General features: G+C 47.8%; 49 protein-coding genes and 9 tRNA genes (2 of these 58 cut by a window edge). 32 read left to right on the forward strand and 26 right to left on the reverse strand.

Annotation, left to right across the window (positions count from 1 at the left end; all coding sequences use genetic code 11):
- On the forward strand, nucleotides 1-46 hold the 3' portion of the coding sequence (locus AT705_RS00265; RefSeq protein ID WP_010385887.1) for an RnfH family protein. It extends 278 nt beyond the left edge of the window; 46 of the gene's 324 nt are visible here — the last part of the coding sequence; its start codon lies off the left edge, out of view; it ends in the stop codon at nucleotides 44-46.
- 47 nt (nucleotides 47-93) lie between these two features.
- Here AT705_RS00265 and AT705_RS00270 read toward each other — a convergent pair whose 3' ends face one another.
- From AT705_RS00270 to AT705_RS00290, 5 genes are all read right to left on the reverse strand, one after another.
- Nucleotides 94-546 (reverse strand): DUF2069 domain-containing protein, encoded by a 453-nt coding sequence (locus AT705_RS00270; protein ID WP_058795001.1) that lies wholly within the window; start codon nucleotides 544-546, stop codon nucleotides 94-96.
- Nucleotides 543-1,094 carry an NAD(P)H:quinone oxidoreductase gene (gene wrbA / locus AT705_RS00275; RefSeq protein WP_058795002.1) on the reverse strand — a complete coding sequence of 184 codons (552 nt, stop codon included), beginning with the start codon at nucleotides 1,092-1,094 and terminating at the stop codon, nucleotides 543-545. Before wrbA ends, AT705_RS00270 begins: the two co-directional genes overlap by 4 nt.
- Before the next feature lie 4 nt (nucleotides 1,095-1,098).
- Nucleotides 1,099-1,446 (reverse strand): arsenate reductase (glutaredoxin), encoded by a 348-nt coding sequence (arsC, locus tag AT705_RS00280; RefSeq protein ID WP_058795003.1) that lies wholly within the window; start codon nucleotides 1,444-1,446, stop codon nucleotides 1,099-1,101.
- A 195-nt stretch (nucleotides 1,447-1,641) separates the two neighbouring features.
- Nucleotides 1,642-3,093, reverse strand: a complete 1,452-nt coding sequence (locus tag AT705_RS00285) for a M48 family metalloprotease (protein WP_058795004.1) — start codon at nucleotides 3,091-3,093, stop codon at nucleotides 1,642-1,644.
- A gap of 1 nt (nucleotide 3,094) precedes the next feature.
- A complete protein-coding gene (locus AT705_RS00290; RefSeq protein ID WP_058795005.1) occupies nucleotides 3,095-3,760 on the reverse strand; it encodes a hypothetical protein in 666 nt (221 codons plus the stop codon).
- A 374-nt stretch (nucleotides 3,761-4,134) separates the two neighbouring features.
- Between AT705_RS00290 and AT705_RS00300 the strand changes: the two genes are divergently transcribed.
- Nucleotides 4,135-5,211: an AI-2E family transporter gene (locus AT705_RS00300; RefSeq protein ID WP_058795007.1), complete on the forward strand. Its 1,077-nt coding sequence runs from the start codon at nucleotides 4,135-4,137 to the stop codon at nucleotides 5,209-5,211.
- Nucleotides 5,212-5,384: 173 nt separating this feature from the next.
- Nucleotides 5,385-7,628 carry an aminotransferase class V-fold PLP-dependent enzyme gene (locus tag AT705_RS00305; protein WP_058795008.1) on the forward strand — a complete coding sequence of 748 codons (2,244 nt, stop codon included), beginning with the start codon at nucleotides 5,385-5,387 and terminating at the stop codon, nucleotides 7,626-7,628.
- 35 nt (nucleotides 7,629-7,663) lie between these two features.
- Here AT705_RS00305 and AT705_RS00310 read toward each other — a convergent pair whose 3' ends face one another.
- Nucleotides 7,664-8,701 carry a LacI family DNA-binding transcriptional regulator gene (locus tag AT705_RS00310; protein WP_058795009.1) on the reverse strand — a complete coding sequence of 346 codons (1,038 nt, stop codon included), beginning with the start codon at nucleotides 8,699-8,701 and terminating at the stop codon, nucleotides 7,664-7,666.
- A gap of 389 nt (nucleotides 8,702-9,090) precedes the next feature.
- Here AT705_RS00310 and pgi point away from each other — a divergent pair, with 389 nt between their 5' ends.
- The 3 genes from pgi (at nucleotide 9,091) to pgl (ending at nucleotide 13,384) form a co-directional block, all read left to right on the forward strand.
- Nucleotides 9,091-10,731: a glucose-6-phosphate isomerase gene (gene pgi / locus AT705_RS00315; protein WP_058795010.1), complete on the forward strand. Its 1,641-nt coding sequence runs from the start codon at nucleotides 9,091-9,093 to the stop codon at nucleotides 10,729-10,731.
- A gap of 470 nt (nucleotides 10,732-11,201) precedes the next feature.
- On the forward strand, nucleotides 11,202-12,674 hold the full coding sequence (gene zwf, locus AT705_RS00320; RefSeq protein ID WP_058795011.1) for a glucose-6-phosphate dehydrogenase: 1,473 nt from the start codon (nucleotides 11,202-11,204) through the stop codon (nucleotides 12,672-12,674).
- On the forward strand, nucleotides 12,674-13,384 hold the full coding sequence (gene pgl / locus AT705_RS00325; RefSeq protein WP_058795012.1) for a 6-phosphogluconolactonase: 711 nt from the start codon (nucleotides 12,674-12,676) through the stop codon (nucleotides 13,382-13,384). The genes zwf and pgl overlap by 1 nt, the downstream gene beginning before the upstream one ends.
- 171 nt (nucleotides 13,385-13,555) lie before the next feature.
- Here pgl and AT705_RS00330 read toward each other — a convergent pair whose 3' ends face one another.
- From AT705_RS00330 to AT705_RS00345, 4 genes are all read right to left on the reverse strand, one after another.
- On the reverse strand, nucleotides 13,556-14,902 hold the full coding sequence (locus AT705_RS00330; RefSeq protein ID WP_058795013.1) for a sodium-dependent transporter: 1,347 nt from the start codon (nucleotides 14,900-14,902) through the stop codon (nucleotides 13,556-13,558).
- A 188-nt stretch (nucleotides 14,903-15,090) separates the two neighbouring features.
- Nucleotides 15,091-16,401, reverse strand: coding sequence for a sensor histidine kinase (locus AT705_RS00335; protein ID WP_058795014.1), 1,311 nt, complete (start codon nucleotides 16,399-16,401; stop codon nucleotides 15,091-15,093).
- 99 nt (nucleotides 16,402-16,500) lie between these two features.
- The gene (locus tag AT705_RS00340) at nucleotides 16,501-17,208 is read right to left on the reverse strand and encodes a response regulator transcription factor (RefSeq protein ID WP_049865699.1); all 708 of its coding nucleotides are present in this window, start codon (nucleotides 17,206-17,208) and stop codon (nucleotides 16,501-16,503) included.
- A gap of 145 nt (nucleotides 17,209-17,353) precedes the next feature.
- Entirely contained in the window at nucleotides 17,354-18,160 is an 807-nt protein-coding gene (locus AT705_RS00345; protein WP_058795015.1) for a hypothetical protein, read from the reverse strand.
- Nucleotides 18,161-18,340: 180 nt separating this feature from the next.
- Between AT705_RS00345 and AT705_RS00350 the strand changes: the two genes are divergently transcribed.
- Complete coding sequence (locus tag AT705_RS00350; RefSeq protein WP_058797870.1) at nucleotides 18,341-19,513, forward strand: serine hydrolase domain-containing protein; 1,173 nt, start codon at nucleotides 18,341-18,343, stop codon at nucleotides 19,511-19,513.
- A gap of 3 nt (nucleotides 19,514-19,516) precedes the next feature.
- Here AT705_RS00350 and yhbY read toward each other — a convergent pair whose 3' ends face one another.
- Nucleotides 19,517-19,813, reverse strand: a complete 297-nt coding sequence (yhbY, locus tag AT705_RS00355) for a ribosome assembly RNA-binding protein YhbY (RefSeq protein ID WP_010385908.1) — start codon at nucleotides 19,811-19,813, stop codon at nucleotides 19,517-19,519.
- An 83-nt stretch (nucleotides 19,814-19,896) separates the two neighbouring features.
- On the opposite strand from yhbY, the gene rlmE reads away from it, so the two are divergent.
- The 10 genes from rlmE (at nucleotide 19,897) to AT705_RS00405 (ending at nucleotide 29,726) form a co-directional block, all read left to right on the forward strand.
- Entirely contained in the window at nucleotides 19,897-20,526 is a 630-nt protein-coding gene (gene rlmE / locus AT705_RS00360) for a 23S rRNA (uridine(2552)-2'-O)-methyltransferase RlmE (protein WP_058795016.1), read from the forward strand.
- Nucleotides 20,527-20,594: 68 nt separating this feature from the next.
- Nucleotides 20,595-22,529: an ATP-dependent zinc metalloprotease FtsH gene (gene ftsH, locus AT705_RS00365; protein WP_058795017.1), complete on the forward strand. Its 1,935-nt coding sequence runs from the start codon at nucleotides 20,595-20,597 to the stop codon at nucleotides 22,527-22,529.
- Between the two features lie 391 nt (nucleotides 22,530-22,920).
- Nucleotides 22,921-23,766, forward strand: coding sequence for a dihydropteroate synthase (folP, locus tag AT705_RS00370; RefSeq protein WP_058795018.1), 846 nt, complete (start codon nucleotides 22,921-22,923; stop codon nucleotides 23,764-23,766).
- On the forward strand, nucleotides 23,763-25,103 hold the full coding sequence (gene glmM, locus AT705_RS00375; protein ID WP_058795019.1) for a phosphoglucosamine mutase: 1,341 nt from the start codon (nucleotides 23,763-23,765) through the stop codon (nucleotides 25,101-25,103). Before folP ends, glmM begins: the two co-directional genes overlap by 4 nt.
- Nucleotides 25,104-25,182: 79 nt before the next feature.
- Entirely contained in the window at nucleotides 25,183-25,926 is a 744-nt protein-coding gene (gene tpiA, locus AT705_RS00380; protein WP_058795020.1) for a triose-phosphate isomerase, read from the forward strand.
- Between the two features lie 4 nt (nucleotides 25,927-25,930).
- Nucleotides 25,931-26,278: a preprotein translocase subunit SecG gene (secG, locus tag AT705_RS00385; RefSeq protein ID WP_058795021.1), complete on the forward strand. Its 348-nt coding sequence runs from the start codon at nucleotides 25,931-25,933 to the stop codon at nucleotides 26,276-26,278.
- 10 nt (nucleotides 26,279-26,288) lie between these two features.
- A tRNA-Leu gene (locus AT705_RS00390) sits at nucleotides 26,289-26,374 on the forward strand.
- Nucleotides 26,375-26,456: 82 nt separating this feature from the next.
- Nucleotides 26,457-26,542, forward strand: a tRNA-Leu gene (locus tag AT705_RS00395).
- Nucleotides 26,543-26,644: 102 nt separating this feature from the next.
- Nucleotides 26,645-28,636: a UvrD-helicase domain-containing protein gene (locus AT705_RS00400; protein ID WP_157576621.1), complete on the forward strand. Its 1,992-nt coding sequence runs from the start codon at nucleotides 26,645-26,647 to the stop codon at nucleotides 28,634-28,636.
- Nucleotides 28,637-28,748: 112 nt separating this feature from the next.
- A complete protein-coding gene (locus tag AT705_RS00405; RefSeq protein ID WP_058795023.1) occupies nucleotides 28,749-29,726 on the forward strand; it encodes an ATP-grasp domain-containing protein in 978 nt (325 codons plus the stop codon).
- A 53-nt stretch (nucleotides 29,727-29,779) separates the two neighbouring features.
- Here AT705_RS00405 and AT705_RS00410 read toward each other — a convergent pair whose 3' ends face one another.
- Both AT705_RS00410 and queC read right to left on the reverse strand, forming a co-directional pair.
- Nucleotides 29,780-30,010 (reverse strand): hypothetical protein, encoded by a 231-nt coding sequence (locus AT705_RS00410; RefSeq protein WP_058795024.1) that lies wholly within the window; start codon nucleotides 30,008-30,010, stop codon nucleotides 29,780-29,782.
- Between the two features lie 131 nt (nucleotides 30,011-30,141).
- Entirely contained in the window at nucleotides 30,142-30,798 is a 657-nt protein-coding gene (gene queC / locus AT705_RS00415; RefSeq protein ID WP_058795025.1) for a 7-cyano-7-deazaguanine synthase QueC, read from the reverse strand.
- A 230-nt stretch (nucleotides 30,799-31,028) separates the two neighbouring features.
- Here queC and queE point away from each other — a divergent pair, with 230 nt between their 5' ends.
- Nucleotides 31,029-31,694 (forward strand): 7-carboxy-7-deazaguanine synthase QueE, encoded by a 666-nt coding sequence (gene queE, locus AT705_RS00420; RefSeq protein ID WP_058795026.1) that lies wholly within the window; start codon nucleotides 31,029-31,031, stop codon nucleotides 31,692-31,694.
- On the opposite strand, the gene AT705_RS00425 is transcribed toward queE, so the two are convergent.
- The 5 genes from AT705_RS00425 to AT705_RS00445 all read right to left on the reverse strand — a co-directional run bounded on the left by AT705_RS00425 (nucleotide 31,691) and on the right by AT705_RS00445 (nucleotide 38,712).
- Nucleotides 31,691-32,671 carry an AraC family transcriptional regulator gene (locus AT705_RS00425; protein WP_058795027.1) on the reverse strand — a complete coding sequence of 327 codons (981 nt, stop codon included), beginning with the start codon at nucleotides 32,669-32,671 and terminating at the stop codon, nucleotides 31,691-31,693. The two genes, queE and AT705_RS00425, sit on opposite strands and share 4 nt — an antisense overlap.
- Nucleotides 32,658-34,037 (reverse strand): MATE family efflux transporter, encoded by a 1,380-nt coding sequence (locus AT705_RS00430; RefSeq protein ID WP_058795028.1) that lies wholly within the window; start codon nucleotides 34,035-34,037, stop codon nucleotides 32,658-32,660. The genes AT705_RS00425 and AT705_RS00430 overlap by 14 nt, the downstream gene beginning before the upstream one ends.
- A gap of 99 nt (nucleotides 34,038-34,136) precedes the next feature.
- Nucleotides 34,137-35,039: a substrate-binding periplasmic protein gene (locus AT705_RS00435; protein WP_208856748.1), complete on the reverse strand. Its 903-nt coding sequence runs from the start codon at nucleotides 35,037-35,039 to the stop codon at nucleotides 34,137-34,139.
- A 192-nt stretch (nucleotides 35,040-35,231) separates the two neighbouring features.
- On the reverse strand, nucleotides 35,232-36,200 hold the full coding sequence (gene cysK, locus AT705_RS00440) for a cysteine synthase A (protein ID WP_058795029.1): 969 nt from the start codon (nucleotides 36,198-36,200) through the stop codon (nucleotides 35,232-35,234).
- A 202-nt stretch (nucleotides 36,201-36,402) separates the two neighbouring features.
- Nucleotides 36,403-38,712, reverse strand: coding sequence for a carbohydrate binding family 9 domain-containing protein (locus AT705_RS00445; RefSeq protein WP_058795030.1), 2,310 nt, complete (start codon nucleotides 38,710-38,712; stop codon nucleotides 36,403-36,405).
- 215 nt (nucleotides 38,713-38,927) lie between these two features.
- On the opposite strand from AT705_RS00445, the gene AT705_RS00450 reads away from it, so the two are divergent.
- The 11 genes from AT705_RS00450 to AT705_RS00500 all read left to right on the forward strand — a co-directional run bounded on the left by AT705_RS00450 (nucleotide 38,928) and on the right by AT705_RS00500 (nucleotide 44,550).
- A complete protein-coding gene (locus tag AT705_RS00450) occupies nucleotides 38,928-40,094 on the forward strand; it encodes a dicarboxylate/amino acid:cation symporter (RefSeq protein ID WP_058795031.1) in 1,167 nt (388 codons plus the stop codon).
- 206 nt (nucleotides 40,095-40,300) lie between these two features.
- Nucleotides 40,301-40,951: a UvrY/SirA/GacA family response regulator transcription factor gene (gene uvrY, locus AT705_RS00455; protein ID WP_010385932.1), complete on the forward strand. Its 651-nt coding sequence runs from the start codon at nucleotides 40,301-40,303 to the stop codon at nucleotides 40,949-40,951.
- Between the two features lie 38 nt (nucleotides 40,952-40,989).
- On the forward strand, nucleotides 40,990-42,813 hold the full coding sequence (uvrC, locus tag AT705_RS00460; protein ID WP_058795032.1) for an excinuclease ABC subunit UvrC: 1,824 nt from the start codon (nucleotides 40,990-40,992) through the stop codon (nucleotides 42,811-42,813).
- Nucleotides 42,814-42,856: 43 nt separating this feature from the next.
- Nucleotides 42,857-43,402 carry a CDP-diacylglycerol--glycerol-3-phosphate 3-phosphatidyltransferase gene (pgsA, locus tag AT705_RS00465; RefSeq protein WP_058795033.1) on the forward strand — a complete coding sequence of 182 codons (546 nt, stop codon included), beginning with the start codon at nucleotides 42,857-42,859 and terminating at the stop codon, nucleotides 43,400-43,402.
- Nucleotides 43,403-43,586: 184 nt separating this feature from the next.
- A tRNA-Gly gene (locus AT705_RS00470) sits at nucleotides 43,587-43,662 on the forward strand.
- A 31-nt stretch (nucleotides 43,663-43,693) separates the two neighbouring features.
- Nucleotides 43,694-43,767, forward strand: a tRNA-Cys gene (locus AT705_RS00475).
- A gap of 37 nt (nucleotides 43,768-43,804) precedes the next feature.
- A tRNA-Leu gene (locus tag AT705_RS00480) sits at nucleotides 43,805-43,891 on the forward strand.
- A gap of 89 nt (nucleotides 43,892-43,980) precedes the next feature.
- Nucleotides 43,981-44,056 (forward strand) — tRNA-Gly (locus tag AT705_RS00485).
- Nucleotides 44,057-44,088: 32 nt separating this feature from the next.
- A tRNA-Leu gene (locus tag AT705_RS00490) sits at nucleotides 44,089-44,175 on the forward strand.
- 192 nt (nucleotides 44,176-44,367) lie between these two features.
- Nucleotides 44,368-44,443, forward strand: a tRNA-Gly gene (locus tag AT705_RS00495).
- Between the two features lie 33 nt (nucleotides 44,444-44,476).
- A tRNA-Cys gene (locus AT705_RS00500) sits at nucleotides 44,477-44,550 on the forward strand.
- Between the two features lie 23 nt (nucleotides 44,551-44,573).
- On the opposite strand, the gene AT705_RS00505 is transcribed toward AT705_RS00500, so the two are convergent.
- The 7 genes from AT705_RS00505 to AT705_RS00535 are packed head-to-tail and all read right to left on the reverse strand — an operon-like array spanning nucleotide 44,574 to nucleotide 52,974.
- The gene (locus tag AT705_RS00505) at nucleotides 44,574-45,662 is read right to left on the reverse strand and encodes a hypothetical protein (RefSeq protein ID WP_058795034.1); all 1,089 of its coding nucleotides are present in this window, start codon (nucleotides 45,660-45,662) and stop codon (nucleotides 44,574-44,576) included.
- Between the two features lie 18 nt (nucleotides 45,663-45,680).
- On the reverse strand, nucleotides 45,681-47,015 hold the full coding sequence (locus tag AT705_RS00510) for a sensor histidine kinase (RefSeq protein WP_082668880.1): 1,335 nt from the start codon (nucleotides 47,013-47,015) through the stop codon (nucleotides 45,681-45,683).
- The gene (locus AT705_RS00515; RefSeq protein ID WP_058795036.1) at nucleotides 47,012-48,343 is read right to left on the reverse strand and encodes a sigma-54-dependent transcriptional regulator; all 1,332 of its coding nucleotides are present in this window, start codon (nucleotides 48,341-48,343) and stop codon (nucleotides 47,012-47,014) included. Before AT705_RS00515 ends, AT705_RS00510 begins: the two co-directional genes overlap by 4 nt.
- Before the next feature lie 52 nt (nucleotides 48,344-48,395).
- Complete coding sequence (locus AT705_RS00520; RefSeq protein WP_058795037.1) at nucleotides 48,396-49,616, reverse strand: ABC transporter permease; 1,221 nt, start codon at nucleotides 49,614-49,616, stop codon at nucleotides 48,396-48,398.
- A gap of 4 nt (nucleotides 49,617-49,620) precedes the next feature.
- The gene (locus AT705_RS00525; protein WP_058795038.1) at nucleotides 49,621-50,982 is read right to left on the reverse strand and encodes an ABC transporter permease; all 1,362 of its coding nucleotides are present in this window, start codon (nucleotides 50,980-50,982) and stop codon (nucleotides 49,621-49,623) included.
- 9 nt (nucleotides 50,983-50,991) lie between these two features.
- Nucleotides 50,992-51,687: an ABC transporter ATP-binding protein gene (locus tag AT705_RS00530; RefSeq protein WP_058795039.1), complete on the reverse strand. Its 696-nt coding sequence runs from the start codon at nucleotides 51,685-51,687 to the stop codon at nucleotides 50,992-50,994.
- A gap of 18 nt (nucleotides 51,688-51,705) precedes the next feature.
- A complete protein-coding gene (locus AT705_RS00535) occupies nucleotides 51,706-52,974 on the reverse strand; it encodes an efflux RND transporter periplasmic adaptor subunit (protein ID WP_058795040.1) in 1,269 nt (422 codons plus the stop codon).
- Between the two features lie 278 nt (nucleotides 52,975-53,252).
- On the opposite strand from AT705_RS00535, the gene AT705_RS00540 reads away from it, so the two are divergent.
- Genes AT705_RS00540 through AT705_RS00550 form a run of 3 tightly spaced genes read left to right on the forward strand, consistent with a single transcriptional unit; the run spans nucleotide 53,253 to nucleotide 57,403 of the window.
- Nucleotides 53,253-53,909, forward strand: coding sequence for an ABC transporter ATP-binding protein (locus AT705_RS00540; protein WP_058795041.1), 657 nt, complete (start codon nucleotides 53,253-53,255; stop codon nucleotides 53,907-53,909).
- Nucleotides 53,902-56,316, forward strand: coding sequence for an FtsX-like permease family protein (locus AT705_RS00545; protein WP_058795042.1), 2,415 nt, complete (start codon nucleotides 53,902-53,904; stop codon nucleotides 56,314-56,316). The genes AT705_RS00540 and AT705_RS00545 overlap by 8 nt, the downstream gene beginning before the upstream one ends.
- A 10-nt stretch (nucleotides 56,317-56,326) precedes the next feature.
- Nucleotides 56,327-57,403, forward strand: coding sequence for a lipocalin-like domain-containing protein (locus AT705_RS00550; protein ID WP_058795043.1), 1,077 nt, complete (start codon nucleotides 56,327-56,329; stop codon nucleotides 57,401-57,403).
- A gap of 170 nt (nucleotides 57,404-57,573) precedes the next feature.
- Here the strand turns inward: AT705_RS00550 and AT705_RS00555 are convergent, their stop codons facing one another.
- Nucleotides 57,574-57,671, reverse strand: the end of a protein-coding gene (locus tag AT705_RS00555) for an acetoacetate decarboxylase family protein (protein ID WP_058795044.1). 835 nt of this gene lie beyond the right edge of the window; only the last 98 of its 933 coding nucleotides appear in the window; its start codon lies beyond the right edge, outside the window — the gene reads right to left on this strand; it ends in the stop codon at nucleotides 57,574-57,576.

Consider the following 57,671-nt stretch of genomic DNA (forward strand, 5'->3'; position numbering starts at 1 on the left):
AGGGCGTGCCAATAAAATCACCGGTGGACGCCCATTATCCAATTAGCATTTGCAGTTCAGGCCACTGTGTTTGAGGTGCATGGCCTGATTGCGTTACTTTTCTTTGTCCTTGGGGCTGTCCTGCTCGTAAGCCGCTTTCTCATCTGCTAAATCTTGCTTTAGCTTGCGGATTTTTAACCCCAGCTCCTGACCTCGGTGTCTGGCGTAATAGGTACAGCCAATAAACATACAGGTGGCAAAAAAGAGCTCAAGTAATATCAGCAGCATTTCTTGCGGAGACACCCAAAGCAGCGTCAGTCCATGTGTGAAGTAGATCAACACAATGAAGTTGGCCCAGGCATAGGTATAAGGCTTGTCCTGAATAATGCCTTTAAGTGGCAACAACAGGGGTAAAATATACACCGCAAACACGAAACCTGTGCTGTAGCCCTCACGGGGTGCCAACACAAATAACCATAAAGGCATAAGAATTAACAAGCCCACGTAACCGATAAGGGCTGAGGCCTGGAAGCGTTTTGTGACGGTTTTTTTAGGGATCTGACTCATGATAATTTATTGCTAATGGTAAACAGACGTTTTGCAAGTGCACGGCAGATTTTTATCTCTGTCTCGCTTAACTCACAGCTGTTGTCCATGCCTGCCACATGGGTTGCGCCATAAGGTGTACCACCACTGGTGGTAGAGAGTAACTCGGGCACATCATAAGGTACACCCATCAGCAGCATACCGTGGTGTAACAGCGGCAAAGACAGGTTAAGCAGGGTCGCTTCGTTGCCACCATGCATACTACTGGACGAAGAGAACACACATGCCGGTTTGTCGATCAGCTGGCCTTTGAGCCAAATATCACTGGTTGTTTCCCAGAATGTTTTAGCTTGTGACGCCATCATGCCAAAGCGTGTGGGCGTACCAAATGCCAGCGCATCGCAGTCAATGAGATCTTGCTTTGATACCACAATGTCATGGGCTTCTTTCGCAACGAAGGTACGAAGTCTGACTTGTGCGCCGTGAAACTCCAGTGTGTCTGCAATTTCATGTGCCATTGCTGCAACTGAGCCATGGCTTGAATGATATAAAACTAAGATCTCAGGCATAGGATCACAGGATATCCAGTACTGACTCAGGCGGTCGGCCAATGGCGGCTTTATCACCTTTAACCACGATAGGTCTTTCAATGAGTTTTGGGTTTTCCAGCATAGCCTGACGCAGCTCCGCTTCGTCGCTGTCTTTGCTCAGGCTTAGCTCTTTGTACAGTGTTTCTTTGCTGCGTACCAGCTGGTGTGCAGAGGTAAAACCCAATTTTTGCAGCAGACCACTTAGCGTGTCTGCGTCGATGGGGGTTTTCAGATATTCGACGACATCAGGTTGAATATCACGAGATTCCAGCAGAGCCAGCGTTTCACGAGATTTTGAACAACGAGGGTTGTGATAAATCGTAACAGACATACAAGATCCTTTACGGTAATAGTACTTATCTAATTTGGCGCAAATTGTATCGTATCCTGTAAGCCCTGCCTATGTTTTTCCGGCTAAGTAGCGGCGTATATCCGAGCGGCGCGGTAGGAGGTTTAGGAGGGTAGACAGAAAGCCGCACCATGAACGCCTGAGCAATACGACAGTGCCCATGGTACAGCTGGTAAATTAAAGTTTGGCGAGTTCTTTTTGCATATCACGATATTGCGTCAGTAGTGCTTTTAAACGTAGACGCCGGATGGTTTCTTCCTTTTCTACGTGGTTAAGCGCTTTTTGAATTTCATCCGCAGCACGCATAAAGGCCCCGTAATGGCTGAGCAAACTGGCCTGACTTTCATGGTAATCGGCTTTGGCATCCATCTTTTTATAGGTATCAGTGAGTAGCTGCCTTGCCAAAACATGATCTGGTTTTTCGAGCAAAAAGACTTTCAGTAGCTGCTCAGCCAGCTCATATTGCTCACTTTTGATTGCAACATTGGCATAGTTTAGAGTGATCACCTGGTTATTCGGTCTCAGTTGATGTTTTTCACCCAGTAACTTAGTGATCCCTGCGTAATCTTTCTTCGCCAGCAACAGATCGGTGTATACGTCCAGATAAAACAAGTTATTGGGGTCAGCACGCAGTAATTTGTCCATTACCGTTTGGGCTTTATCCAGCATTTCCTGATCCAGGAAAGTAATAGCCAGACCGTATTCCAGGGCGCTTTTGTCCAGTTCAGATGAACGTTTTAGAGCCTGCTCAAAGTACGCCTGTGCTGACTCACTATCGAGCTGATATCTGGCAATCACCCGGCTCTTGGCCAATTGAAATTGAGGGCTTCTGGGAACATAGCGTTGCTCGTATTGTTGAGCGCGCAAACGGACGTCCGAGACGCGTGAGTCGGGCAGTGGGTGAGACATTAAAAACACTGGTGCTTTATTTTTAAAGCGTACCTGAGCTGCCAGTTTACTCAAAAACTCGCTGGAAGCATGTGGATCGAATCCTGCGTTGTATAAGGTCTGCATACCGAAACGGTCGGCTTCTTGCTCTGCTTTACGGCTATGAGTAAGCTGACTCAGTGCTGATTGTGTTGAGCTGGCCGACAGGATGGCCATACCCGCATCCGGGGCTATCACAGTTGCCAGAATACCGGTGATCATACCTGCAATGGTCAGGGCACTATTGTCCTTAGCTTGTTGGATCCTGCGTGCCAGGTGGCGTTGGGTTACGTGGGCTATTTCGTGGCCCAGTACTGAAGCGAACTGACTTTCGCTATCGGCCTGGGCCATCAGGCCCGTGTGTACGCCAACGTGACCGCCATAAAAGGCAAACGCGTTAATGTCTTTGTTATCAATCCAAAAGAAGGAAAAAGGAAAGCGTACATCGTTAGCATTGGCAACTAGCTTATTGCCGAGCGTTGATAAATATTCATCGAGCACCGGATCCTGCACCAGCTTGGAGCCTGAGCGGATCTGCATCATCATAATTTCGCCGATGGCTTGTTCTTTGTCTATGGGCAACACTTGGACTGCGGATGTGCCCAGGTCGGGCAGTTTAAGTGTTGACTGAGCCTGGCTCGGGATTGACATACTCAAAGCCAGGGTACATAGAGATGCCTGAAACAGCTTTTTTAACTGCATTCTAGTCCTTATTCGTTTCGTCACCCAGCATGATCTTGGCGATGTCTATTTCATCGCTGCACGCTCGGGCGTCTTTTTCGCACAACATATAAAAATCTTTAATTGAGACCCCATCAACCTTGATAACGTTCAATTCTCTTTGCAGCATATTTAATGTTTTATAGACCACTTTGTGTGCGTGCAAAATCAAGGCTTTGTCTGCGGTGTCACCTCTGTCGAAATAAAATGCGATAAACTTGTGGAGCTGGTTAAACCGCAGCAGCACTTTCATGGTATGTGGGTCCCAGACGTTAAACTCAAGATATTTATTGTCTTTCAGATAACGGTCTACTTTAACCCCTTTGGCGATAGGATAAGCCCATAACTCAAAGCCACGGTCAGTAAACACTTGATGAAGCGCTATGGCCGGTGTTTTCTCGCAGTGGATGATACCGTTGTTGTCTTCATATCCGCCAAGTAGAGATAAATTCCAGTTGCGCTTGTCTAGCAGGCGCTTAACGGCATGATCAAATCCATGTTGAAAAATACCTTCGCCTTCACTAACTGAAGAGGCCACAAGGTGATAAAATGGTGGCAACTCACCCCAGTTAATTTGTTTTTTAAACCAGTTTATTTCTTTTAAGGTTGGGTTGTCAGGCAAACGCGCCTTGTTGTTTGCACCAGGCATGTGAAAATCCGAAAAATCACTATCTCTTTTATAAGGATAACGCATTGGCCGGGTTCAGGCTATACGGTTTACGCACAGAGTAAACCCAAACTGTGCTTCTGCACAGGCGAAGAGTTGTAACAGGTTGAAAGTATAATTAAATAAGGCTCAAAACAGAGTGATTGAATGTGATTTACGGCCGTTTCAGTGTCCGCAGCTTTTTGTCCAGTTTAAGTGGCAACTTAAACAGGCGAAAATCAAAGCAAAAGCCGTGCGCTTTTTTTATGCAAAAGAACAAGACTTGCGAGATGTAATGCGCTATTTAAACAATCAAAATATGGCATTTCAACATAATCAGCAGTCAGAACCTTTTTTTATACAAGTGGAGTGTATAGATGATTGAACTCATTAAATCCTGGTATCGGGCCAAGTTCTCAGATCCTAATTCTGTGACCTTACTGCTAATGCTGCTGGCGATGGCTGCACTGCTATACTTTTTTGGGACTTTCATCATTCCCGTTTTGGTGGCCATAGTTATTGCCTATTTACTGGACTGGCCTGTAACGCATCTGCAACGGGTGGGACCCAGCCGGCAGATGGCGACTAATATTGTAATGCTGGTCTTTGTGGGTGTCATGTTGGCACTGATGTTTGGCATTTTACCGGTGCTGTGGGCGCAAACCAGTAACCTGGTACAAGAAGCTCCGACTATGATTGAAGAGGGCAAATATTATCTGCTTCATTTACCGGACAACTACCCAAATTTAATATCGACTGAGCAGGTCCAAAACCTCGTAGGTGCGGTGGAAACTAAGTTATTTGTATTTGGTCAACAGGTGGTCTCTGCTTCCCTGACTTCCATAAAAGATGTTGTGGCATGGCTTATCTATTTAGTGCTGGTACCTTTGTTGGTGTTTTTCATGTTGAAAGATAAAACCCAGCTCACAGCGGGTTTGTTGCAGTTGGTGCCAAAAGAAAGACGTCTGATCAATCAGGTGTGGGAAGAAATGGACCACCAGATCATGAACTACATCCGGGGTAAAGTTATTGAGATTGTGATTGTCGGGTTATCCAGTTTTGTTGCCTTCACAGTGTTAGAACTGCGTTATGCCGCCTTGCTTGGCACCCTGGTGGGTCTCTCGGTGTTGATCCCCTTCATTGGTGCCGCAGTGGTGACTTTGCCTGTGGCGGCCGTGGCGTTATTTCAGTTTGGCGTTGCGCCAGAGTTCTGGACTGTGCTGGTGGTCTATGGCGTGATCCAGGCGTTGGATGGCAACGTGTTGGTGCCGTTGCTGTTTTCTGAAGCGGTTGACCTGAACCCGGTGTACATTATCGTCGCAGTCTTGTTTTTTGGTGGTTTGTGGGGGTTTTGGGGGGTCTTTTTTGCCATTCCGCTGGCCTCTTTAGTCAAAGCCTTGCTCAATGCCTGGTCAACACAGCAACAGGAATACCTCGCATCTGAGGCTAAATAATCTATAACAGGTGGCGCGCCTGCGTCACCTCGTCTTTTAATGTCTCCCCAAATGTTATCTTGTACCATTTTGGAATAACGATCTTCATTTATACAGCAAATGATTATTATGCTTGTTCGGCCTTTTGTGTAGAATGGAATAAGATATTCTATATTGTTATAAAGGAGCGCCGTGTGATCCAGTCTGAACAAGACCAACTAATCTACCTCGATGCCAATGCAACTACGCCGGTATTACCCGAGATTGCCAAAGTCGTGGTGCATACCATGCAAGTGTGTTTCGGTAACCCTTCGAGTGCCCATATAACGGGCGTGCAGGCCAAGCACTTGATGGAAGAGGCCCGAAATAAAGGTCGAGAGGTGATTGGAGCGACCAGCGGAGAGCTGCTTTTTACCTCTGGTGCAACAGAAGGGATCCAAACGGCCATCGTCTCAGCTTTGAGTGATTATGTACAACGCGCCGATAAGGCTTACGAAAAACCAGTTCTGATGTACGGCGCAACGGAACATAAGGCAGTGCCGAATACCTTAAAGCACTGGAATCGGTTATTGGGACTGGATGCACAGATCCTGGAAATACCCGTAGACTCGAAAGGGATACTGGATCTGGACTTTATTGCAGAGCATGTCGAACAGGCTGTGATGGTCTGCACTATGGCGGCAAATAATGAAACGGGTATTAAGCAAGATTTACTCAGGCTTGAGCAAGTGATCCGTGAAGGCAACGTCAAAACAGCCTGGATGGTCGACTGTGTTCAGGCTTTGGGTAAGTTGCCGTTGCAACTGTCACAGACCACGATAGATTATGCGCCGTTTTCTGGTCACAAACTCTACGCACCAAAAGGCATCGGCTTTTTGTATATTCGCAGTGGCAGTCCATACACGCCTTTTATTGCAGGCGGAGGTCAGGAATCGGGGATGCGTTCCGGTACGGAGAATATTCCGGGGATTGCCGCGCTCAGTACGCTCTTTGATATGCTGCTGGATAAAGAAAACTCGCCTTTTAATCCGGTAGAGCAGCTTGAAAAACACCGTAGCATGTTAGCTGAAGCCATTGAAACGACTTTTAAGCAGGTCACTTTTCATCATGATTTTGCGCTGTCTGTACCAACAACGCTTAACTTCTCGGTGGATCACCTGACTAACAAAGAGGTTATTGATTTGCTGGATGCTGCGGGGATCCGTGTCAGCGGAGGATCTGCCTGTAGTTCAGGCTCAAGCCGCAGTTTTGTATTGGATGCAATGAATGTCCCGGACTGGCAAAGTGAAAATGCCATTCGGCTGTCGTTTGGCCCGGCCGATAGTGAAGCACAGATCCGCCAGGCATGTGAGGCATTAAAGCGTCTTCAGCCGATCCTGGAGAACAATTGTCTGGTGGTCTCAGACAGTACGGCACCGGAGCAGGAAGCCTGCGCAGTGGGTTTAACTCAGCTACGCCATCAGGGAGCCTGTTGCTGGCTATATGTCACACCTGATAAACAGGCTGTTATTGTGGACCCCGTACCTGAGTTAGTTCCTCGTTTACAACGATTGCTGGATAAGCAGGGCCTGGCTTGTAGGGCATTGTTGAAAACGCATCTGAGTGAGCAAGCAAGCGATGCTGTGAATTTGTTGTCTCATAACCTGATTGAAGACAAGGTGTTGGATGACTTTGGCTGGCCTGTTGAAGGCACGATCGGTTTGTTGCAAGACTCCCTGATACAGCTGCCGGGTGCTGAAAGAGAACCGGAAAATCGCTGCTATCTATTGATGCAGGGCGACGATGTATCTGTCTGTTTTGCGGGAAAGCTGTTACTGCCTCAGGGGCTTGGTGACAGCCAGGGAGAGACAGCATGTGCCGCTTCGATGGCTGAAACGCTGTTGCGGCTCAATGAAATACTGGATGACAATAGTTTGATCTGTAGTGCACTGGATTATCAACAATGCTTTGCGATTAACTGGCATGCACAAGTACAGGCTAGCCCGTTACTGGGCCGCCTGCTTAATGGTGCCTGTTCAACCGATGAGTTTGTTGAGCAAAAAGTCAGCATAGACAGTGACTCCAGCACATTCAGAGAGCGCTTCCTAGGGGCGCTGATGGACTCGGCTGTGCCTGCGGTGAAAGCACTGAACAGAACTGCCGCAGAAGAGTGGTTGCAATGTCATGAGGGCATGATCATTGATTGCCGGGAACCGTATGAGTCCGATGTCTCACGCCGAGGGATCACTGAGTTGTTCGGTAACCTGGCGGTTGGCCGGGTGCTGAATATTCCACTAAGCAGAATGACGGACGTATTGCGAAATGGGGCGCTTGACTCATCGCAGCATTACCTGTTGGTGTGTCGTACCGGTAATCGTTCGATGCAGGCTGGTAATACACTGGCTATGCTTGGGTTTGATCGGGTCGCGAACCTGGCAGGTGGACTGGCGTTAAATTAGCACGCTGAAGCCCCGGTCATGCCGGGGCTAAGTCTTTATTGTGGCGCCGGGCCTGTACTTTCTCGTACTACCATATTAGGCGTAAAAGTCGTGGTGATGTCTTTGTCCTGATTTCGACTGCCACGGGTTTTAGAGAAAAGCAGCCTTGCAGCATGCTCGGAAATCACATCATTGGCCTGATGTGCCGTGGTAAGTTTTGGCCAGGTCTGACGCGAGAACGGGGAGTCCTCGAACCCGGAAATAGAAAGCTGCGCCGGGATCTCAATGTTCATTAGACGAGCCGCAAATAACGCACCAGCTGCCACTTCATCGTTACCGCCTAAGATCGCGGTGATCTTTTTCGGGTTACCATCTTTAAGTAGTGCCTTAGCACCCTTAACACCAGATTCGAACGAATAAGTGCCCTTGTGTATGAAGTCTTCATTAAAGGCAATCTGATGATCTGACAGCGCTTGCTTATAGCCTGCCAAGCGTTCTGTGGTCGATTTGTGTTCTTCATCACCGCAGACAAACGCAATGTGTTTATGTCCCAGCGAAAGCAGGTGCTCTGTAATTTCGTAAGCGGCCGCAAAATCGTCTACATAGATACAGTTTTTCGATTTTTCTTCTTCGTCTTCATTGTGACCCGATAAGAGTCGTACATAGCTGACGCCGAGCTCATCCAGCATATCAATGATGGGCTGTTGTTCTGATAGCGGGGGTGTCAGAACGAGGCCCGCAAGTCGAGAGCGCTTAATCATAGTTGCGATTTCAGCTTGCATATCTTTTTGCTGTGCATTGCAAGGGTGGATCACCAGCTCATAGCCTTCTTCTTTACAGCGCGAAAGTACCCCGTTTTGCATATCTATGATGTAGTAGGCATTTGGGTTGTCATAAACCAATCCTATGGCAAACGATGACGTGCCTGCCAGGTTACGTGCGGCAGTATTGGGTTGATAATTGAGCTCTTTTACGGCTTGCATTACCTGGTCATAGGTTTTTTTGCGTACCGATGGTTCCTTGTTAATCACGCGCGATACGGTTTTCATCGACACGCCTGCATGTTTTGCTACATCGTTGATGGTTACTTTCATCTTGTTTTTCTTCTGTGAGAGAAGGTGGTACTATATTGTGTACAAGTGCTTAACCATGCACTTTATAGCGCGATCATTGCGCATTCCTGATGACTAGCACTCAGGTTTTCACTCGGTATAGTCCGTGCCTTGATTTCATAAAATGATCATTTGTTGTTTCTAGTCTATCCAATTTGCTCTTAAATTAGCAGCAAAAATTCTACCAAATAAATTAATGATACCGGTGTCAAAAAGTCAAAATTGGGGTATTATGCGCAATGTAAAATTGAGAATTAGCTATTTGACAGCGTTGTCATTTTAACTTATGTTTAACGCAATACACCGTTTAACACTTGTGATAAATACAATTTTTATTGTTTTAAAAACGCATCGTCACTAGGGGAATTAATATGAGTTGCCGTACACAACTATCGAGTTGGCAGGCTTTAACAACAGCATCAGAACAACTGAAGACACAACATTTAAAATCTTTGTTTGAGCAAGATGCAACGAGATTTGACCTGTTTTCTCGTCAGATCCCGGGCTTGTTGTTTGACTTTTCTAAGCAACTCATCGACAAAGACACATTCGGACAGTTGATTAATCTGGCTGAACAATGTGATTTGGCTCAGTGGCGCGACAAGTTGTTTGCTGGTGAAAAGATAAATATCACCGAAGACCGAGCGGTGTTGCATGTTGCTTTGCGTAACCGTGGTAATACGCCGATTTATGTTGATGGCGAAAACGTCATGGACCAGGTCAATGCAGAGCTTGAAAAGCTTAAAGTATTCAGTCATAAAGTGCGCAGTGGCGACTGGCTGGGCTATACGGGCAAAGCAGTTAAAGATGTTGTCGCCATTGGTGTAGGGGGGTCTAACCTTGGCCCACAGATGGTGACTGAGGCACTGAGCTCTTATGCAGACGACACCCTCAATGTACATTATGTTTCTAATGTTGATGGTGTTCAGCTAGCGCATGTATTAGACAAGGTATCTCCAGAAACTACCCTGTTTGTGATTTCGTCAAAAACCTTTACTACCTCAGAAACCATGACAAACGCACGCTCGTCTGTCGCCTGGTTCCTCGAGTCTGCTCAAAACGAAGCCGAAATCGCTAAACACTTTGTTGCTGTAAGTACTAATCTTGAGAAAACGCGTGCCTTTGGTATCGCAGACGAAAATGTATTTACCATGTGGGACTGGGTAGGCGGACGCTTCTCTTTGTGGAGCGCAATTGGCTTACCTATTGCCCTGTATTTGGGTTATGACAAGTTCGAAGCCATTTTAGAAGGTGCTTACGAGATTGATGAGCACTTTAAAAATGCTTCATTTGAGCAGAATATTCCGTTGATCATGGCGCTGCTGAGTGTTTGGAACACCAGTTTCCTGGGTTATCAGTCGCAAGCCATTTTGCCTTACGATCAGGCACTGCATATGCTTCCGGCTTACCTGCAACAGGGTGAAATGGAAAGTAACGGTAAGCATGTTACCTTTGCGGGTCAAACGGTTCCGTATACCACTGTACCGCTTATTTGGGGCATGACGGGCATTAACGGCCAGCACGCATTTTATCAGTGTTTGCACCAGGGGAATGTCATTGTTCCTGCCGATTTTATTGCGTCTGTTAAACCGCAGCGCGATGTGGCCAAACATCACGACATTTTGTTGTCTAACTTTTTCGCCCAAACAGAAGCCCTGATGGCTGGGGTAAATGAGCAACAGGTGCGCAGTGATTTAGCTGCGAAAGGCAAGTCAGAAGCAGAAATTGAGCGTTTGCTGCCACATAAAATTCATGAAGGTAACAGACCAACGACGTCAATGATTTTGGACGAAGTTGATGCCAAAGCGGTTGGCCGTCTTATCGCCTTGTATGAGCATAAAATCTTTTGTCAGGGTATTATCCTTGAGGTTTGTTCATTTGATCAGTGGGGTGTTGAGCTGGGCAAAGGGCTGGCAAGCGCCATTGAATCAGAACTTACGCAGGATAACGTTGAACACGCACACGATAGCTCTACAGCCGGGTTAATCGCGTATTACAAACAAAACAGATAATTGCCGATAAGCAAAGTGCTTGTCGGGTGCCTGGTTGCATCCTGGCACCGATGAAAAGAATACCTTTGAACGGGTAGCGCTGGAGTGCTTAGGGCCTGTATTTTTGTGAGAGGAATTACAGTGCCCCTAAGGCTCATTTTTTCAAATTTATTTGCCTTGTCATAACCTGTAAGTGACAGGTGAGTAAACTGGCTATAACAGAGCCAACAAGCAGTGGCGGAACAGACTCTTACTGGGGATGTATGGCGTAGTCGTAACGACTAAGTACATACACAGATCAGACGGGCGAGCCATCACCATCCCTTACCGCACTGCGGCACAGCACCATGGTATCATTGTGTGGTGCAAACGAATTCAATTCCAGCAAGAAAGTAGAGTTTGCTAGTCTGAATGCAGATTGGAAAACGGTTTTAACTAACGAGCGTGTGATGCACTCAGGTGCGACGCGCCTAACCTTGTGAGACATAATTATGCTTAATCCTTTTGATATCGTAATTTTTGGTGGGGGCGGCGACTTAGCGTTACGAAAGTTGTTACCTGCAATGTATCGTGCGTATCAAGAAGGTAATTTACCTGAAGGCTCACGCGTACTCCCTACCGTCCGGGCACAAGAACAAAGAGAACAATACATTGCCACGGCAGAGCAGGCACTTAAGTCGCACCTTAGCGAAGGTGAGTTTAACGCAAAAGACTGGCAGGCTTTTGCCCAATTTTTGCTACCTGTCGTGGTGAATGTGACTGAGGCTGATGACAACTGGGACGTACTAAAAGACATTCTGGATGCTGATGGCGAAGAAAAATCACGCGTCTTTTACTTATCTTTACCGCCTGCTGTGTACGGTACTTGTTGTGAGTTACTATCGCAAAAGAACCTGATCACGGAAAATTCCCGTGTGGTAGTTGAAAAACCGATTGGCTATTGTGGTAAATCGGCTGAGGAAATTAACGGGAAAATTGCACAATTCTTCGAAGAAAATCAAATTTTCCGTATTGACCACTACTTAGGCAAAGAAACCGTGCAGAACCTGATGGCACTGCGTTTTGCGAACGCTTTGTTTGAAAATCTGTGGGATGCCAAATCAATCGACAACATCCAAATTAGTATCTCTGAAACGGTGGGCCTTGAGAGTCGTGCTGGCTTTTACGACAAGGCCGGTGCACTGCGCGATATGGTTCAGAATCACTTGTTGCAGTTACTATGCCTGGTAGCGATGGAATCCCCGTCAAAACTCAATGCCAATAGTATTCGTGCTGAAAAGCTGAAAGTGCTTGAAGCGTTACGCCCATTGGTTGGTGAGGACGTGGATGACAATGTTGTTCGTGGCCAATACGTGCCGGGCGACCTGAACGGTAAACTGGTACCCGGTTACCTGGAAGAGCTCGGTGAAGGGTCAAGTAAGACAGAAACGTTTGTAGCCATTAAAGCGCATATCGATAACTGGCGCTGGGCTGGTGTGCCATTTTACCTGAGAACGGGTAAACGTATGAAAAAGCGCTGTGCAGAAATCGTGGTTGAATATAAGCCTGTTTCTCATAACGTATACGACCCGAGCGTTGGTCCAATTCAGCCAAACCGCCTTGAAATCCGATTACAACCAGAAGAAAGTATTCAGCTGACGCTGATGTCTAAACGTCTTGATAACCTTGAAATGCAGTTGCAACCAGTGACGCTGAACATTGAGCTGAGTCAACAGTACAGCAAAGGTTTCCACTCGGATGCGTACAAGCGCTTGATGCTGGATGCAGCGGCGAATAACCCGGCATTGTTCATCCATCGTGATGAAGTAAGACAAGCCTGGAAGTGGATCGACCCGATCGTTGCACGCTGGCAGGAAAAAGGCACACCTTCGCTTTACCGCGCGGGGTCATGGGGGCCGGAAGCTGCTGATGAGCTGCTGGAAGAAAATAATCACGCCTGGTTTAACGTAGGAGAAAAATCATAATGGCACAACTGACCGAAGCGTTTTTTGATAGCAAAGAAGCGATGACCGCAAAGCTGGCTGAGTTGTTGAGTAGCACTGTAAGCCAGGCGATTGAAGTGGATGGTCGTGCCTCTATGCTGGTATCTGGTGGCTCGTCACCAGCACCTGCCTACAAGCACCTGTCTAATTTATCTCTGTCCTGGGATAACGTGACTGTGGCCATGGTTGATGAGCGTTGGGTTGACGCAGACCATGAAAAGTCTAATGAAGCGTTCATTAATTCGACCTTATTGCAAAACGAAGCGAGTAAAGCCGCATTTGTGACGATGAAAAATGCTGAGGCAACAGCTATTGCAGGCCAGGCACAGTGCGAGCGTGCCTATGCTGAACTAAAAGCGCCATTTGACATTACCATTCTGGGCATGGGTCCTGATGGGCACACTGCATCTTTGTTCCCGCATGCCGAGGGACTGGAGCAGGCATTGCAAACCTCTGAGCTGGTGTGCGCTATCAATGCTAAGCAAAGTGAAGTGACGGGCAGCATTACAGAGCGTATGAGCCTGACCTTGTCTGGTATTGTCAATACTAAGCACGCTGTCTTGCTGATCAGTGGAGATGCAAAGCGCGCTGTTTACGAAGAAGCCAAGCAGCCAGGCTCCGAACTCGATATCCCGCTGCGTGCTGTGTTAAATCACCCAGAGCTGAAGCTCAGTGTGTTCTGGTGCCCTTAAAAAGCACTCAGTAATACATGTATAAAAAGCACGCTCTGGAGCGTGCTTTTTTAATGTCTGGATATCCATGAAGGCTAAATTACCTGAAAGCGGTTGCTCAGAAGAGGTGTTATGGATATGAAAAGAGAGGCGGTGTCGCCTCTCTGTAGGTCAATTTAGGATTGTTTTTTGTTACAGGGAATTGATAAACACCAGAGCGATAGCCAGCGGGCAGACAAACTTGATGTACCAGGGCCAAATGCGCCAAAACAGCGATGAAGCAACTTCTGGGTGGCCAGTCTTGATTTCTTTGAGTAGCTTCTGACGATGCCAGATCCAGCCTACAAAGATACAGCACAACATGCCAAGTAAGGGCTGACCAAACTGCGTGGTGAGTTTCACAACCAGACCAAATAGGGTCGAGAAGTTGAGAATAATCGTCACGCTCACTGTTGCGATGATCCCACCAATGATCCAGGTCGCCTGCGTTCTGGCCAGAGCGAATTTTTCAACCGCGTAGGATACCGGTGCTTCGAGCATGGAAATGGAGCTGGTTAGTGCAGCGATGCTCATCAGTGCAAAGAAGGCAAACCCGACAAACACACCTACGCTACCCATGCCTTCAAATAAGGCTGGCAAAACCTGGAAAACCAAAGTGTCTTCTGATAACAACTGCCCGGTTGGTGAGAAGATCTCGACGCCCTGAGCTTGTGCTACGTACATCGCTGGAATGATCAGCAGGCCGGCAACAAAGGCAATGAACACATCGATTAAGGTGACATATGCACCCAGTGACACGAGGTTTTCTTGCTTGCTGATATATGAGCCATAAATGATCATCACACTGGTACCCAGTGACAAAGAGAAGAAAGCCTGACCGAGTGCGCTAACCAATAGAGCTGGATCCAGCAAAGAGGAGAAATCAGGAACCAGATAGGCTTTTAAGCCAGTTGTAGCACCATCCTGAGTCAGTACATAGGCAATTAATGAGAACAGAATGAGCAGCAGCGCTGGCATTAGGCGCTTGGACCACTTTTCTATGCCATTTTCGACGCCTTTACTGATAATGGAGATAGTCAGGGCGACAAAGGCAAGCGTGAAACTGAGATCTCTCAGCAGAGATTGCTCTGAAAGCCACTGTGCCGCGCCTGTTGCACCGACTGTGTTAGCTACGGGCTCAAAGGTGGCACTTAACATCCAACCTGCCACAATGGCGTAGAAACTCAAAATCAGTCCGGCACAAATTATGCCGCCAAAACCGACGAAAAACGCAAACTTTTTTTGCACCGGGTTATTACCCAGCTTTTGCAGTGAAGACACGGCATTAGCCTGACCGTGGCGACCGATAACCAGCTCAGCCATCAGTGCGGGATAAGCCAGACAGAACGCCAGGATCAAATACATTAATACAAAAGCGGCACCACCATTACTGGCGGTTTGAGTGGGGAAACCCCAAATGTTCCCCAGGCCTACAGCAGATCCCGCTGCAGCCATAATGAATCCGAAGCGAGAGCTGAACTCTCCGCGCACACTGCTCATATTCTTATACTTCTCTTTTTTAAAGACGGCGGCAACAATCTACTGTAATTAAAAGGAAATAAAAAGGCCTAAATTGCATTGATCTAACACAAGTTTTTGCTTAAATCCTGAGCGTAATCCGAAAAATCCAGTAGTGTATCCACCCGTAGTTAGTATCTAGCTGATTTATAGCACAAATCTAACGCTTGTCAGTCAGTCTTGACAGTATTTCTCGGAGCTTTACAGGAAAATGTTAATGTGAACTTTGCGCCACCGAGCAGATCAGATCTGCTAACACTCGCCTGTCCATGATGCCAGTCGACTACTTTTGCAACAATAGCCAGCCCTAAGCCGTAGCTTTTTCCCGCCCGGTTACGATGTCCTTGCTCCTGGAAAAAGGGGTTAAATACCTTGGCCCAGTTTTCTTCTTCGATGCCCGGGCCGTCATCTTCGACCCGGATTTCAATTTGATGATCCAGCTGCTGAGCACTGACAATGATTTGCTTGTTAGCGAAGTCGCAAGCATTGCTCAACAAGTTGGAGATGGCCCTGGCCAACCAGTGGGGATCGGCAGCCAATTGTAAGCTTGCGGGAACTGAAACGCTGGCATTAATTTGCTTTTTGGCCAGTTTGGGGGCCATTTGTTCAACCACATTACCAATATAGGTGTCCAGCTGGGTGGGGGTAAATTTGAGTAGGTGCGACTTTTGTTCTAAGGTGGCAAAAGACAAATAACTGGCCAGCATATCTTCCATCTGATCAAGATCTTTTTCCATCCGGTGCATCAGGGCGTGCACCTGCTCAATATCGTCTTCTTCAAAGGCAGCATCAAAACCGAATCGCAAACAGGCAACCGGGGTACGAATGTCGTGAGACAAACTGGACGCCATCAGCTTGTTTTCGGCAAGTAGCTTTTCTATCTGATTAGCCATGCGGTTAAAGGTCAGCTCTAGATCTTTGATATAGGTAAAGTGATTCACCTCAATACGGGCGCTTAAGTCACCGCTGGCAAACTGTTTTGCTGCACTGACCAGTACCGCAAGTCGTCTGGCTAAGGGCGCGAGGATGACCCACATAAAAGTGCAAATTCCGGCATAAAAAGCCAGAGTTAAAAAGACATCTGAGTCATATTGTTCGGGTGGCTTTTCGAGCCTCAGCTCCAGGTAGTCGGGAGCCAATGAGGGCGCAGACTTAAGCAAGTAGTAGCCAATGTCATCTTCTAACAGCAGGCCTTCGGGCTGCATCATCTGGTTTTTTAATTCGACTGGTAACGCTAAGGAGTCTCCGGAGCTATAGGTGATGGGGAGGTCAAAATCTTTACTCACTTGTTCCATATAGGCGGCTCGCAGTGTCTCTGGGATGGAGGCACTTTGGTTGGTCACACCATAAAGCAGTTTGGCCTGCCAGGCGAAGGTATCTTCTGCGGGTTCAGCTTGCTGGCTCAGGGTATCAAGCAGCCAGCCCAGTACCACAATTGAGATCAGAGCGCTCGCTAACAAATACAGGTAGAGCTTTCTCATCCTTTACTCCAAAGATAAATCCCACTACATAAGGTAGGCAAGGGACAGGGCTGGGGTCCGCACTGGAAAAGGCGGACCTATAAATAGCTTAGAGTTGGCTTACCAGGCTGAAGGCACCAGCAGATAGCCTTTCCCCCAGATTGTTTTAATTTTTTCAGGGTTTTGAGGGTCATCGCCAAACTTTTTACGCAGTGCGGAAATAAGTACATCAACACTGCGATCCAGGCCGTCATATTCACGTCCTTTGGTGGCTTTAAACACTGCATCCCGGGAAACCACTTCTCCGGCGTTACTGGCCAGAAAATGGAGTAACAGATATTCAGCGCTGGAGACATTCACTTCCTGATCCGCGACGATTACCTTACGTGCCTGAGTATCTATACGGAGATTGCCCACATTGAGCATAACAGCATTGGTATCTGTGCTGGTGTCATTTTCCTGGGCAACACGCATATTGGCTTTGATCCGCGCCAGTAAAGCACGAGGGCGTACCGGCTTGATCACATAGTCACTGGCACCAACCTCCAGTCCAATCACCTCGTCCATCTCTTCATCTTTGGCTGTCAGCATGATGATGGGCTTGTTGTAAAACTGGCGCAACTCGCGACACACGCTGATACCATCCTGACCCGGTAACATGATGTCCAGTAAAACCAAATCCGGTTCGTGTTGTTTGACCATACCGACAACCTGGTCGCCGCGATAACAACACTCAGTGGTATAGCCTTGATTATTCAGGTAGTCAGCAACCCACTGTGCGAGTGATTCGTCATCTTCAACCAACAAAATTGTGCCGTATTGCTCCATTTGACTTCTCCTTTATTGCGCTTGCCTTGAATGCAGCTAGACAAGGCGTTCTCTATTTTGTTTGAATTATGTTCTTGCCTGCAATTATAAGTATGAATCACGTAAAAAGTGTAATTAAGTGTGTGTTCTTGTGTAAGAACCTCAGTTAAAGCAATACATTAAGCTTTTCTATCAGACCGCGACTCAAATGATGCATCATGTCACTGGTTAGTGCACTTACTTCTGTTTTATTACATGCGCCAGCCGTTTTTACCAAAGGCGAAATCTGTGATTCCACCTGATAGGGTGGGATGTTGATAGCCTGATTGTATCTCGCACGCCGGGCTTCTTCTTGATTTTGTTCGACAATGAAGGAAATCACCGCGTGTTCGTTTGCGACCTTCTCGGTTTCTGTGAAGGTATACTGCAGCGGGATACCCTGATATCCCGCACTGTTAATCGATGATTTAGCAAACCAAATGACATCAGAAGATAACTTGTGAGTAAGCCGCATGCTTAAAGACGCGATGATATTACTACACTGTTTACTTGGGTTCGTTTGGGCGAGTTGTGCAATGTAAGGGTGGGGATCTTCAGGCTTATTGAGTACATAAACCTTATCCTTGCCAAACGATAGATCCATTTGCTGCACCACCAGATGGTAGTCACTGCTTTTTTGTGCAACGACTGTCAAGCCTTTGTCTTTTAGAAGTTGGATAATCTGCTTGCGCAATGTATCTGTAACGCTCACTTTACTGGTGTCTATATAAACTGTATTACCGCTCTTAACTGGGTGAGCGGGCAGCTGCACAGATTTAATCCGGGCAGATTCGAGTTCGGTGCTATATGACAGCTGGTAAACGGATTTAGTTAATAGCGGCTTCTTTGGCACGTCCAGTTTGGGGGCCATTGGGGGTGTTGCAATACACCCTGTGAGCCCGACCAAGGCAATAATTGAAAGCAAACAGCGCATGACTTATACCTCTAAACTTAGTTTTATAGATCAGCACTTAGCTGCATTAAAACACGACAAACTAATTGGCACTATCCTCCGGGCCACATTGACTAATTTCTATGACCAACAAGGATTGTCCGCGTGAGCAGTGCCAAACTTCATGATATTATGCGCAGTGTGTTAATGAATCGGATCATTATGAAGTCACTGCATCACCTTATTATTATTGCTTTCGCACTGACGACTTGGGTCGTTCAGGCTAACCCAGACAGCGAACAGCTGCGCTGGGAGCAATTTGTGAACGCATATTCTAAGCAACTCAAACAAAAACTAAAAGAAAAATCGATACCGGGTGCTGCTTTGAGCATTGTTCATCAGCAGCATGGTGATCATATTGCAGGCATAGGGCAAACCAAAGTTAAAAAAGGGCGTAACGTCACGGCTAACACGCGTTTTCGGCTAGCGTCGGTGTCTAAGACTTTTGCCGGTTCCCTGACTGCTAAGTTGGCAGCTCAAGGGGTACTCAATCTAGAAGATACCGTTGCGGAGCATCTTCCTATTTTTAGTGAGAGTGCCTACGGAAAGGCTAAGTTATATCACTTGCTGAGCCACTCCAGCGGTCTGGTACCCAACGCCTATGATAATCTGATAGAGTCACGTATGGCGTATGACAAAATTTATCCACGCCTGGTTGATGTTAAACATATTTGTCGGCCGGGTATTTGTTATGGCTATCAGAATGTCATGTTTAGCCTGATCGGCAATGTGATTGCACAAACAACGCAGCTTAGCTACGAATCCTGGCTTGAGCACTTTTTCTTTGCTCCTTTGGGTATGAAAGATGCGGGCTTAGGTCATGCGCACATGACCAGAGATGATAATTTTGCCGCGCCTCATGTGCGGGGGACTAAACGTTGGCACACCGCCAGGCTGAAGCCTCACTACTATAAAGTGGCGCCAGCGGCCGGTGTGAATGCCAGTGCCGCAGATATGGGACAATGGTTAAAGGCACAACTGGGTATATACCCTTCGGTTTTATCGCTGGATGCGCTTACCATTCAGTCACGACCTTATACGCACACAAAGCGTGAGCTACGCAGGCGAGTGTGGCGTAATTATGTTGAGCAAGCACATTATGGGCTGGGCTGGCGTATCTACAGTTTTTCAGGTGAGTTAATGTATTACCACAGTGGCTGGGTACAAGGATATAGAACGGATGTGGCAGTGTTGCCAGAATTGGGGATTGGCTTTAGCTTGCTGTTAAACGCTGAAAGTGGGGTCATCAACGGCCTGAGTACAGAGTTCATTCGTCAGGCCATTGAATTTAGCAGAACTGCCAGGGAGCAAGCTGATGCTCAGGCAGCCAGCTAGATGCTACTGGCGAGGTAGCTGGATTTTTTTATCTTCGCTTTGGCGATACAAAACGACGATATGTCCGATAGTTTGAACCTTATGGGCACCGGTTTCACGGATAATGGCTTCAAAGATAAGCTGTTTGGTCTCACGATCATTGGTCGGTACTTTGACCTTGATGAGCTCGTGGATGTCTAAACATTGCTCAATCTCTAACAGAACTCCCTCTGTCAGCCCGTTACCACCGAGCAAAACAACGGGTTTGAGGTCATGTGCTAACCCTTTTAGGTACTGCTTCTGTTTATTTGATAATGTCATATTGGTACAATTTACTAATTAAGGCTTGAATTACCGCTATTCTAACGCCATCTAAAGAATATTACTAATGAGTTGCAGTTAATATGGCAAATAAAAAGCACTCAGCGAGCTCCAAACGCTGGTTAAAAGAACATGTTGAAGATCCTTATGTTCATGAGGCACAAAAGCGAGGCTATCGCTCACGTGCTGTGTTTAAGTTGGAAGAAATCCAACAGAAAGACAAATTGTTTAGAGCAGGCATGCATGTTGTCGACCTGGGCGCAGCGCCAGGAAGCTGGTCTCAATATCTGGCGGAACAGGTCGGTGAGAAGGGCGAAGTAATCGCGTGTGACATATTACCAATGGACTCTCTGCCAGGCGTAGCCTTTTTGCAAGGTGACTTTCGCGAAGAGGCTGTGCTCAATGCCTTAATGGAACGAATTGGTGGCAAAAATATTGATGTGGTATGTTCAGACATGGCACCCAATATGAGTGGCAACAACGTGATAGATCAGGCTGGTAGTATGTATTTGGTCGAATTGGCATTTGATATGTGTCATCAGGTACTCAAACCGAATGGGGCTTTTGCTGTGAAGGTGTTTCAGGGTGAAGGCTTTGATCAGTTTGTGCAGGACGTGCGTAATGCCTTTAAAGTGGTTAAGATCCGCAAACCAAAAGCGTCCCGGCCGCGATCTCGAGAAGTATATATAGTGGCGACGGGCTACAAACTGTAGTACAGTTGAAACGCTTTTAAGACGAATTTGAATTATTTTAGATACAAGAGGTTAACCCCTTGAGCGATATGGCGAAGAACTTAATACTCTGGTTGGTGATAGCAGTCGTGCTTATGACCGTATTTCAGAGCTTCAATGGTGGCGAACAAGCAGATCGCCAGACTAGTTATACTCAGTTTGTGAACGAAGTGCGTAGCGGTGTAGTCCGCGATGTCAACATCGACCGCACAGCTGGCACGATCACAGGGATCAAAAATAATGGTGAACGTTTCCAAACCATTATGCCGTTGTATGATGACGACCTGATCAATGATTTACTTAAAAATGATGTAAACGTCAAAGGGGTTGCGCCGGAAGAGCAGTCTTTCCTGGCTAACATCTTTATTTCCTGGTTCCCTATGCTGTTGTTAATTGGCGTGTGGATCTTCTTCATGCGTCAGATGCAAGGTGGCGGCGGTAAAGGCGCCATGTCATTTGGTAAGAGCAAAGCACGTCTGATGGGTGAAGATCAGGTTAAAACCACATTTGCCGACGTTGCAGGGTGCGATGAAGCAAAGGAAGACGTTACCGAGTTGGTAGACTTCCTGCGTGATCCATCTAAGTTCCAGAAGCTTGGCGGTAACATTCCTAAGGGAGTGTTGATGGTAGGTCCTCCTGGTACTGGTAAAACTTTGCTTGCTAAAGCGGTAGCAGGCGAAGCCAAAGTGCCATTTTTTACCATTTCAGGTTCTGATTTCGTAGAAATGTTTGTTGGTGTTGGTGCGTCACGCGTACGTGACATGTTCGACCAGGCAAAGAAAGCGGCACCGTGTATCATCTTTATCGATGAGATCGATGCTGTAGGTCGTAAACGTGGTGCGGGTATGGGTGGCGGTCACGATGAGCGTGAGCAAACTCTTAACCAAATGTTGGTTGAAATGGACGGCTTTGAAGGCAATGAAGGTATTATTGTTATTGCTGCGACGAACCGCCCAGATGTACTTGACCCGGCATTGCTTCGCCCAGGCCGTTTTGACCGCCAGGTAGTAGTAGGTTTACCAGACGTACGTGGTCGTGAGCAAATTCTGAATGTACACATGCGCAAAGTGCCGCTTGATGAAAACGTTGAAGCGTCTTTAATTGCCCGCGGTACGCCAGGTTTCTCAGGTGCTGACTTGGCTAACCTGGTTAATGAAGCCGCACTGTTTGCTGCGCGTGGCAACAAACGTAAAGTGAGCATGGCTGAGTTTGACGCAGCCAAAGACAAAATCATGATGGGCGCTGAGCGTAAATCTATGGTGATGTCTGAGAAAGAAAAAGAAATGACAGCATACCATGAGGCTGGTCACGCGATTGTAGGTCGATTGGTTCCAGAGCATGATCCTGTCTACAAAGTGTCTATCATTCCGCGAGGTCGTGCATTGGGTGTCACTATGTATTTGCCGGAGCAAGACAGAGTAAGTCACTCAAAAGAGCATTTAGAGTCTATGTTATCGAGCCTGTATGGTGGCCGAATTGCAGAAGCCATTATATATGGTGATGACAAAGTAACAACGGGTGCCAGCAACGACATTGAGCGAGCTACCGATATTGCACGCAAGATGGTAACGCAATGGGGTTTGAGTCCAAAGTTGGGTCCTCAGATGTACATGGAAGAGCAAGGCGAAATGTTTATGGGTGGCGGGTCGTCACGCATGGCTGGTGTGTCTGATGAGACTGCTAAGCTTATTGATGCTGAAATTAAGGATTTTGTTACCCGTAACTACGGCAGAGCGGAGCAAATTCTGAAAGACAATATGGATATTCTTCACGCGATGAAGGATGCATTGATGAAGTACGAAACAATTGATGCTGGTCAGATTGACGACTTAATGGAAAGAAAAGAGGTGCGTCCACCCAGAGATGCCCATGACCGTAAGCCAACTGATAGTGGCAATACTGGTGCTTCTGCTGGTACTAGTAATGACGTTGAAAAGAACGAAAGTGCCCCAGCATCGGGTTCTGAGCTTGATGACAAGTTATAATCTAAGTTAGAATTCAACAATTGATAAACCCCGGCATTAGCCGGGGTTTTTTATATTTTAAGGATGACCTTTTTACCAGTTCGTCTGACGAGCGGCTTGTACTGGCTGAGATTCTGCTTATCTTACGTTCAGCTGACGAATCCATGAAACATAGGGAAGTGACAGTCCGTCTAAACAATTACTGTGGCTAGAGCAAAGTGTTTGTGTATACAGGTGATACTGAAAACTGGTGTCTCCCTGGCTTCTAATAGAGCCGAAACTCGACGAATTGGATTAAGTAAGCAGCCATTCATAAGGTGTCAGCTAAGCTCTTCCCAGCGAGCACTTACTATCTTAATGTGGCAGTTTTTTATAAAATATGCTTATATAAAAGCAATTCAACAGGCGTATTATGCTTAAGCTTAAACTTCCTCGTGGTCGTACACTTGACCTTTCTACACCCCAAATAATGGGAATTGTTAATGTAACTCCTGATTCATTCTCAGACGGCGGCAAGTATTGTCAGGCTGACAGCGCTGTCAAGCACGGTTTAATACTGCTTGAGCAAGGTGCGAGTGTGCTCGATATTGGCGGTGAGTCGACACGCCCTGGTGCGCCTGACGTCGCATTAGAACAAGAACTTGAACGTGTTATTCCTGTTATCGAAGGCATTCGAGCTCAGTCAGACTGCATTATTTCAGTCGACACCAGTAAAGCTGAGGTGATGTCCGCTGCGATTGAAGCTGGTGCGGATATGATCAACGATGTGCGTGCGTTGCAAGAGCCTGGCGCTCTTGACGTGGCTGCACGTTACGACGATGTTGCGGTGTGTTTGATGCACATGCAGGGGCAGCCGAGAACCATGCAGCTCAACCCCAGCTATGAGGAACTTTTTAAGGATATTAGCGCTTTTTTTCAGTCACGTATGACTTGCTGTGTAGAGGCAGGCATAACGCCTGATCGCCTCATTCTAGATCCAGGCTTTGGTTTTGGCAAAACACTGGAACATAACTTTTCATTGTTAGGACACTTATCTTACTTTGCCGAACTGCAACGTCCTATTCTTGCCGGGTTATCCCGCAAATCTATGTTTGGCAAATTACTTAATCGGGATACAGATGAGCGCTTGGCTGCAAGCCTGAGTGGGGCATTATTATGTGCCCAACAGGGGGCGCAGATTATACGTGTTCATGATGTTAAAGAAACCAATGATGTGCTGCGGGTTTGGCACGCAGCAACCCATGGAGTAAATAAATGACGACAAGAAAATATTTTGGTACCGACGGTGTACGTGGAATGGTTGGGGAGTTTCCAATCACACCTGAGTTTGCACTTAAACTGGGCTGGGCAGCAGGTAAAGTGCTGTCTAAATCTGGCACCAAGAAAGTAATCATAGGTAAAGATACGCGTATTTCAGGCTATCTACTGGAAACGTCTCTAGAGGCGGGGCTTATTGCCGCTGGCATTAATGTGGTATTGCTTGGGCCAATGCCAACACCTGCCGTTGCCTACTTGACGCAAACATTCCGCGCTGAAGCGGGCATTGTGATCAGTGCCTCGCATAACCCATATCATGATAATGGAATTAAATTTTTCGGTGGTGATGGTAAAAAGCTGCCGGATCAAGTTGAGCTAGAAATCGAAGCCATGCTTGACGAACCCATGACCTGTGTGGCTTCAGATAAGCTGGGTAAGGCACGACGTCTGGAAAACGCAGACGGTCGTTATATTGAGTTCTGTAAGGGACAATTCCCAAATGAACTCTCACTCGAGGGCCTTAAAATCGTTTTGGATTGCGCTAATGGTGCAACGTACCACATTGCGCCGGCAGTCATGCGTGAGTTAGGTGCAGAAGTGATCTGCACGGCATGTGAGCCAAATGGGGTTAATATCAATGAAAAGTGCGGTGCAACGCACGTTGATGCTCTAAAACGCCATGTACTTGAGCACCAGGCCGATGTGGGGATCGCCTATGATGGTGATGGCGATCGCGTCATGATGGTGGACCACAACGGTCGTGTGTTTGATGGGGATGACATTGTATATATCATCGCGGCACAAGCTCAGCGCAGTGGACAGCTAAAAGGTGGTGTCGTCGGCACTGTGATGTCTAACATGGGTTTGGAAAATGCGCTGAAAGAGAAAGACATTCCGTTTGAGCGCAGTAAAGTGGGCGACCGTTATGTGTTGAGTAAACTTCAGGAGCATGGCTGGACAATTGGCGGTGAAAGTTCGGGCCACGTCTTGAACCTTGAACTTATCCCGACTGGCGATGGTATTGTGTCAAGTTTGCAGGTACTTGCTGCTATGGTTGCTCAAAACCAGACGCTCAAAGATTTAGGCGCTGGATTTGTCAAATATCCGATGAAAATGATTAATGTGCGTTATGCCAAAGGCACAGATCCCGTATCAGCGGATGAGGTTCAACAAGCGGTGAGGGACGTTGAGTCCGAGTTGGGTGAAAAAGGCCGGGTCCTGTTAAGAAAGTCAGGTACCGAGCCCGTTGTTCGCGTTATGGTTGAAGCCGAACAGGAAAAGCAAGTTATTGACTTTGCCACCAAAATTGCTCAAGTCGTTGAATCTGTGAGCAACTAAACCAAAATCCACAATTTTTTCTTGTAACTTAGGGTGAGTGACGTTAGTATCTCACCCGCTTTCTGATGCGGAGTAATACATGGGACAGAGAAAGCCAATCGTCGCAGGCAACTGGAAAATGAACGGCTCTTTAGAGCTGATAAAAGAAATTGCAGCGGTGAGTGCTCAAATTGAAGAGCAGCAGTGTGAGGTATTAGTTTTTCCTCCTGCGGTGTTACTGTCTGAGGCAATATCAGCTGGTTTAAAATGTGGCACACAGACTGTGTCAGAATTTGACGCTGGTGCCTACACAGGTGAAGTACAAGCCTCTTTAGTGAAATCCCTTGGTGCACATTACACCTTAGTAGGACACTCTGAAAGACGTAGTATTTACGGTGAGTCCAACGAGGATGTCGCAAATAAATTTGCTCAAGCGCAGCAAAGTGGATTGACGCCTATTCTGTGTATTGGTGAAACCCAAGAGCAAAGAACAGATGGCAAGACAGAAGAAGTTGTTAAACAACAGCTTGAATCTGTCATTGAAAAATTAGGCGTAGCATCACTGGCAAATTCTGTGATAGCATACGAGCCTGTTTGGGCCATAGGTACCGGTTTAACAGCCACACCAGAACAAGCCCAGGCAACGCATAAGTATATTCGCGACTTGTTACGTAGTTATGATGGACAGGTTGCAGATGCACTACGCATACTATATGGCGGTAGTGTTAATGAAAGTAATAGTGAATTATTGTTCGCACAAGCAGATATTGACGGTGGCCTGATAGGCGGAGCGAGTCTCAAACCTGAAAGCTTTAGCGCTATCTGTGAAAGTGCAAAGGGATAAGTAAATGTACGAGATTCTTTTGGTTATATATTTGGTCGTCTCGCTGGCTTTGATCGGCATGATCTTAATTCAGCAAGGCAAAGGCGCCGACATGGGGTCATCCTTTGGTGCAGGCGCTTCTGCAACCGTGTTTGGTTCATCAGGTGCTGGCAACTTTATGACCAAAACGACGACAATTCTTGCGACGGTATTTTTCGTCCTGAGCATTGTATTAGGTAGCTTGACAGCCAGCCAAATTAAGCAGGCTGATCAGTGGGAAAATCTGGAGGCACCTGCTTCTACAGTAGTACCAGCTAGTCAAGATGTACCAGCGTCAGAAGAGTCTCAAAACAACTCAGACGTCCCAAACTAAAAACCTCTTAGCGAACGTGGTGGAATTGGTAGACACGCCATCTTGAGGGGGTGGTGAGCATAGCTCGTGGGGGTTCAAGTCCCCCCGTTCGCACCAATCTCAGAGCCGGCAATGCACTGGCTCTCTCATATAACATGAGTTAAGTCGTACTTTAAACGACAATGCATTACACCGAATTGCGAATGTGGTGGAATTGGTAGACACGCCATCTTGAGGGGGTGGTGAGCATAGCTCGTGGGGGTTCAAGTCCCCCCATTCGCACCAATCGGTTATCTAGAGTCCTTTCTTACTCCTAAAAATTCCCGAATTTAAACTACTTATGTGCGTTACCCCGCTTACATAGGTTACAATAAAAGAAATTAGTTTGTGTTTCTTTTTATGCATTTTCCTGCTCATTTTATTTCCAAAGTATTCCATGGCGTTAGAGCAATCAACGTATGCCCGCAAGGGATAAGAGTACTAAAGGCGGACGGTGAAAAGCTGATCGCCTGGACACAGCAACATCAGCCTCCCGTCATTTCGCTGGATTGGTTGGGTGCACGCCTTGTGTGTCATGAGCAGGACAGAGTGATGACTATTCGGGTCAAATATCACCCCGCTCCTCAAATGAAAACTCAGCTCGAAACCTTCTGGTTAAACACTCATAAAGCGCGCCTGATCTCCTCAGTAACGGCTTTGGAGCAGCTATTGCAACACAGGTATCTGTCTGTGCGTTATTGGGCTACAACTCGTTCTGTCATAACCGAGCTGGCAAAGTACTGGAGTGGCTGGCAAAGTGAGCCTGACATGGATGAGGAACTTGTCCAGGCTCAATATACGGTGACTGAAATGCATGGCTGGCATGAGGAAGACCTGGCTCAATTCAGAGAAGCCTTTATTCAGGCCCAGTTACGTCGTTATGAGGGGTTTTTTGATACGGTGTGTGAGCACCCGTTGACTCAGGCACAACGTCGAGCGTGTGTGGTACAGGATGAGCGTCAGCTATTGCTTGCAGGGGCGGGAACCGGAAAAACCAGTGTTATGGTGGCCAAAGCAGCTTATCTGCTTCATTCACAACAAGCTCAGGCTGAGCAAATACTGATGCTTGCATACGGAAAGGAAGCGGCTGTTGAGATGCAGCAACGGTTGGCCCAAAGTAAGGTCACGGTGGAGTGCGCAACATTTCATAGCCTTGGGCTGGAAATCATTGCTCAGGTCGAAGGTAATAAACCGACTTTGTCTGCATTGTGTCAGAGTGACGCTGCCAGGGAGCAGTTTATTGCTGAGACCCTGGCGTCTTTATGTCAGGAGGCTCAGTATCAGCGTGACTTAATGGCGTTGCTGAAAAGCCAGTTTTCTGCAACTGACAGCAGCCAAAAGCTTGATCTAAAATCCCGTGCCGCAACCAAACTGATCCGTCAATTTTCAGAGGCGCTGAGCTTCTACAAACAGGCCTTATTTTTGGGTAAGACACAATCACTGAGTCACGAATTTGCGCTCTGGACGAGTTGTTTCCGGGCTGTGCTTACCGACTATCAGTTTTATTTACAAAAAGAGCAATGTATCGACTTTGATGACATGATCACGCGAGCCATCGAGTATGTGCGTAGTGGCAAGTTTCACAGTCCCTGGCATTACATTCTGGTTGATGAATTTCAGGATATTTCTCCGCTTCGGGCTGAGTTGCTCAAAGCGCTGTTGGCACGCAACAGTAAGAGCGATTTGTTTGCCGTCGGAGACGACTGGCAGGCGATATATCGTTTTAGTGGCGGGGATATTTCCATGACGACTCACTTTTCGGAGCACTTTGGTGAGGCAACGATCCAGCAGCTTGATATGACATTTCGTTATCCGCAACAACTGCTGGATATTGCCAGCGAATTTGTGTGTCAGAATCCGGCTCAATTGATTAAGCGGGTTAACTCGAGCCAAGTGGCCAGTTGCCCTGTGCTGATTGCGCGCCCTGAGGAAGAAGATGCGCTAAGTAAGGCAATCGATGGGTTTATGAGCTTGACGGCAGAGCCTTGCTCAGTCTTATTATTGGCACGCAACCACAAATTTTTACCATCCGCAGAAGTTTTGGCCAAACTTTCTCAACGATTTCCTCGTGCGCGTATAACGGCGCTGACTTTTCACGGTGCTAAAGGAAAAGAAGCTGATTTTAGCATTTTATTGGGTTTACATAGTAACGGCGTGCCCGCCAGGCAGCAAAGTGCGGCCATCATAGAGGCATTGTTACCATCGCGGGAGTCGTATCCAGATGCAGAGGAGCGCCGATTGTTCTATGTTGCACTTACCCGTGCCCGACGACAAGTCTGTTTGCTGGTGCCTGATGATCCCAGCCCGTTTATTGACGAAACACTGGCATTAGTGAACTGACCCCTTAACTGGTAATTCTCTTATCCTGACGACAAATAAATTTTGTTGTACTTTAGGGTCATTGCTTTTCATAATCCGCGCTTTGAATTTCAAGCGAGCAAAGAGCACCTCAATGCGTGGATGGATTATATACAAAGACTCGGCAAACCTTTTAAAGCCAGAAACATACGAAATTAAACGCCTACTGGAAGTTGCCCAGGAGGAAAACATAGATCTGCAGGTGTTTTCTCCTGATCAGTTCGACTTGCTGGTATCCCGTGAAGACGACCAGAGTGTTTTGATCGATGGCGAACCGGTATCGCTGCCCGATTTTGTGTTACCACGTATGGGCGCCGGAACAACCTATTTTGCGTTGGCGATTATTCGTCACCTCGAACGGCTTGGTGTACACTGTTTTAACAGCTCAGAAGCGACTGAAACGGTGAAGGATAAGCTGTTTGCACAGCAGATCCTGGCACAGCAAAACTTGCCGACGCCAAAAACCATGCTGGTGAAGTTTCCGGTTAATATTGATCTGGTTGAAAAGCAGATTGGATTCCCCGTAGTAGTAAAAACGCTGTCCGGTTCTCAGGGCAGTGGGGTCTTTTTATCAAAAACACGCAGTGAGTTTGACGACTTGATGCAATTGATTGAAGCGACTAGTCCGAAAGCAAACATTATTCTGCAAAAGTTTATTAAGTCGAGTCATGGTAGAGACTTACGTGTATTGACGATTGGTGGACGTGTGGTTGCCTGTATGGAACGAAACTCGGGCGGTGCGAATTTTAAAGCCAATGTGAGTGCGGGCGCAAAGGGCCTGTCACATCCGATCACCCCCGAAATTGAATGGCTGGCAACGCAAACGGCGAATATTCTTAATCTGGATATGGCAGGGATTGACCTGTTATTTGATGAAGAGCATTTTAAGATCTGTGAAGCCAATTCGAGCCCGGGTTTTGAAGGCTTAGAAGCTGCGGTTGATGTTGATGTGGCCCGGGAGATCCTGCACTTTATCCGGATCCGTTTGGGGATTTTCGACAAGAAAAAGCCTAAAGCTTCTGAAGCCAAAAAGCCGGTTGCTAAGCTACAGTCTACGCCAACCAGCGCTTAACTTTCGGAACGGTTTAGAGCCCAAGTGATACCAGCTGCCATTGCTGGCTGGTATCATAGTTTATTGATTTCTTTAGCAACCTGGTAGCCATCATCGGTGATGATCTGCTCAAGTGTTGCTACACGTGCTTTGAGTTGCTGAATCTCATCTTGCATGGCCTGTTTTTCTGCTTGGTTCATTCCGTCGAGCTTTTTCATTTCCAGCCGCTTAGTAAAGATATCTCGGATAACACCGAAACTGACTGCCACTAAAACAATTAGAAAAACCATGGTTGTACCGGACATACTTGTGATTCCTTTTTTCACTTTGATAGTCCTAGCGTAGCAAATTATCGAACAGAGGTCTTGAGCGGTTCTGTTTCAAGATGTGATTTAGTCAGTGGGCGTAGTATTTCCCACTGAGCAAAAGAGAGGCCCTATTCGTAAGACAGGGGGTCACTGGCCTGGTTTAATGTAAAAGCTTCCAGACGCTCCTGACAGGCACCACACTTACCACAGGCCTTCTCTCGACCATTGTAGCAGGTCCAGGTTTTACTGTAGTCGAGCCCCATTTTCAGGCCGTCTGTGAGGATCTCAATTTTGCTGCTGTTCAGGTAAGGGCAAACAATTTCTATTTCTTCATAGTTTGCGATGCGGCAGACGTCGTCCATTTTCTTTACAAACTCAGGGCGACAATCCGGATATATTGCATGATCGCCTGAATGGGCACCGTAAAAGACTTTACTGGCCTTGAGCGAAACCGCATAGCCAACCGCCAGAGACAGCAAGATCATGTTGCGGTTTGGTACCACAGTGCTCTTCATGCTTTCTTCTTCGTAATGGCCTTCTGGTACTTCAATGTCATCAGTCAGTGATGAACCACCGATCAGCTGGTTAATTGCGGAAATGTCCACGATTTTATGAGCCACACCGAGTTCGTCGCAGGCTTGACGGGCAACTTCGAGCTCTTTTACATGGCGCTGGCCATAATTAAAAGACAGCGCATAGACCTCATAGCCTGATTTAAGTGCCTTGTTCAGGACTGTATATGAATCCATGCCACCGGAATAAATAACAACGACTTTTTCGCTCATAGGTTTGCCTCGTTTGTGTGCTCGAATACTCACTGACATTGCTCGCGATTTTAATAGAGGTTTATGTCAGGGCGCGATATACTACACGGCCGCTGAAAAAATGACAATCCGACGGGTCAGATAATGCCTGTTTTTCAGCGTTATGGCTTTTGCCAGGGTAAAATGTAAACGTTATTTAGTCGTCATGTGTCCGGTTTGAATCCGGGGTGTAAAGTGAGTTCGGAGCTGTTTTGTACAAGATAAATGAAGTGTTTGAAACCATCCAGGGTGAAGCCAGCCACACTGGTGTGCCTTCCATTTTTGTGCGCTTACAGGGGTGCCCTGTAGGCTGCGCTTGGTGTGATACCAAGCAGACCTGGGAGGTTGACCCCGTATATCTTGTAAGCTTGGACCAAACGGTAGAGAAAAAAGCGGATTCAGATTTTTGGGCCAATGCCACTCCTGAGCAACTACTGGCCTTGTTTGAAGCGCGTGGCTATACCGCAAAGCATGTGGTGATCACCGGGGGCGAGCCTTGTATGTATGATCTCAACCCGTTATGCGACAAGCTTCATGCTGAGGGGTATCAAACTCAGGTAGAAACTAGCGGTACTTTTGAAATTCTGGTGCCAGCGCAAACCTGGGTCACGGTATCTCCTAAAATCAATATGCGCGGCGGTTACAAAGTCCTGACAAGTGCGATGCAAAGAGCGGATGAGATTAAGCACCCGGTCGCAATGGAGAAGCATGTAGAAGAGCTGGAAGCCTTGTTCGAAGAGACCGGGGTTCAGCCTAAGCTGGTATATCTGCAACCTATCAGTCAAAAAGCGAAAGCGACTAAGCTGGCCATTGATACCTGCAAGCAGAAAAACTGGCGCTTGTCTGTGCAGGTCCATAAATACATTGGCATCAGTTAATCGGGCGTGGTCTTAGCCAGCGGTTTGACTTTTAACCAGATCTCCAACGCAATCATGCGTTTTGAAGGGTCTTTGTCATGGTTGTTGTCAACCGGTCGATCGTAATGCTCAATGAGTGGGGCGTCGTCCGGCTCAAACCCGCTGTTCGGTAACCAGGCTGCGTAGAGGGCCAGCTGAAAAGGCAGCAGGTTACTCACTAAGTCATGGTAGCGAAAAACCGCATACTGACCCGCAGCTAACGTACTTAGTCTGAAAGGGCTTTTGACTTTGTCTTTTAATCCCGCGGGGATCACCAGTGCACCGTCATATCTGGCTTTATCCAGCGGGGTAAAGAGGGGGTTGTCATGACCAAATCCGAGTTTAGTGATGCTGTGTGAGTCCAGGCCATGCACCTGGGCCCACTGATTTAGTTGCTCCCAGCATTGCCAGATCCCGTCAAGGTGATAGCCTTGCGGTGCTCTGAGTGCACACAAGTCCATCTCATTAATCTTCATAATCCGGCTGGCCTTGGGTGTTATGTCAGGTTGCTTGGCAGACACCTTTTCGGCTTGCAGTCGCATCAGTAATTCAATGTTCATCTTTTGTACTTCAAGGCGCTCTGCCAATTGCTTTTTCAGCCGCTCTGTTTTTCTGACGCTGATTGGCGTAATGCAATAGTGTTCTTTAAAAGAGCGCGTGAAGTTAGCGCTACTTGAATAGCCGCAGTCCAGCGCAATGTCAGTTACGCTTTTTTCGGGGTGAAAGAACAGTAAAGAAGCAGCGCGTTCCAGCCTTACCCGATTACTGTATTGGGTCAGGGATTCCCCCATCAGGGCAGAAAAAATGCGCTGTAAGTGGCACTTAGAAAAGTGGCTGAGCAACGCGGCTTTTTCAAGACTTATAGGCTGATCTGGGTGGCTGTGAATATAAGCAACCACAGGTTTCAGACGCTGATAATATAAGTCCCGATGTTTTTCCTGCTGATCAGTTTTTTGCACTGATAATCTCCAATTTGTTTGAGGTTGTTTTTTGGTAGTGAAACCAACACAGGCTACAGGTCGTCAGCGCGGTGATGACGTCGGCGCTGACTATCGCAATAAAGACCCCGTTCAGGTCAAACCACAATGGCAGTACAAAAAGCAACGGCGTAAACACAAATATGATCCTGAATGCACTATAAAAACTAGCCCGGAGAGGGTCGCCAATAGACTGATAGAAGCCGCTGGCAACCAGCATTAAGGCGACGAGTGGCAGTCCCCACAGTGCGGAGTGTATCATTTCCTGACCCTGATATATCAGTAATGGCTGGCTGGTAAACCAGGCCATGATATTTGGGGCAAACAAAACAAGCTGGATTGTTACGAGTGTGGCATACAGCATCATTGAGATGAGCGCGATTTCAATTGACTTACGCACTCGTTCGGTGTTTTGTGCTGCAAGGTTGTAGGCACATAAGGTTTGAAAGGTGACTAGCATAGCAACCATGGGCAGAGTCGCAAAGGTGAGCACCCGACTTAGCATACCGTAAGTGATCACCCAGGTTTCTCCGGCGGTTTGCATGAGCTGAAAATTCATGATGGCCGTTTGCCAGCCCAGGCAGAGATGCGTGATCAGTACAGGTGTCCCTGTCAACACAATAGGTAACCAGGCCTTATGATCAACTGCAAAATCAATGGGGGTAAATCTGCCTGGTTCTAGTAGCAGGTATAAAGCCAATAGCAAGGCGATAGCCTGCGATATCACCGTGGCGACAGCCGCGCCGGTAACACCCCACTCAAATACAGCAATAAACGCGTAATCCAGCACAATATTGAGCCCGGAGGCCGTTAACATTATCAGCATGAGCTTATGCGGTTGGCCTTCTGCACGAAAAATGTCTCCCAGTACAGGCAATATTATCGCAACAAAACTGCATAGCATAATGGGGTGAAGGTAGGCGTAAGCGTCGGCTTTGAATACCGGGTCGACGCTGAGCCAATTTAGTATCTCAAGAGGGTATAGCCAGCCTAATATCAGGAGAGTTACGCTCAGTAGCATGGCCATTTGTAAGGTGTGACCAATTATGAGCCCGGCTTTGGCTCTTTGTTTGGCGCCTAGCAGCCGGGTAACCATGGTTGCCATGCCGGCAGAGAGCATCGCGGCCAGCGCGGCGATCCCCATTTGCACAGGGAACACCATGGCAACCGCGCCCAGTGCCTGTTCGCCAACAAAATGGCTGATGAACAGGCCATCAATCAGGTTGTACAGGCCGATGACCAGCATACCGATACATATTGGAAAAAAATGTTTCAAAAACAAGATGGCGACCGGCTCGGTCGCGAGGTGCTCTGAACCACTGGACGAGCGATTTGGATCAACAGACATCCATCATTACCAGATATTGAATTAATGTCTGGCTAGTCTATTGCGCTCATTCTATGAAAAATATTCAAATCTTGCGCACTTGAGCAAAGTAAGTATCAGTTAATAACACTCTGAACTGCCCATTTCGATGATGCGATCGGTCTCACCACTGTTTTTAAACAGATAAAGGCCTTTATTGAGGTCATTCAGGACGCCACGCCAGTTGGGCTTGGCTTTACTGAGTGCAAAATACAGATTATTGTACCTCAAAGCAGGCTCCACATTTTCCAGCCCCCTTAATAAGGTAACCTTTTCAGATTTAGCCAAATCTGAATAACTTACGGTAAAGCGCAGCACTTTGGGATCGCCAATAATCAGGTCAACACGTTTGCCTATCAGCAGCTTAACCAGTTGTAAATCATCGACGGCTTCGACAATGATGAATTCATTGTTGTCCATCATGGCGTCAAACTCGGGGGTGTTCTGATAGCCCCGCACCACACCTATGGTAGCGCCTTTGAGTGCATTGAGGTTGCCCTCAAAGTTGTCTGACTCTCCGCGGCGTTTTAGCAGGGTAATTTCACCGCCCGGGTATGCATTAGACAGTGCCAGTAATTCACGGCGTGCTTTACCGGGGTAGTTATCAGAGGGGGAGGCATCTTCGATAAAGTACTCAGGAAAGAGAACGTCTGCCCGGCCGGACTCAACGGCTTTGACAGCACGGGCCCAGGGCAGGAATTCGACATAAACAGGGTAGCCTTGATCCGCCAGCAAGGAGATTGTAAATTGAAACACCCAACCTTTATTGCACAACTGGTCGCCAATATAGGGAGGCCAATCCAGTGTTACCAGATGCAATAACGGCTTATCACCGCTTTTATTGTACAGGTACCCATTTTTATATTGCTCACCCTGAACCATCAGGTACGTGCCTTGTTTAAAGTAGCCGACATTCAGGCTCGCAAAGGCAGTCACAGAGACGCTGCACAATAACAGCAACAATAGCCGGGTGAGTATTTTCATAACCTGTTTCCTGGTGCGCACAATTGAGATAAAAGCGTTTAGAAATAAAACGATGAGTCTGCTTTTAGGCTACATCGATTATTTATTAAGTCTAGACATTATCACGCTAAAGGGAAGGGAAGAAGACAATAAGGCCAGCATTTAGCTGGCCTTATTATAGACAATTAGTCTAACGAGCGTGAGGGATTCGGATTACTGAACCAACTCCTGATCGGTGAACTCATCAGCAAACAATGGGCTCGACAAGTAACGCTCTGTTGCACTTGGTAGAATAACGACGATGTTCTTGTCTGCATTTTCAGGCTTCTCTGCCAGACGCTTAGCAGCAACCACAGCAGCACCAGAAGAAATACCGACTAAGATACCTTCGTCTTTCATTAGCTGGTGTGCCATTGCAATTGCATCTTCGTTTGATACTTGCTCTGTGCCATCAAGCAGCTCAAGATCCAGGTTGCCAGGAATGAAACCTGCGCCGATGCCCTGAATTTTGTGCGGGCCAGGCTTCAACTCTTCACCAGCCAGAGCTTGAGAAATAACGGCTGAATCAACCGGCTCTACCGCAATTGATTTAACGTCTAGGCCTTTTTCTTTCTTCAGAAAGCGAGTTACACCAGAAATTGTGCCACCTGTACCAACACCGGCTACGAAGTAATCGATTGCACCGTCCATCGCTTCGAAAATTTCAGGACCTGTGGTCTCTTCATGGATTTTCGGGTTAGCCGGGTTCTCGAACTGTTGTAGCAGTACGTATTTTTCGGGGTCGCCAGCCAGGATTTCATTGGCTTTCTCGATGGCGCCTTTCATACCTTTGGCACCTTCAGTTAGCACCAGGTTTGCACCTAGTGCTTTTAGTAGTTTACGGCGCTCAAGACTCATGGTGTTTGGCATGGTCAGGGTTAGCTTGTAACCACGGGATGCTGCAACGAAAGCCAGTGCAATACCTGTGTTGCCAGAAGTAGGCTCAATCAGCTCTTTGCCTTCGCTTAGCAAACCGGCTTTCTCGGCTTCCCAAATCATAGAGGCACCGATGCGGCACTTTACGCTGAAACTCGGGTTACGAGATTCAATTTTGGCAAAGACATTGCCACCAGTTACGCGGTTAAGTTTAACAATCGGGGTGTTGCCAATTGCCAGGCTGTTATCTGCAAAAACGTTCGACATAATTTTCCCTTCAATGAGCTAAGGATATTTAATATTAGTCACACTTTACTGGGGATGGAGCAAAACAAAAGGAAAGAATGGCTATAAGATATATTAAAAAGGCTTATGCCCTGATGGAATAAAAAAATAAATATGTATAATAAAAGGTCAGTAAAGGCCCGGGCAGAATAGATGTGTCTGATCAGGCCTTTCCGTGTCAGGCTTACAGCAACCAGGCGTAACTAAACTTGGCAAAAAACGTCTTGTTGTCTTTGCTGATTTTACTCAAATCGTCATCCTGATATCCATTGTCAGAATATCCGGCAAAAAACACGGTCTGTGGATTCAGCTTATAAGCGTAAAGCAATTGGGTGCTCAGGCGTTTATAGTGACTGTCTACATCATCAATGTAGTTGGCCTGATTACGGCGAATATCCGTTTTAATGAAGGCCAGCCTCAGATAACTGTTAATGTTAAACTGATAGGTGAAGCGCACGTCGCTCAGGTTCGCTGTAAACACTTCCATACCTTCAGCGGTGAGCTTTTGATACGTATGACGAAGTCGGATCTCAAAGTGCTGACCAAGGTAGAAGTCCAGCAAAGGGCGTATGTAACGCTCGTCCGCCATGCGATTATTGGCTAAATCAACGCGGTTACCTCTGCGTAAGGTGAGCCCACTGAATACGCCTGGTGCGGGTTTACTCTCCAGGTAAATCCATTGCGTGTTTTCGGTAAATAAATCCGTGTTGCCATCAATAGCCAGACTGGTTTCGTCATGGCGTAACCCGGTACGCTTACGATGGTCGAAACCAAAATCAATGATACTTTGCAATGGTCCGCTGATAGCAATATTACTCTGGACTTCTTTTTCCAATAATTCACCGTTTTCATTGTGGCTGATATCCCAGTCAGTATACCAGCGTGTGCGGTTCCACCAGGTGTTTTCGTCACCATACCAACGGTATTCAAACCCAGTAACAAACTTATTGAAGTCTACTTGCGACAAGAACCCCATGTCGGCACGCAGGGCGGCATCATAGTTGCGATAGCTGGCAAAGGCTTTCCAATGCTTGCGGTTATGACGATAGTCCAGCATATAACCCAGGCCTTGATTATCATCTTCAAGCTGAGTGCGCAGTACGCTTTCGTCTATTTCACAGTCTTCCAGTGTTTCGTCATCACAAAGCTCTTTGACCATAGCCGGATCATAGTCTGTTTTTGACGTTAAGATCTGTGCTTTGAACGTATCGTTCGCAGTGGGCTCGTATTTACCGTCCAGGCTGAACAGCTGATTCTTGTAATCATTACTTTGCCGGGTTGTGGTTAATGCGCCTACAGAGAGTGTCTCGTCGGCATCATAGCGGTAGCGCAGTGCAGCATTTTCACTTTTTTGTTCTAATGAAACGACATTGGACCCCAGGTTCCCAGGCACCATCACATTGGTAAATTCATCGTTAGTGACAAAAGCGGCATAGGTGTGGCCTTGCTTGCTACCGGTCAGTTTGGCACCGTAATCCGGCGCAGCAATGTTACGGGTGTGCAATAAATTGATGTGTGTGGAAAAGTAGTCTGCATTGTCGAGGAAGAAGGCCCGTTTTTCCGGGAAGAACAAGCTAAAGCTGTTATTTACACTGAGTTGACCATTGTCGGCTTCTACTTGAGAAAAGTCCGGGTTGAGCGTCGCATTTAGTGTTGTGTCTGGGGTGATTGCCCATTTGACATCCAGCCCGGGTTCATAGTTGGTGTCGTTTTCCCAATCCGGGATTGTGCTGCCATCAATGTCTCTGGTTTGCTGGCGGCTGACGACCGTCGAGGGGATCACGGCAAGGTTGCTGCTTTGCTGCGCGCCAGAAAATCCGGTGTATGCTGGCATCTGGCAAACCCAGCATTGATTTTCATGGGCGATTTGCATGCTGGAAATGCGCAGCCTTTCGCTACGTGGGTAAAAGCGCAGAAACTCCATGGCCATGGTTTTGGTGTCCTGGCTGTTATCAAAATTGAGTACACGTAAGGGGATCTCTACTTCAACCACATACCCAGATTCATTGATTTGTCCGGCAGAGTCCCAGATGCCATTCCAGGAATCGTCCTCGCTGCCACTGAGTACATTCTCTATCGAATCTTGTTGAACACCCAATGGGTTGATGAAAAATTGATAAGCACTGCGACCTGTGTTGAAGGAGTCTATTTTTATGCCGACCAGGTCATCGTTCCAGTTGCGGTCCCGGTCGCGGAAAAACGCTCTGATCTGGCTGGGGTCTGGATCTTTGGCATCAAATGCCAGAAATAACGACTGACCATTTTCGAACACCCGTACACTGGTGTGCACCGGGCTTGGCGTATTTTCATAAGGCCAGGTGACATTATCGATGGTAATTACTTTGGCCTGTTGCCATATAGTCTCGTCTAGTTTCCCGTCAATAGATACGCTGGCATTGAGATAAGGAATAGCAGGCTCTGCTGCACAGGTGGAGGCACTGAACCATAAAGAGGGAACAGCGAAGCACAGTGAACTTAAAACTTTATTTAACATTATTAAAGGGGTCGATAGCACAACTTTGATGGCACATTAAATAACAGAGATACGGTGTAAACAATTGTTTATCGTTTAATAGCGAACTAGCGGGGTTAAGTGGTATTTTATTTCTATTTTGTGAACAGTCAGTCAACTCGTATCGCACAACTATGTACCTGCATTGTCATTCCATGGTAAAAAGGCGCATCTGTTTTTTTACTCGGGCGTGTTGTATGTCTCTTATTTTGAAACTTGTCGCTGGTATTTTCGCCGGTGTTCTGGCGGGCTTTTATCTGCCTATGCTGATGGTCGAACTGCTTTACACTGTAAAAGTGATTATTGGTCAGCTTATCTCCTTTACTATTCCGCTTATTATTTTGTTCTATATCGCATCAGGCATTGCCGGTTTGCCTAAGGCATCAGGGCATTTACTTGGGAAAACGGTTGGTTTTGCCTACGGCTCAACTGTGATTGCAGGTACTTTGGCGGTGGTGCTGGTCAGTATGGTTATGCCTATGTTTGATGGCAGTGTGGCCTATCAGGCCGCAGAAGCAACGAAAGTAGAGAGCCTTATCAAGCTTGAAGTCCCCCCTCTGATGGGCGTGATGACCGCACTGGCTACTGCTTTTGTGTTTGGTATTGGGATCAGCCAGCTTCACCTGACACAGCTGAAGCAGGTTGTGGATCAGGGGCGCGATGTCATTGATGCTTTACTTGCTAAAGTGATTATCCCGGCTTTGCCATTTTATATCGCCGGCGTGTTCGCTGAGATGGCGGTTGCGGGCACGGTAGCGGATACCCTGAGTACGTTTGGCGTGGTGTTGCTGGCTGCAGTTGCCATGCATTGGTTGTGGTTGGCATTTTTATATATCACCTCAGGCGTGTTGTTAAAACGCAACCCGGTGGAGTTGATTAGAAATATGCTGCCGGCTTATTTTACCGCAATCGGTACTATGTCCAGCGCCGCGACGATCCCGGTTTCCCTGCGAGCCAGTAAATCCAATAAGGTGAAAGAGGAAGTCGCTAACTTCACTGTACCTTTATGTGCAACTATCCATCTGTCTGGATCTACAATTACCATTGTTACCTGTACTATGGCTGTGATGTTGCTTTCACCAACGATGGCTTTACCCTCGCTGGCTGAGATGCTGCCTTTCATCTTTATGCTGGGTATCGTTATGATTGCCGCACCAGGTGCGCCGGGCGGGGCGGTTATGTCTGCTCTGGGATTACTCAGTACCATGCTGGGCTTCGATGAAAGTGCGGTTGCGCTGATGATCGCTTTGTATCTGGCACAGGATAGTTTTGGTACCGCTTGTAACGTAACGGGTGATGGTGTGATTGCATTGTGGGTAGACCGTTTTTCGGAGCGGGATCTAAAATTACACGGCAATTCTTAGTCTTACTGTCATACTAAAGGCTGTTTTTACCCTAATTGGAAACTGGAATTGATTATGCTTTGCAATTTTCTGTGTTACTCTTGCAGAGCATAATCGCACACCATCTGTGTGCAATAATGGATGTATAATGCATTCATTATCAGACGATTATATAAATGACATTTGGCAGTTATTGCCATTACCAAGGCTAGTGTGAGGGTGACCCGTTGATTAACGTACTTTTAGTTGATGATCATGAACTTGTCAGAACCGGTATAAAGCGCATTCTGGATGACGTGCGCGGGTTTAAAGTGGTCGGAGAGGCTAAAACGGGTGAAGAGGCGGTCAGTTACTGTCGCCAAAGTGAACCTGATATCGTGTTAATGGATATGAATATGCCAGGTATCGGCGGTCTGGAAGCAACAAAGAAAATTTGTCGCTACTGCCCGGACGTTAAAGTGATTGTACTGACCGTGCATTGTGAAGATCCGTTTCCCAGCAAGGTCATGCAGATTGGTGCACATGGTTATTTAACCAAAAGTGCAGGCCCGGATGAGATGATCAATGCGATCCGAGCTGTCAATGCAGGCCAGCGTTATATCGCGCCCGAAATTGCTCAGCAAATCGCGCTGGCGCAATTCAGTGGCAAGGTAGATGAAAATCCGTTCCAGTCTCTGTCTGATCGCGAACTTCAAATAATGCTGATGATCACCAAAGGTGAAAAAGCGCAGGACATTGCGGACAGGCTTAACCTAAGCTCTAAAACAGTGAATAGCTATCGCTATCGTATGTTCGAAAAGCTGAATGTCAGTGGCGATGTTGAGCTAACACACCTGGCCATTCGCCATAAAATGATTGATATAGACAGCTCTCACTAAGTGAGTCAGTTGTTCTAAGTAAGAGACAAGTCTCAACCATGGCAGTGTTTGATAGTCAGGCGTTTCTCAGAACGCTGACCACGGAACCTGGTGTGTATCGTATGTATGACGAAGACCACCAGGTTATTTATGTCGGTAAAGCTAAAAACCTCAAAAAGCGCGTCAGCAGCTACTTTCGCAGCAATATTCCAGATGCCAAGACCCGGGTCCTTGTGAGTAATATTCGTCATATCGAAGTGACCTTGACGAATACAGAGACCGAAGCGTTATTACTGGAAAATAACCTGATCAAAAAATATCAGCCCAGGTACAATATTCTCCTGCGTGATGACAAATCATATCCTTATATTTTACTGACCGATCATCGTCACCCCAGGCTAGCCTTTCATCGTGGTTCCAGAAAGAAAAAAGGCGAGTACTTTGGCCCATTTCCCAGCAGTGCCGCAGTATCCGAAAGCTTGCGTCTGATGCAGAAGATTTTTCCCGTCAGACAATGTGAAGATGCTTACTACCGGGCGCGCAGTCGTCCTTGTTTACAACATCAACTAAAGCGGTGTTCCGCACCTTGCGTAGCAAAAGTCAGCGATGATGACTACGCTGAGCAGGTTGATATGGTGCGCCAGTTTCTTAGCGGTAAGTCACACCAGGTGATTGCCACTTTGGTCGGTAAAATGGAGCAGGCGAGCATGGCACTCAACTTTGAAGCGGCGGCTAAGTATCGGGATCAAATTGCATTGCTACGGCAAATGCAGGAGCAGCAGTCCGTGGCCGGTAATTTTGCCGAAATGGATGTGATAGGTTTTGCAGAACTAAATGGCTTGTGTGCGGTTCATATGCTCATGATCCGGGAGCACAAAGTGTTGGGGTCCAAAACGTTTTTCCCTAAAATACCAAAAGACTCAGGCCGTGAGGAAATTCTGACCAGTTTTGTCGGCCAGTATTACGTGTCTACGGGTAGTCATGGTCGGATTGCCAAAGATATAGTGCTGCCCTTTGAGATTGCTGAGTTAGACGATTTGGCAGCAGCGCTCACCCAGGTTGCCGAACGTAAAGTACAATTACGGGTAAACGTTCGAGCAGAGCGGGCACAATATCTGGAGCTGGCCAATAAGAATGCGCTCAATAGCATTATGGTCAAGCAAAATGCACAGGATTCTATCGACAAACGGTATGCCAGATTAAAAGCTGCGCTTGGCCTGTCTGATATCAATCGTATGGAATGTTTTGATATCAGTCATACCATGGGCGAAAACACCGTGGCATCCTGTGTGGTATTTGACGGTCAGGGGCCTAATAATCGTGAATATCGTCGCTATAATGTGACCGGAATTACGCCGGGAGACGACTATGCGGCCATGGCGTTTGCACTGAATAAGCGCTACGGCAAAGTCACTGATCCCGATAAAGTGCCTGATATTATTTTCATTGATGGTGGTAAAGGCCAGTTATCCAGAGCAGAATCTTTCTTTGAATCCTGGACGCTGGATAAGTTACCTATGCTGATTGGTGTGGCGAAGGGCACTAGCCGTAAGCCTGGTTTGGAAACTTTGCTCATTGATGGTGGGCGTAAAACCATTAATCTGGAAAGCGACTCACCAGCATTGCATCTGATCCAGCATATCCGCGACGAATCTCATCGTTTTGCCATTGCGGGGCACAGAAGCAAGCGCCAGAAACAACGTACTCAATCGGTTCTGGAAGAAATAGAAGGCGTTGGCCTGAAGCGACGCCAGGCACTACTCAAATACCTTGGAGGAATGCAAGGCGTAAAAGCCGCCAATATACAACAACTAAAACAAGTGCCCGGGATCAGCCCTCAGCTGGCTGAAAAGATATTTAACCATTTGCATGACAAAGCTTAAGCGTTCATGCGAACATAGTAAAAAAGAGTCTCTCTTAGTAGTTATGTGGAACATTCCAAACACGCTCACAACATTTAGGTTGTTACTTATTCCTGTTTTCGCAGTGGTCTTTTACTTGCCTTATTCATGGGCGTTTTTTGCTGCCGCTTTTATCTTCTGGCTGGCATCAGTGACTGACATTCTCGATGGCTATCTGGCACGCAAGCTGGAACAATCAACGCCATTTGGCGCTTTTCTGGATCCTGTGGCTGACAAAGTGATGGTCAGTGTGGCACTGGTCGTATTAGCAACGCATTATCAGAACATGTTTATGACGGTAGCCACCATTGTCATTATTAGTCGTGAAATTGTAATCTCTGCTTTGAGAGAATGGATGGCAGAGCAGGGCAAGCGCGGTCATGTGGCTGTATCTTCTTTAGGTAAGTTTAAAACGGCAGCACAAATGTTGGCCATTATTGGTCTTATCTGGCAGTTTGCTCCCTGGATGGTGACATTGAGTTATGCATTGTTAGCCATTGCAACTTTGCTAACTGTGGTGTCTATGGTGCAATATTTCTACGCTGCCCGTACGGAATTGATTAAATCTTAGTTTAGGTTGGCTGAATACAAAGCGTTTTAGATAAAAAATAAGCAAACGATTAAAAAGCTTCATTTTTTATGTTGACGCCTCCCGGAACTTCTGTAGAATGCGTCCGTGTTGAGAGGCAATAGCCTAACAAAAAGAGAAGTTCAAAACGCTTTAATTTATTGAAAGTATTGAACTTGTATGGAACGCGAGTATAGCTCAGCTGGTAGAGCGCAACCTTGCCAAGGTTGAGGTCACGAGTTCGAACCTCGTTACTCGCTCCAAATTCTCTTTTCTGACTTAGTCAGTTAGTGTGGCGGAATGGCAGAGTGGCCATGCAGCGGATTGCAAATCCGTCTACCTCGGTTCGACTCCGGGTTCCGCCTCCATTTTCTCAACAAACTCCACATGCGAAAGCAGCCCGATGCCCGGGTGGTGGAATTGGTAGACACAAGGGATTTAAAATCCCTCGCTGGTAACAGCGTGCCGGTTCAAGTCCGGCCCCGGGCACCATTGTTTAGAGTGCTTTAACTCAAATAGTTAAATAGGAAAATGCACACTGCATAATCCATTATTACTAATAAGTTAAAAGCTACAGGAACGCGAGTATAGCTCAGCTGGTAGAGCGCAACCTTGCCAAGGTTGAGGTCACGAGTTCGAACCTCGTTACTCGCTCCAATTTAAACAATGAATGCTCTAGCAAACCCGATGCCCGGGTGGTGGAATTGGTAGACACAAGGGATTTAAAATCCCTCGCTGGTAACAGCGTGCCGGTTCAAGTCCGGCCCCGGGCACCATTGTTACTCACAGCTTAGTCGCTTGATATGACAGTAAGATTAAGTTAAAGTGGCGATGATAAAATGCTAAGTATTAGTTCAAATCTAATCAAAAAAGCAACATGGAACGCGAGTATAGCTCAGCTGGATGAATGAAAAAGACGCAACCTTGTATCTTACATTTACCGACTAAGTTAAAAAGCAACATGGAACGCGAGTATAGCTCAGCTGGTAGAGCGCAACCTTGCCAAGGTTGAGGTCACGAGTTCGAACCTCGTTACTCGCTCCAATCTTTCTGATACATTAAGTATCAATACAATGCGGCGGAATGGCAGAGTGGCCATGCAGCGGATTGCAAATCCGTCTACCTCGGTTCGACTCCGGGTTCCGCCTCCATTTCCTTATTAAATCTTCTTAGTTTATTTTTCCAATAACCAGACATAAATCACCGGCACATCATTTTTGTACTGAATTTTCAGGTCAATCAACTCACCGCTGACATGTTCGTTGATGGTAAACTCGCTGCTTTCGAGCAGGTAGTGCCCTTTGTGTTGTGTTACTGCAACTTGCGTCTCTATCGTGATCCCTTTGTTCTTTGCAAGCTCGATCAGCGCATCCTGAATGGCGAGCCTGATGGCTGTGCTGAGCAGGTTATCTGAGGTCATAGTGCCATCTTCACCAAAGGCCCCCAATACAAGCTTGCCCTGTTGCGTCATGTCATTAATATCTGGCAGCACTGGCGCATTGAGCACAGCCTGGTCTACGGGCTTATACTGGCCTATCAGCGTTGAACCATATTGACAGCTTTGATGTAAAGCCAGGCGTGTGGGCGTGCCCCGGGCATCGACTTCACCGTTGCGATTGTAGTTCACCTCATGGTGTACGTTTCCTTGATAGCTGATAGCCCGCTGTTTTAGATATTCTTTGGCATTGACCTGGGCCTGCATCAGAAAGCTCGCGACGGTCGTTGCGTTGCGTTCGCTAATCTGGAGCTGCTCATGCGGCGACGCGGTATAGTAACTGACACCCAGGACCTGGCTGTGCGTATCATTGTCGCATAGCCAGGCAAGCTGACACTGCACAAAATCACATTGGCGAACAGCACAGGTAGCACTGGTTTTCAGTGGCTCGAAGCTGACGTAACTGTATTGTGTATCTTCGGTGTTAAAGGGCGTAGAATAATAGACTGTGTGGCCTGAGGATAAAGCTTGCATGGGTTGATCATGTGTGACGTTTTGCACATCACGGCGTTGCAATTGAATATTGTAGTAGGCTGCGAGTTTCTTCAGTGCCCGGGTGCGACTGGCCAGCTCCGAACCATTGGGGGTAGCACTGAGTGGGGCTGCGGTGCCGACAAAGCCAAGTTGATTGGCTTGTTTTGGAGACTGAACCCAGCAGGGCAATGTGCTTTCTTTCGGGGCTTGGGGGAGCTGAGAGCGCATTTTACAGCCACTGAGTACCAGGGTTCCAAGCAGCAGGCTACAAAGCAGAGGTGAGTGAACAGTCATTCCTTGTCCTATATTGGGTTAGTGGGGGTTTTCCCTTAAAGGTAAATCGAATTCTACCATCAGGCCACCCTTTTCTCGGTTGCGTAACCTTAATTGACCCTGATGAGCCGTGATGATGTCATGACACAGGCTTAAACCCAGCCCGGTTCCTTGTGCTTTGGTTGAGTAAAAAGGTTGCAGTGCCTGATGTAAATTACCTGACAGGATCCCAGAGCCTCGATCGACAACGGCAAACCTCAGGCGTGTTTGGGATTGCACCACTCTTACAGCGATCTCAGCCTTGTCACTCCCTGATTCATGGGCATTTTTGAGCAAATTCAGTAAAACCTGTTCAACTTGCGCAACGTCGAAGTAGCCGGTGTCCACAGGAACCGTTCCCAGCAAAGTAAAAGGGTACAGAGCCTGCAGACGTTCGAGTAGCGGTGTAATCGCATGGGCTGCGCAGCTGGGCGCTGGCAAGCGCGCATATTCAGCATAACGCTGGATAAACTCGCTGAGGTTATGAGCGCGTTGTGACACGGTATCCAGCATGTCTGGCAGCAGCTCAAGGTGCTTTTGCTGGCTCAACATGGTTTGTGCCGAGCCCGTCAGCGACTGGATCGGGGCCAGCGAGTTATTCAATTCATGGCTTATCAGACGAATGGCATTTTTCCATAACATGATCTCTTCGCGGTTTTGTTCTGCAGAGACGTTTTTGCAAATGACCAGACTATGTGGCTGGTAATTCAGCGTGACAGGTTCAACTCCAAGGTAATAGGTATGTTTTTGTTCCTGTTGCTCAAAACTCAACATGCCTGTATAACCGCTATTGAGCGCCTGAGCCAGCGCTGTCGGTAAGTTATCACAAGCGATTTCCAGTGAGCTGCCTGTGAGCGCGCCTGGTTGTTTGTGCAACAACTGGCGAGCAGCGGCATTGTGATAAACAATGTGACGCTGTTTATCAAGTAACAAGGTTGCCATAGGGGAGGCCTGAACTATGCTGTCCAGTACCAGTTCTTTTTGATTCAGCTTTTGTTTTTGTTGCTTGAGGTTTGTGGTGAGCTGGTTATATAAGTCGATCAGCCTAGCCAAATCAGGATCCGGAGTCGGTGAAATGCGCAGTGACAGATCGCCATCCTTGATACTTTTGATCCCATCTTCCAGCGTGGCCAGTATGCGCTGTCGACGTCTGGTATAATGGCCCAGCAGCAAAAACAACATCATCAATGACACCAATAGGATCACTGAGCAGGCAAAGAGCACCGGAACCTGATGGTGCAGCGCAATGGCCAGTGCAAGCAGTGCACACGTAAGCACACAACCACTGCTGAGCAATATTCTGCCTGAAAAAGACCAATGTGAGGACGTGCTCATCGCTTGATCCCGAACTTGTCCATGCGGCGGTACATGGCCTGACGACTCAATCCCAGGCTTTTTGCCGCATGGGTGACGTTACCCTGATGTTTGTCCAGTGCCTGGGTAATATCTTCGATACTAAATTCGTGATTGACCATGGTTGAGGCTGAGGTGCTCAGTCCCAGATCTGCGGCCTCAATCTGTTGTCCACTGGCAAGCAGCTCAGCCCGACCTATGACATTTTGCAGCTCGCGAACGTTGCCCGGCCAGCTGTAGCGCTTGAGCAAACGTTGGGCACCTTCACTAAGTACTTTATCTGTGGCTAAAAAGTGTTGGGCAAGTGGAATTATGTCGTCAGGGCGCTCTGCCAGTGGTGGCAAGCGAAGCTCAATCATATTGAGCCGATAGTATAAATCTTGCCTGAATGTGCCTCGCGCTATGGCTTCATTGAGGTTGGCATTGGTTGCGCTGATCACTCTGACTTTAACTCGCTGGGTTTTACTGCTGCCAACGGCTTCGAACTCGCCGGTTTGTAGCACCCTCAATAGTTTTTGCTGGCCTGTCAGTGGCAGATTGCCAATTTCATCGAGGAACAGGGTGCCCCCATCGGCGGCAGCAAACCGGCCTTCACGACTTTTCGTGGCCCCGGTGTACGCGCCACTGACGACACCAAACAGCTCAGCTTCAATCAGATCAGCAGGCAGTGCACCAGCATTGACGCGAATAAAGGGCTTATCCCGGTAGGCGCTATTGGCAACCAGGAGTTCTGCAATTTTCTCTTTACCTGCACCGTTGGGCCCGGTGATTAACACTTGCGCGTCGGAGTAAGCTACCTGTGTTGCCGTTTCAAGCAGTGACAGCATAGCCTGATCGGCAAAGATCAGACCGCTGAGATCATAGTGTGCGCTCAGCTTATCTCGTTTGAGCTTGAACTGTTTGTTGCTGCGCGTCTGGGATTGTTGTAGCTGATACATCTCCAGCAGGTTATTGACCGAACTGAGCAATTTATCATCCTGCCAGGGCTTGGCAATATAATCTGCGGCACCGTGCTTAATTAACTCTACGGCCATTTCCAGCTGAGCCCAGGCGGTCAGCAGGATAATGGGCAGGTCCGGGTTGAGTGCTCGGATCTGGTGGTACAGGGCCTTACCCTCTTCGCCGGAGGTGGTGTCACTGGTAAAGTTCATATCCTGGATCACTAAGTCGTAATCCTGGGATTGCAGCATTGCCAGCCCTTGTTCAGGCGAGCTGGCACCTTCGCAGTCGATGTCATTTATTAAAAAAAGAATCTTAAGCGCTTTTATGACATCTGTATTGTCATCAATGACGAGAATTTTATGTTGCATCGTGTTTTTATCGTTATTGTTGTAAATATGAAAGGGCTTCTCAGCCCTTATTTTAATTGGTTTTAGTAACCCTGGCCGGGGCTATATTAGCTGCTTTACGAACAGGAATATAGACCGCAACGGCGCTGAGTAGCCAAACTGAGAGCGCAACCACCAGGGCGAGCCAGGGTTCAACCAGGCCTTGTGCGCGTAAATGGGTGACAAAATAATTGTTTAACCACAGGGCCGCGAAACTACCCAACAGAATTCCCGCCAGTGCCAGCAGGGCGTTTTCCATCAGCAGTGCCTTGAGCACAGTATGCTGACTGGCACCCAGTGCACGCAGGATCCCAATGTCTTTTTTACGGATAGAGACCGAAAAGGAAACCAATCCAATAATGCCAAATCCGGTCACGGTAATGGCGATAACACTGATCCCTATCATAATGAATGCAAATGTACTACGGCCATCCCACAGGCGTTTTTTCGCTCTGGCGGCAAACTCAACCCGCTCTACGATCCGTCCGTGTTGCAGATACAATTGATCTTCAACCTCCTGAAGAATGGCTTCGCTGGTGCCTTTTTTGACTCTCAGTAAGTAATTTACATCTGCGCTACCAAAGTGCGCCTGAGGCACGATGGTAGAGTGGTACCAGTGTTGTTCATAAACCGCATTTTCTCCCAGCATCTTATTAGCATACACGCCGATCACTTGGTAGGGGCGACGGGCACGTTGTAAGTAGATGGTCTGACCCAGTGCACTTTGCTCGCCAAATAGCGTCTTGGCGAGGGCTTCGCTGATCAACACGACACTCGCGTAGCGATTTTGTGAGGTTCCAGCATAAACAAACTCATTGGGGTAGAAGTCGCGTCCTTGTGTAATGTTTAATCCCAGCGTAGCTACCCCCTGTGAGGTTACGTCAAATTGGGCGTTTTCAAAGCCTGCATCATCTTCCTGGATGGTTTTATATACCAGGTTACTGCCTGCGACAGTCGCCAGTACCAGTTCATTGCTGGCGTAGGTCGCTTGAGTCACGTCAGGCAACGCGCTGAGGTTAGTTAAATCCCGTTGTATCAGGGCCGATTTATCCACCTGATTGTCGAATACCTTAGTGTAAACGTTGAGTATCTCCACTTCGTCCAGGTGGGAGGGGATCAACCAGTTTTTGAGCGTCCCATAGCTGATAAAACTGGCGTTGCCGACTATGGTCACCGCAATGGCAATTTGGATCAGGATCATCAAGGAAATATTGCGGTGTTTAAAGATGATTTTGAGTATATGTTTGAGTGACATAGTTTTATCCTCTTAACTGTGCTGCGGGCGCGGTGCGGCTGGCTTTCACTATGGGGTAAAGCCCGGTGGTAAATATCGCCACAAAAATACCCACGGCAGCTTGCAGCGCAAAGGGTATGTCCATGCTGTACATACGGCGTACCTGCTCGGCGTCGGCCAGATAATCGGCCTGATATAAGGCTAAATGGAACATCGCAATTAAGCCAAACTGTGCCATCAGCAACCCCAAAACAATGGCGGCACTGCTGAGCATACTGAGTTCCAGCAATTGGATTTTAAGGATATAGCGTTTGTTTGCGCCCAGGGCCCTGTACAGAGACACTAGTTTTGCCCGGCTCTGGTTTTTTGCCAGTAGAATGCCAATGGTGTTGATCAAACAGATAGCGAATAGCAGGTAGGCGAACTTAAGATAAATTTGCTCCCAGTACAGATCGTCACTCATTTTGTCATTGAGGCTGGCCAGTTGCGTTAGGTAATAGGGGTCGGCGTGACTGAATCGACCCAGGGAGGCCTGTTGTTGTGCATAATTACGTGCCCATAAGGTCAGCTCTGCATGACTATTCTCGAGTTGTATGGGGTCTAGCATTGCCCAGCCATGCAGATACCCACATTCGGCGTTTTTAAGCCCCAGTACATCTTCGCGACGATACCGTGTTCGTGCGCCTTCTTCTTGAGTCCGGCATGGCATATAGCCAGTGCGAGGCAGGTTGTTGGCATGCGCGTAACCTAGAGGTACAACCGCCATATCATTGACCCGGCCCCGAAAACGCATATTCTGAAAGCGACGCAGGTAGGCTGAAATGTCCATGACGCCAACCACCTCTAGCTGACGGTTGTTGATCACCACCTGTTTGCCGACCGAGTTTTCTCCGCCAAATAATAGATCGTTGGCTTTTTTGTCTAACACTATCACAGCGTCATCTTGCATCCCTTCGCGCCAGGGGGCGCCATAAATAAATGGCACCTGGAGCAATTCAAAGTAATTCGCATCAGCGGCAGAAGCTTCCGTGGTAACTGGTCTGACACTTTTATCTGGCAGATCAAGCACAAACGAAGTAGTGTAATTAAGAGATAAACGGATCATTGGGTTTGCTTGAAAGGCCTCGGAAACGGCTTCTGCGTCCCGATAGGTCAGCGGCGGCGAGCGAAACGCCGAGCGCCTGTCAAACTCCGGGTCCATAAAGTTAAGGCTGACGTGATATACCCGATCGGCTCTTTGGTCGATAGGGGAGTGGCCGCTGCGTGTGACTATGGTACCCATAGTTAACAGCAGGGTGATCCCGATAGCCAGATTGAGTACCATCAGCAAGGTCAGTTTGCGTTTTTGTTTCAGGCCGCGCCAGGCCAGTTGCATCAAATCCTTCATCGCAGTCACCTAAGAGATCAGTTCGACCAGTTCATTCTTATTTATATCGCGCAATTGACCGTCGAGAATTTGGATATTGCGATGTGCCCGCTGTGCCAGCTCATGATCATGGGTAACCATCAGCAACGTGGTGCCCTGACGGTTTATCTCCTCCAGCAGATCCATGACTTGTCTGGCCATCATAGTGTCCAGATTACCGGTTGGCTCGTCGGCGAGTAAAAATCGCGGTTTACCGGCAAGCGCCCGGGCAATCGCAACTCGCTGCTGCTGACCACCACTGAGTTGGGCAGGAAAGTGGCTGGCACGGCCACCCAGACCCACCAACTCCAGACTTTCCTCGATGCGTTGTTTGCGGGCTTTGGCTGACAGACCCCGGAAAATCAGAGGAACCTCGATGTTGTCATAGAGGTTGAGGTCGCCAATCAGGTTAAACCCCTGGAAAATAAAGCCAATTTTTTCATTACGAAGCTTAGAAAGTTGCTTGTCACCCAGGGTACTGACATCTTCGCCATCCAGTTCATATGTTCCTTGCTCGAAGCTTTCGAGTAACCCGGTGATATTCAGAAAGGTGGTTTTACCTGAGCCAGAGGGGCCCGTGACGGCAATAAATTCACCTTCTTCAACGTTGAAGTTAACGTCTGACAGGGCGTGTGTTTCGACCAGCTCGGTACGGTAGATTTTACTGATGTTTTTCATACGTAACATGGGATGTTCCTTTTATTATTATTCGCTGAGGATCACGTGCTGTGATTGCCCGAAAGCAGCCAGACTTGAGATGATGATTGTATCACCAGGTTGCAGCCCCTGGGTAATTTCCACTTCTCTGACACTTTTGACACCCAGTGAAATAGGGGTTCTGAACGCGGAGTTTTGTTCAATTTTGTAGGCCGTGCGGGATGCACCGGTTTCCACAAAGGCACCGCGTTCTACTTTTAGTACGTTTTGCTTTTGGGCAATGATGATCTGTGCATTCACTCTTTGGTTCTGACGTAAATTGCCAGGTTGCTCGCTAAAGCGGATACGGCCGCGCACCTGGCCTTGCTCAACTTCAGGAGAAATGGCGACTAAGGTTGCGCTGTATTGTTCGTTGTTGATTTGTACGTTGGCATGCAAACCTATTCCCAGCTCATCCGCCAGGTTTTCCGGAATGTAGGCCTCTACTTCCAGCTCATTGAGGTTAACCAGCGACATTAACGGTGTATCTCGTTGCACATGTTGCTTTTGCTGTACATTCAGCGTGCCGACAATACCGGATAAAGGCGAGTGCAGTGTCAGCGCCTCAACCTGACGACGCAGTTCTTCGGTAAGGTGACGCTGACGGGTCAGGTTCAGCTCGCTACTTTTTAGTTCAAAACTCAGGCGCTCCTGCGCCAGTTGCAGACTCGCGATGGCGTGGCGCTCGTTAAGTTCAGCACGCTTCAGGGCCACCTGGGTCTGTTCCAGCTCTTCTTTTGAAATGATCTGTTTTTTAATACTGGTGTTGGCACGGGCCATTTCACTTTGCGCGGCTTCCAACTCGACTTTGGCCAGTTCCATTTGCTGTGTATTGTCCAGTTGCTGTTGTTTTATCGCTATTTTCTGACGGCTTACTTCTATCTCCAGACGTGCCAGCGTCGCCTCCTCCTGAAGGAGTTGGTTACGAAGCTCCGGGCTGTCAATGGCCAGCAGGGCCTGACCTGCTTCAATTTCGTCGCCCGCTTTGACAAACAAAGTGACTGTACCGGCTGCAATGGCATACAGGGAAGGACTGTCTGCGGCCATAGTGCGGCCTTCAACGCGTAGATCCTGGACCATGTCGCCTCGCACAACGGTGGCAGTACGCAGTGTTTGTAAGGACACCACCTGATCGGCACTGAGTAGCTGGTCAAAACTGCTGTATGAAGCGGTGGCGGCACCGATTAGTCCGACGGCGGCGGCTGCACCTAACCACCAGCGCGGTAATCTGCGCGTTTGTGGGATTGCTTTATCTTGTTGTTTGGTATCTCGGATCATGCCAGGTACGGCTCCTTGTTTACTCGATTACAAGTACTTATTACAAAATCGATGCCAGGTTTTAAGTTGTTGAAATTATGTGTTTATTTGTTGTTTGTGTTGAGCGCTGTAACAACAGCGGACGGACAGCGGACAGTACGCGGACAGTGGGCGAGTGTCCGGACAGTATGTCACAGATGGGGAAATTGGTATGTCAGAATACACTGGCTTTGCCGATTTGTTCCTGTACCATGATGACTATACTAAGTTGCTGTTAAGTAAGTGGTAATGGAGGTGCGATGATCCAGTTAGATGAGATAACGTTCAGGCGTCGCGATGGCGCTGGATATCGGAATGTGCTGGACGGCCTGAGCTGGTCGGTATCGGGGGCTGAGCAGGTCGCGCTCACTGGCGACAGTGGCTCTGGCAAAACGACCTTACTTAACATACTGGCCGGGTTGCTTAGTCCAGACTCTGGCACCGTTCGTATCAACGGGCAGGCAATACATACTTTTAATGCTAAACAGTTGGCCTTGTATCGTCGTACGATTGGCATGATCTTTCAGCATTACCAGTTACTTAGCCCGCTTAACGTGGCCGATAACATGGCCTTTCAGGCCCGTCTCAACGGCCGCGCCGTAAGTCACAAAGAAATTACCATAATGGCAGAACGTCTGGGACTGGGTGACAAGCTCGATGTCTATCCTGCGCAGTTAAGCGGAGGGGAGCAGCAACGTGTCGGGATCGCACGGGCCTTACTTAATCGGCCCAGCGTATTGCTTGCTGACGAGCCTACAGGGAATCTGGACAGCATGCGCAGTCAGGAAGTACTGGAACTGCTGATGAGCTTATGTCAGGAGCAAAAGGTAAATTTGATCATGGTTACCCACAGCCGGGTCCTGGCTGCGCAGTTACCCCGTCAGGTGGCGTTACGTGACGGACGTTTACATGAGTGAACTGAGACTAATCCTGCTAATTTATGCTCAGTATTATCGGCGCCACAAGGGACTGCTGGTGTTGTTTCTGATAGGTCTGAGCCTCGGCAGCGCCTTGCTCAGTGCCACACTGGGTTTAAACCAGGAAGCCTCAAAGCGCTATCAAACCAGTACAGCGTTGTTAGCGCAGCCTGTAAGCCACTTTATTCGCCCGCCATTGGGGAAAACAGGTTTACCTTTTTCAATCTGGCAACGGCTTTCAGCGGCTGGGTTTGAGCAGGTTCACCCCGTACTGGAGGGGCGCCTCAGAAGTGACGATGATAAGCAGGTCGCCATTCGGGGTATCAATTTACTACAGTGGCAAACGGCAGGTGCTGCAAGGCCGTTATCAGGGGACGCAGGTCAGCCTCACAGCGACGCTTACTTGTTCGATACGCTGTTTATTTCACCTGAACTGACGGCCAGATTACAACTTGGAGCGTCTGCATTGCGTTTTGACGGAGAAAACTATCCGGTCAGCCTATTGGAGGGGGCTGGTCACTATGCACTGATGGACATCAGTCTGGCAGATCGATTATTGAAGGCGCAGGGGCAGATCAGCTATTTTGAAGTGACGGGTCTGAATGCGCTTCAGCGACAGCAGCTGGTGGACATGCTTGGCAGTGCCGCACGACTGGAGTCTGCCAAGGTACAAACCTTCGATGCCCTGTCGGGGGCCTTTTTCTTTAACCTACAGGCACTGGCCTTACTGGGCTATGTGGTGGGTGCATTTTTAAGCCTCAATGCCATCAAACTTGCTTATCAAAGCCGCTTGTCCTTGCAACAGCAAATGGCCACGCTTGGTTGCCAGCGGAGTCAGTTACTTAAGGCGCTGTGTCTGGAAGTTGCGATATTGAGTGTGCTGGCAGCGACATTGGGTAATCTGCTTGGGGTGCTGATGGCCAATGCCATGATGGGTGACATCAGCACGGTATTGAGCAGTTTTTATCAGCTGGATCGGGCTCTGACAGTGCGCTTTGATGCCGTACTTGTGCTTATCGGCAGTGTGCTGAACTTGGTGATACTGGCTGGCTTTGTGGCGTTGCAAACGCGCCTGATGCAGCAATTGGCTAAGTGGCTGACGCTGGCGCTACTATCTTTGGCCTGTGTCGGAGGGTTGTTATTATTGCATCTGGCACAGACCAAATGGCAAGCCTTGCTACTGTGTGTTTGTGTTTTACTGGTGTTTTTCGCATTGACACCGCCACTGGTGCGTCTGGTGTTTCAGGTGCGCTGGCCGACCAGGGCTCCGTTGCTCGGCTGGCTCAGGGCCGATAGTCTGACCCAATTGCCAGCGCTGCTGAGTTCGGTGTTAGCCATTTTGATGGCAGTGGGCGCAGCTATTGGCATGCAGGTGATGGTGGGGAGTTTCAGCAGTGCACTGGATGCCCACTTACAAACCCGCCTGAATGCCGATCTGTATGTCAGGCCGGATAATCCGACCGCACAGATGCGTCAGGCTTTGGCAGATATGCAAGCAGTTAAGCAGGTGGGGATTTACTGGTCGGCACAAAGTGAAGTGCAAATGGCCAATGAGACGGTGCCTGTGACATTGATGAGTTTCGGCGAAGACTATCGTTATCATCAGCATCTGACCTTGCTGAACAGGCAGCCTCTGGAGGCTGTTCACCTTAATCGGAGCAATGATAGTATCACCTGTCTTGTCAATGAGCCGGGTATGCGTCGCTATGGTCTTATCGTTGGCAGTAAGCTTGATGTGCAGCAGGGGCAACACGCTTTTCACTGTCAGATCACGGGTGTATTTTATGATTACGGTGAGCCTGGCGTGAGCCTGGTAGTCAGTAACTCAGTCATCACACAGCAGGCATTTTTGTATGAAGCGGTCGGCTTTATGTTGACATTTCATGAAGGGGTTGACTCAGAACAACTGGCAGATGTCATTAGCCAGCGCTGGTCACTGGCCGGACATCAGTTGATCCACAATCAGGTGTTTAAGCGCTTTGCAAAGCAACTATTTAGTCAAACTTTTCTGGTAACCCATGCATTGAATATCTGCATTATGTTGATTGCGCTATTTGGCGTTTGGGTGAGCTTTTTAACGCTCGGACGACAGCAGTTGCAGCCAATGGCCGTATTACAAACGTTAGGGGTGACTCAGGGCCAATTATTGGTGCTGAAACTATCTCAGGCCGGGCTTATTCTCGGTCTGACCTTGTTACTGGCAGTGCCGCTGGGGATCCTGTTGGGCTGGGTATTGCTAACCTATGTGATGCCCATCGCTTTTGGCTGGAGCATGGCAATGGTACTTAGCTGGCGCGATATCTGGGGGTTCTGTGCTGTGGTGCTGTTGTTGGCTTTGGTGGTCAGTGCTATTCCTTTATTAAAACTGATCAGGCGCAATGTGGCTGATAATGTCGCACAGTTATAAGGAGCTCATTATGCACAGCATCAGATTGCATAGTCTTTTAATCCTGTTCATGGTAACAGGGTGTCAGCCTGCTGCGCCTGAAACTGACAATAACAATGCGGCGATGGCGGTGCTCGGTCAGACGCTGGGCACCCCAGTGGATGCCACCCATACACTGACATTTCCACGCGACCACGGTGCGCATCCAGAACAGGGGGTGGAGTGGTGGTATGTGACGGGCAATCTAACAGCGCGCGATGGCAGCCAATTTGGTATGCAGTGGACTTTGTTTCGTATTATTGACCCGGGTTTTTCAACTTTTCAGTCCTCTCCCTGGTGGGATGGACAGCTTTATTTTGCGCATTTTGCTTTGCAGGATGGCCAGACACATCAGGCGTTTGAGCGTTACGGCAGAGCCGGGCAGGTTGACGTACAGGCAAGTCCTTTTATCGCCCGGTTAGGTGATTGGCAGTTGGCCAGCCAAGAGACGTCGTTTTTACCTTTACGATTGCAAAGTCGGGAGGCCGATTTTGGTCTGGATATTACGCTGGCAAACAGCCCTCTGGTATTGCATGGCAAACAGGGGTACAGTCAGAAAACCCAGCAAGGCCATGCCTCCTTCTACTACAGTTACCCCTTTTTACAAGTAGCAGGCACGCTGACCTATGCAGGCAGATCATATGATGTCTCAGGTCAGGCCTGGTTAGACAGAGAATGGTCATCAGGTCTGATTGATAGTCAGCACAGTGGCTGGGACTGGTTTAGTTTACAAGGGGAGGATCCGGGGCAAGGTGCACTGATGGCATTTTGTACCCGAGATGAAACGCAAGCCTATGCCTATTGCAGTGCCTCAGAGATATCGCCATCTGGCAAGGTTACGGCCTACCCGTATGAAGAGGTTACTTTAACGGTGCTTAACAGGGCGCAAACCCGCAATGTAACGCATCCGATAAGCTGGCAATTACAGATACCTGGTAAAGAGGCGGTGATCATTGATGTCCTGCAGGCAGATTCTTTCAACACTTTAAGCGTCCCTTACTGGGAGGGGAGAATACGCAGTCGGGGTGGGTTTGTCGCAACGGGTTATGGTGAATTGTTTGGCTATTGAACGATACGTCCTCACCGTGGCCTGGGCGCATACAAGTTGAGTAGGTTGGCAATCTTGTACTCAGGGCTGTGATGATAAAGACATACATGTTCAGCATTTCATTCACACAGCCCTGCCACGCCAGTGCATATAATCTGTAATTGATTATGTGTTCTGGCGGGGGTCAGAGGTTATTCCCGGTCGTACAAGGGCATGGCAACGCCAGTGACGTTAGGGAACTCCAGGACAGCAATAGGGGTAAAGTCACTTTCAGCGAGGAAAAAAGTCG

This window comes from Pseudoalteromonas rubra, assembly GCF_001482385.1.
GTDB classification, from domain to species: domain Bacteria; phylum Pseudomonadota; class Gammaproteobacteria; order Enterobacterales; family Alteromonadaceae; genus Pseudoalteromonas; species Pseudoalteromonas ardens.

Coding starts and splice junctions, on each gene's coding strand:
- AT705_RS00270 (WP_058795001.1), bottom strand. CDS start 546: ATGAGTCAGATCCCTAAAAAAACCGTCACAAAACGCTTCCAGGCCTCA.
- wrbA (WP_058795002.1), bottom strand. CDS start 1,094: ATGCCTGAGATCTTAGTTTTATATCATTCAAGCCATGGCTCAGTTGCA.
- arsC (WP_058795003.1), bottom strand. CDS start 1,446: ATGTCTGTTACGATTTATCACAACCCTCGTTGTTCAAAATCTCGTGAA.
- AT705_RS00285 (WP_058795004.1), bottom strand. CDS start 3,093: ATGCAGTTAAAAAAGCTGTTTCAGGCATCTCTATGTACCCTGGCTTTG.
- AT705_RS00290 (WP_058795005.1), bottom strand. CDS start 3,760: ATGCCTGGTGCAAACAACAAGGCGCGTTTGCCTGACAACCCAACCTTA.
- AT705_RS00300 (WP_058795007.1), top strand. CDS start 4,135: ATGATTGAACTCATTAAATCCTGGTATCGGGCCAAGTTCTCAGATCCT.
- AT705_RS00310 (WP_058795009.1), bottom strand. CDS start 8,701: ATGAAAGTAACCATCAACGATGTAGCAAAACATGCAGGCGTGTCGATG.
- pgi (WP_058795010.1), top strand. CDS start 9,091: ATGAGTTGCCGTACACAACTATCGAGTTGGCAGGCTTTAACAACAGCA.
- zwf (WP_058795011.1), top strand. CDS start 11,202: ATGCTTAATCCTTTTGATATCGTAATTTTTGGTGGGGGCGGCGACTTA.
- pgl (WP_058795012.1), top strand. CDS start 12,674: ATGGCACAACTGACCGAAGCGTTTTTTGATAGCAAAGAAGCGATGACC.
- AT705_RS00330 (WP_058795013.1), bottom strand. CDS start 14,902: ATGAGCAGTGTGCGCGGAGAGTTCAGCTCTCGCTTCGGATTCATTATG.
- AT705_RS00335 (WP_058795014.1), bottom strand. CDS start 16,401: ATGAGAAAGCTCTACCTGTATTTGTTAGCGAGCGCTCTGATCTCAATT.
- AT705_RS00340 (WP_049865699.1), bottom strand. CDS start 17,208: ATGGAGCAATACGGCACAATTTTGTTGGTTGAAGATGACGAATCACTC.
- AT705_RS00345 (WP_058795015.1), bottom strand. CDS start 18,160: ATGCGCTGTTTGCTTTCAATTATTGCCTTGGTCGGGCTCACAGGGTGT.
- AT705_RS00350 (WP_058797870.1), top strand. CDS start 18,341: ATGAAGTCACTGCATCACCTTATTATTATTGCTTTCGCACTGACGACT.
- yhbY (WP_010385908.1), bottom strand. CDS start 19,813: ATGACATTATCAAATAAACAGAAGCAGTACCTAAAAGGGTTAGCACAT.
- rlmE (WP_058795016.1), top strand. CDS start 19,897: ATGGCAAATAAAAAGCACTCAGCGAGCTCCAAACGCTGGTTAAAAGAA.
- ftsH (WP_058795017.1), top strand. CDS start 20,595: ATGGCGAAGAACTTAATACTCTGGTTGGTGATAGCAGTCGTGCTTATG.
- folP (WP_058795018.1), top strand. CDS start 22,921: ATGCTTAAGCTTAAACTTCCTCGTGGTCGTACACTTGACCTTTCTACA.
- glmM (WP_058795019.1), top strand. CDS start 23,763: ATGACGACAAGAAAATATTTTGGTACCGACGGTGTACGTGGAATGGTT.
- tpiA (WP_058795020.1), top strand. CDS start 25,183: ATGGGACAGAGAAAGCCAATCGTCGCAGGCAACTGGAAAATGAACGGC.
- secG (WP_058795021.1), top strand. CDS start 25,931: ATGTACGAGATTCTTTTGGTTATATATTTGGTCGTCTCGCTGGCTTTG.
- AT705_RS00405 (WP_058795023.1), top strand. CDS start 28,749: ATGCGTGGATGGATTATATACAAAGACTCGGCAAACCTTTTAAAGCCA.
- AT705_RS00410 (WP_058795024.1), bottom strand. CDS start 30,010: ATGTCCGGTACAACCATGGTTTTTCTAATTGTTTTAGTGGCAGTCAGT.
- queC (WP_058795025.1), bottom strand. CDS start 30,798: ATGAGCGAAAAAGTCGTTGTTATTTATTCCGGTGGCATGGATTCATAT.
- AT705_RS00430 (WP_058795028.1), bottom strand. CDS start 34,037: ATGTCTGTTGATCCAAATCGCTCGTCCAGTGGTTCAGAGCACCTCGCG.
- AT705_RS00435 (WP_208856748.1), bottom strand. CDS start 35,039: ATGAAAATACTCACCCGGCTATTGTTGCTGTTATTGTGCAGCGTCTCT.
- cysK (WP_058795029.1), bottom strand. CDS start 36,200: ATGTCGAACGTTTTTGCAGATAACAGCCTGGCAATTGGCAACACCCCG.
- AT705_RS00445 (WP_058795030.1), bottom strand. CDS start 38,712: ATGTTAAATAAAGTTTTAAGTTCACTGTGCTTCGCTGTTCCCTCTTTA.
- AT705_RS00450 (WP_058795031.1), top strand. CDS start 38,928: ATGTCTCTTATTTTGAAACTTGTCGCTGGTATTTTCGCCGGTGTTCTG.
- uvrC (WP_058795032.1), top strand. CDS start 40,990: ATGGCAGTGTTTGATAGTCAGGCGTTTCTCAGAACGCTGACCACGGAA.
- pgsA (WP_058795033.1), top strand. CDS start 42,857: ATGTGGAACATTCCAAACACGCTCACAACATTTAGGTTGTTACTTATT.
- AT705_RS00505 (WP_058795034.1), bottom strand. CDS start 45,662: ATGACTGTTCACTCACCTCTGCTTTGTAGCCTGCTGCTTGGAACCCTG.
- AT705_RS00510 (WP_082668880.1), bottom strand. CDS start 47,015: ATGAGCACGTCCTCACATTGGTCTTTTTCAGGCAGAATATTGCTCAGC.
- AT705_RS00515 (WP_058795036.1), bottom strand. CDS start 48,343: ATGCAACATAAAATTCTCGTCATTGATGACAATACAGATGTCATAAAA.
- AT705_RS00520 (WP_058795037.1), bottom strand. CDS start 49,616: ATGTCACTCAAACATATACTCAAAATCATCTTTAAACACCGCAATATT.
- AT705_RS00525 (WP_058795038.1), bottom strand. CDS start 50,982: ATGAAGGATTTGATGCAACTGGCCTGGCGCGGCCTGAAACAAAAACGC.
- AT705_RS00530 (WP_058795039.1), bottom strand. CDS start 51,687: ATGTTACGTATGAAAAACATCAGTAAAATCTACCGTACCGAGCTGGTC.
- AT705_RS00535 (WP_058795040.1), bottom strand. CDS start 52,974: ATGATCCGAGATACCAAACAACAAGATAAAGCAATCCCACAAACGCGC.
- AT705_RS00540 (WP_058795041.1), top strand. CDS start 53,253: ATGATCCAGTTAGATGAGATAACGTTCAGGCGTCGCGATGGCGCTGGA.
- AT705_RS00545 (WP_058795042.1), top strand. CDS start 53,902: ATGAGTGAACTGAGACTAATCCTGCTAATTTATGCTCAGTATTATCGG.
- AT705_RS00550 (WP_058795043.1), top strand. CDS start 56,327: ATGCACAGCATCAGATTGCATAGTCTTTTAATCCTGTTCATGGTAACA.